The sequence below is a fragment of the Streptomyces sp. NPDC055013 genome (assembly GCF_053608645.1).
The window spans coordinates 1-54,973 of the sequence record NZ_JBSGVW010000039.1 but is presented as its reverse complement, the minus strand read 5'-3'; the positions used below and the strand labels follow the sequence as shown (position 1 = coordinate 54,973).

55 protein-coding genes, 1 pseudogene and 1 riboswitch (1 of these 57 cut by a window edge) are annotated in these 54,973 nt (G+C 69.9%); of the genes and pseudogenes, 33 read left to right on the top strand and 23 right to left on the bottom strand.

Annotated elements, in window-relative coordinates; translation table 11 throughout:
* Together ACWGDB_RS34670 and hisN are read right to left on the bottom strand one after the other, a co-directional pair.
* A protein-coding gene (locus ACWGDB_RS34670; protein ID WP_383602999.1) for a CBS domain-containing protein crosses the window boundary here: on the bottom strand, positions 1–330 show its 5' portion. Its footprint begins 63 nt before the window's first position; 330 of the gene's 393 nt are visible here — the first part of the coding sequence; it begins with the start codon at positions 328–330; its stop codon lies off the left edge, out of view.
* Positions 331–442: 112 nt separating this feature from the next.
* On the bottom strand, positions 443–1,243 hold the full coding sequence (gene hisN / locus ACWGDB_RS34665) for a histidinol-phosphatase (RefSeq protein ID WP_453826094.1): 801 nt from the start codon (positions 1,241–1,243) through the stop codon (positions 443–445).
* 180 nt (positions 1,244–1,423) lie between these two features.
* Here hisN and ACWGDB_RS34660 point away from each other — a divergent pair, with 180 nt between their 5' ends.
* Positions 1,424–2,032, top strand: coding sequence for a TetR/AcrR family transcriptional regulator (locus tag ACWGDB_RS34660; protein ID WP_453826093.1), 609 nt, complete (start codon positions 1,424–1,426; stop codon positions 2,030–2,032).
* A gap of 18 nt (positions 2,033–2,050) precedes the next feature.
* Here the strand turns inward: ACWGDB_RS34660 and ACWGDB_RS34655 are convergent, their stop codons facing one another.
* The 4 genes from ACWGDB_RS34655 to ACWGDB_RS34640 all read right to left on the bottom strand — a co-directional run bounded on the left by ACWGDB_RS34655 (position 2,051) and on the right by ACWGDB_RS34640 (position 5,714).
* On the bottom strand, positions 2,051–2,374 hold the full coding sequence (locus ACWGDB_RS34655; protein WP_369273302.1) for a DMT family transporter: 324 nt from the start codon (positions 2,372–2,374) through the stop codon (positions 2,051–2,053).
* Positions 2,375–2,528: 154 nt separating this feature from the next.
* A complete protein-coding gene (gene rsgA / locus ACWGDB_RS34650; RefSeq protein WP_453826092.1) occupies positions 2,529–3,539 on the bottom strand; it encodes a ribosome small subunit-dependent GTPase A in 1,011 nt (336 codons plus the stop codon).
* Between the two features lie 10 nt (positions 3,540–3,549).
* Positions 3,550–4,869 carry a 3-phosphoshikimate 1-carboxyvinyltransferase gene (aroA, locus tag ACWGDB_RS34645; protein ID WP_383628238.1) on the bottom strand — a complete coding sequence of 440 codons (1,320 nt, stop codon included), beginning with the start codon at positions 4,867–4,869 and terminating at the stop codon, positions 3,550–3,552.
* 122 nt (positions 4,870–4,991) lie between these two features.
* Positions 4,992–5,714: a M50 family metallopeptidase gene (locus ACWGDB_RS34640; RefSeq protein WP_427840011.1), complete on the bottom strand. Its 723-nt coding sequence runs from the start codon at positions 5,712–5,714 to the stop codon at positions 4,992–4,994.
* Between the two features lie 103 nt (positions 5,715–5,817).
* On the opposite strand from ACWGDB_RS34640, the gene ACWGDB_RS34635 reads away from it, so the two are divergent.
* The 10 genes from ACWGDB_RS34635 to ACWGDB_RS34590 all read left to right on the top strand — a co-directional run bounded on the left by ACWGDB_RS34635 (position 5,818) and on the right by ACWGDB_RS34590 (position 15,892).
* The gene (locus tag ACWGDB_RS34635) at positions 5,818–6,633 is read left to right on the top strand and encodes an SOS response-associated peptidase (RefSeq protein ID WP_453826091.1); all 816 of its coding nucleotides are present in this window, start codon (positions 5,818–5,820) and stop codon (positions 6,631–6,633) included.
* 34 nt (positions 6,634–6,667) lie between these two features.
* Positions 6,668–7,282, top strand: a complete 615-nt coding sequence (locus ACWGDB_RS34630; protein ID WP_453826118.1) for an alpha/beta hydrolase family protein — start codon at positions 6,668–6,670, stop codon at positions 7,280–7,282.
* A 257-nt stretch (positions 7,283–7,539) separates the two neighbouring features.
* On the top strand, positions 7,540–8,235 hold the full coding sequence (gene sigR, locus ACWGDB_RS34625) for an RNA polymerase sigma factor SigR (RefSeq protein ID WP_369273307.1): 696 nt from the start codon (positions 7,540–7,542) through the stop codon (positions 8,233–8,235).
* Positions 8,232–8,534, top strand: a complete 303-nt coding sequence (gene rsrA, locus ACWGDB_RS34620; protein ID WP_328879414.1) for a mycothiol system anti-sigma-R factor — start codon at positions 8,232–8,234, stop codon at positions 8,532–8,534. Before sigR ends, rsrA begins: the two co-directional genes overlap by 4 nt.
* Before the next feature lie 107 nt (positions 8,535–8,641).
* Complete coding sequence (locus tag ACWGDB_RS34615; RefSeq protein WP_453826090.1) at positions 8,642–9,931, top strand: HD-GYP domain-containing protein; 1,290 nt, start codon at positions 8,642–8,644, stop codon at positions 9,929–9,931.
* Entirely contained in the window at positions 9,928–11,202 is a 1,275-nt protein-coding gene (locus ACWGDB_RS34610; protein WP_453826089.1) for an HD-GYP domain-containing protein, read from the top strand. The genes ACWGDB_RS34615 and ACWGDB_RS34610 overlap by 4 nt, the downstream gene beginning before the upstream one ends.
* 129 nt (positions 11,203–11,331) lie before the next feature.
* Positions 11,332–12,312 (top strand): tetratricopeptide repeat protein, encoded by a 981-nt coding sequence (locus ACWGDB_RS34605; protein WP_453826088.1) that lies wholly within the window; start codon positions 11,332–11,334, stop codon positions 12,310–12,312.
* 167 nt (positions 12,313–12,479) lie between these two features.
* Entirely contained in the window at positions 12,480–13,130 is a 651-nt protein-coding gene (gene def, locus ACWGDB_RS34600; RefSeq protein ID WP_453826087.1) for a peptide deformylase, read from the top strand.
* 300 nt (positions 13,131–13,430) lie between these two features.
* Entirely contained in the window at positions 13,431–14,516 is a 1,086-nt protein-coding gene (gene cyc1, locus ACWGDB_RS34595) for an epi-isozizaene synthase (RefSeq protein WP_453826086.1), read from the top strand.
* Complete coding sequence (locus ACWGDB_RS34590) at positions 14,513–15,892, top strand: bifunctional albaflavenone monooxygenase/terpene synthase (protein ID WP_453826085.1); 1,380 nt, start codon at positions 14,513–14,515, stop codon at positions 15,890–15,892. The genes cyc1 and ACWGDB_RS34590 overlap by 4 nt, the downstream gene beginning before the upstream one ends.
* 16 nt (positions 15,893–15,908) lie before the next feature.
* Here ACWGDB_RS34590 and ACWGDB_RS34585 read toward each other — a convergent pair whose 3' ends face one another.
* Positions 15,909–16,874, bottom strand: a complete 966-nt coding sequence (locus ACWGDB_RS34585) for a helix-turn-helix domain-containing protein (RefSeq protein ID WP_453826084.1) — start codon at positions 16,872–16,874, stop codon at positions 15,909–15,911.
* A 92-nt stretch (positions 16,875–16,966) separates the two neighbouring features.
* Here ACWGDB_RS34585 and ACWGDB_RS34580 point away from each other — a divergent pair, with 92 nt between their 5' ends.
* Positions 16,967–17,206, top strand: a complete 240-nt coding sequence (locus ACWGDB_RS34580) for a hypothetical protein (protein ID WP_453826083.1) — start codon at positions 16,967–16,969, stop codon at positions 17,204–17,206.
* On the opposite strand, the gene ACWGDB_RS34575 is transcribed toward ACWGDB_RS34580, so the two are convergent.
* Together ACWGDB_RS34575 and ACWGDB_RS34570 are read right to left on the bottom strand one after the other, a co-directional pair.
* A complete protein-coding gene (locus tag ACWGDB_RS34575) occupies positions 17,119–18,132 on the bottom strand; it encodes a ribonucleotide-diphosphate reductase subunit beta (protein WP_453826082.1) in 1,014 nt (337 codons plus the stop codon). The genes ACWGDB_RS34580 and ACWGDB_RS34575 overlap by 88 nt on opposite strands.
* Positions 18,132–20,519 carry a ribonucleoside-diphosphate reductase subunit alpha gene (locus ACWGDB_RS34570; RefSeq protein ID WP_453826081.1) on the bottom strand — a complete coding sequence of 796 codons (2,388 nt, stop codon included), beginning with the start codon at positions 20,517–20,519 and terminating at the stop codon, positions 18,132–18,134. Before ACWGDB_RS34570 ends, ACWGDB_RS34575 begins: the two co-directional genes overlap by 1 nt.
* 124 nt (positions 20,520–20,643) lie before the next feature.
* Positions 20,644–20,783: riboswitch (cobalamin riboswitch) on the bottom strand.
* 241 nt (positions 20,784–21,024) lie between these two features.
* On the opposite strand from ACWGDB_RS34570, the gene ACWGDB_RS34565 reads away from it, so the two are divergent.
* A complete protein-coding gene (locus ACWGDB_RS34565) occupies positions 21,025–24,642 on the top strand; it encodes an ATP-binding protein (protein WP_453826080.1) in 3,618 nt (1,205 codons plus the stop codon).
* Between the two features lie 37 nt (positions 24,643–24,679).
* Here the strand turns inward: ACWGDB_RS34565 and mctP are convergent, their stop codons facing one another.
* The 4 genes and pseudogenes from mctP to ACWGDB_RS34545 all read right to left on the bottom strand — a co-directional run bounded on the left by mctP (position 24,680) and on the right by ACWGDB_RS34545 (position 27,713).
* Positions 24,680–26,308 (bottom strand): monocarboxylate uptake permease MctP, encoded by a 1,629-nt coding sequence (gene mctP, locus ACWGDB_RS34560; protein WP_383602945.1) that lies wholly within the window; start codon positions 26,306–26,308, stop codon positions 24,680–24,682.
* Positions 26,305–26,571, bottom strand: a complete 267-nt coding sequence (locus ACWGDB_RS34555) for a DUF3311 domain-containing protein (protein WP_453826079.1) — start codon at positions 26,569–26,571, stop codon at positions 26,305–26,307. Before ACWGDB_RS34555 ends, mctP begins: the two co-directional genes overlap by 4 nt.
* A gap of 128 nt (positions 26,572–26,699) precedes the next feature.
* Positions 26,700–26,887: pseudogene (locus ACWGDB_RS34550) on the bottom strand (YbdD/YjiX family protein).
* 61 nt (positions 26,888–26,948) lie between these two features.
* On the bottom strand, positions 26,949–27,713 hold the full coding sequence (locus ACWGDB_RS34545) for a GntR family transcriptional regulator (RefSeq protein ID WP_030947772.1): 765 nt from the start codon (positions 27,711–27,713) through the stop codon (positions 26,949–26,951).
* 322 nt (positions 27,714–28,035) lie between these two features.
* Between ACWGDB_RS34545 and ACWGDB_RS34540 the strand changes: the two genes are divergently transcribed.
* The 6 genes from ACWGDB_RS34540 to ACWGDB_RS34515 all read left to right on the top strand — a co-directional run bounded on the left by ACWGDB_RS34540 (position 28,036) and on the right by ACWGDB_RS34515 (position 33,620).
* Entirely contained in the window at positions 28,036–29,313 is a 1,278-nt protein-coding gene (locus tag ACWGDB_RS34540) for an extracellular solute-binding protein (RefSeq protein ID WP_453826078.1), read from the top strand.
* Between the two features lie 143 nt (positions 29,314–29,456).
* On the top strand, positions 29,457–30,443 hold the full coding sequence (locus ACWGDB_RS34535) for a carbohydrate ABC transporter permease (protein WP_369273322.1): 987 nt from the start codon (positions 29,457–29,459) through the stop codon (positions 30,441–30,443).
* Positions 30,440–31,270 carry a carbohydrate ABC transporter permease gene (locus ACWGDB_RS34530; protein ID WP_383602929.1) on the top strand — a complete coding sequence of 277 codons (831 nt, stop codon included), beginning with the start codon at positions 30,440–30,442 and terminating at the stop codon, positions 31,268–31,270. Before ACWGDB_RS34535 ends, ACWGDB_RS34530 begins: the two co-directional genes overlap by 4 nt.
* 9 nt (positions 31,271–31,279) lie before the next feature.
* The gene (locus ACWGDB_RS34525; RefSeq protein WP_453826077.1) at positions 31,280–32,761 is read left to right on the top strand and encodes a glycoside hydrolase family 3 protein; all 1,482 of its coding nucleotides are present in this window, start codon (positions 31,280–31,282) and stop codon (positions 32,759–32,761) included.
* An 83-nt stretch (positions 32,762–32,844) separates the two neighbouring features.
* Positions 32,845–33,093, top strand: coding sequence for a helix-turn-helix transcriptional regulator (locus ACWGDB_RS34520; RefSeq protein ID WP_453826076.1), 249 nt, complete (start codon positions 32,845–32,847; stop codon positions 33,091–33,093).
* Positions 33,090–33,620: a hypothetical protein gene (locus tag ACWGDB_RS34515; protein ID WP_453826075.1), complete on the top strand. Its 531-nt coding sequence runs from the start codon at positions 33,090–33,092 to the stop codon at positions 33,618–33,620. The genes ACWGDB_RS34520 and ACWGDB_RS34515 overlap by 4 nt, the downstream gene beginning before the upstream one ends.
* Positions 33,621–33,775: 155 nt before the next feature.
* Here ACWGDB_RS34515 and nagB read toward each other — a convergent pair whose 3' ends face one another.
* Positions 33,776–34,561, bottom strand: a complete 786-nt coding sequence (gene nagB, locus ACWGDB_RS34510) for a glucosamine-6-phosphate deaminase (RefSeq protein ID WP_328879393.1) — start codon at positions 34,559–34,561, stop codon at positions 33,776–33,778.
* Positions 34,562–34,789: 228 nt separating this feature from the next.
* On the opposite strand from nagB, the gene ACWGDB_RS34505 reads away from it, so the two are divergent.
* Positions 34,790–35,878: an SIS domain-containing protein gene (locus ACWGDB_RS34505; protein WP_453826074.1), complete on the top strand. Its 1,089-nt coding sequence runs from the start codon at positions 34,790–34,792 to the stop codon at positions 35,876–35,878.
* Here ACWGDB_RS34505 and ACWGDB_RS34500 read toward each other — a convergent pair whose 3' ends face one another.
* Positions 35,879–36,631 (bottom strand): SDR family oxidoreductase, encoded by a 753-nt coding sequence (locus tag ACWGDB_RS34500; RefSeq protein ID WP_453826073.1) that lies wholly within the window; start codon positions 36,629–36,631, stop codon positions 35,879–35,881. It lies immediately after the preceding gene.
* 96 nt (positions 36,632–36,727) lie between these two features.
* Here ACWGDB_RS34500 and ACWGDB_RS34495 point away from each other — a divergent pair, with 96 nt between their 5' ends.
* Both ACWGDB_RS34495 and ACWGDB_RS34490 read left to right on the top strand, forming a co-directional pair.
* A complete protein-coding gene (locus ACWGDB_RS34495; RefSeq protein WP_453826072.1) occupies positions 36,728–37,369 on the top strand; it encodes a TetR/AcrR family transcriptional regulator in 642 nt (213 codons plus the stop codon).
* A gap of 415 nt (positions 37,370–37,784) precedes the next feature.
* The gene (locus ACWGDB_RS34490; protein WP_427839993.1) at positions 37,785–39,260 is read left to right on the top strand and encodes a sensor histidine kinase; all 1,476 of its coding nucleotides are present in this window, start codon (positions 37,785–37,787) and stop codon (positions 39,258–39,260) included.
* A gap of 183 nt (positions 39,261–39,443) precedes the next feature.
* On the opposite strand, the gene ACWGDB_RS34485 is transcribed toward ACWGDB_RS34490, so the two are convergent.
* Both ACWGDB_RS34485 and ACWGDB_RS34480 read right to left on the bottom strand, forming a co-directional pair.
* A complete protein-coding gene (locus ACWGDB_RS34485; RefSeq protein WP_006142322.1) occupies positions 39,444–39,701 on the bottom strand; it encodes a WhiB family transcriptional regulator in 258 nt (85 codons plus the stop codon).
* Between the two features lie 319 nt (positions 39,702–40,020).
* Entirely contained in the window at positions 40,021–40,989 is a 969-nt protein-coding gene (locus ACWGDB_RS34480; RefSeq protein WP_453826071.1) for a diacylglycerol/lipid kinase family protein, read from the bottom strand.
* Positions 40,990–41,285: 296 nt separating this feature from the next.
* Between ACWGDB_RS34480 and ACWGDB_RS34475 the strand changes: the two genes are divergently transcribed.
* Positions 41,286–41,732 carry a hypothetical protein gene (locus ACWGDB_RS34475; protein ID WP_453826070.1) on the top strand — a complete coding sequence of 149 codons (447 nt, stop codon included), beginning with the start codon at positions 41,286–41,288 and terminating at the stop codon, positions 41,730–41,732.
* Positions 41,733–41,753: 21 nt separating this feature from the next.
* On the opposite strand, the gene ACWGDB_RS34470 is transcribed toward ACWGDB_RS34475, so the two are convergent.
* The 3 genes from ACWGDB_RS34470 to ACWGDB_RS34460 form a co-directional block, all read right to left on the bottom strand.
* Positions 41,754–42,884, bottom strand: coding sequence for an RNA polymerase sigma factor SigF (locus ACWGDB_RS34470; RefSeq protein ID WP_453826117.1), 1,131 nt, complete (start codon positions 42,882–42,884; stop codon positions 41,754–41,756).
* A gap of 17 nt (positions 42,885–42,901) precedes the next feature.
* Positions 42,902–43,315, bottom strand: coding sequence for an ATP-binding protein (locus ACWGDB_RS34465; RefSeq protein ID WP_004925829.1), 414 nt, complete (start codon positions 43,313–43,315; stop codon positions 42,902–42,904).
* A gap of 270 nt (positions 43,316–43,585) precedes the next feature.
* Positions 43,586–43,846: a UBP-type zinc finger domain-containing protein gene (locus ACWGDB_RS34460; RefSeq protein ID WP_369273335.1), complete on the bottom strand. Its 261-nt coding sequence runs from the start codon at positions 43,844–43,846 to the stop codon at positions 43,586–43,588.
* Positions 43,847–43,940: 94 nt separating this feature from the next.
* Here ACWGDB_RS34460 and ACWGDB_RS34455 point away from each other — a divergent pair, with 94 nt between their 5' ends.
* A complete protein-coding gene (locus ACWGDB_RS34455) occupies positions 43,941–45,536 on the top strand; it encodes a Na+/H+ antiporter (protein WP_453826069.1) in 1,596 nt (531 codons plus the stop codon).
* On the opposite strand, the gene ACWGDB_RS34450 is transcribed toward ACWGDB_RS34455, so the two are convergent.
* Positions 45,518–46,435, bottom strand: a complete 918-nt coding sequence (locus ACWGDB_RS34450; protein ID WP_453826068.1) for a 1-aminocyclopropane-1-carboxylate deaminase/D-cysteine desulfhydrase — start codon at positions 46,433–46,435, stop codon at positions 45,518–45,520. The genes ACWGDB_RS34455 and ACWGDB_RS34450 overlap by 19 nt on opposite strands.
* 76 nt (positions 46,436–46,511) lie before the next feature.
* Positions 46,512–47,102 (bottom strand): N-acetylmuramoyl-L-alanine amidase, encoded by a 591-nt coding sequence (locus ACWGDB_RS34445; RefSeq protein WP_383628260.1) that lies wholly within the window; start codon positions 47,100–47,102, stop codon positions 46,512–46,514.
* Between the two features lie 293 nt (positions 47,103–47,395).
* Here ACWGDB_RS34445 and ACWGDB_RS34440 point away from each other — a divergent pair, with 293 nt between their 5' ends.
* The 3 genes from ACWGDB_RS34440 to ACWGDB_RS34430 all read left to right on the top strand — a co-directional run bounded on the left by ACWGDB_RS34440 (position 47,396) and on the right by ACWGDB_RS34430 (position 50,951).
* A complete protein-coding gene (locus tag ACWGDB_RS34440; protein WP_453826067.1) occupies positions 47,396–48,802 on the top strand; it encodes a family 2B encapsulin nanocompartment shell protein in 1,407 nt (468 codons plus the stop codon).
* Positions 48,803–48,925: 123 nt separating this feature from the next.
* Positions 48,926–50,053 carry a family 2 encapsulin nanocompartment cargo protein polyprenyl transferase gene (locus ACWGDB_RS34435; protein ID WP_453826066.1) on the top strand — a complete coding sequence of 376 codons (1,128 nt, stop codon included), beginning with the start codon at positions 48,926–48,928 and terminating at the stop codon, positions 50,051–50,053.
* Positions 50,054–50,357: 304 nt separating this feature from the next.
* The gene (locus ACWGDB_RS34430; RefSeq protein WP_453826065.1) at positions 50,358–50,951 is read left to right on the top strand and encodes a GNAT family N-acetyltransferase; all 594 of its coding nucleotides are present in this window, start codon (positions 50,358–50,360) and stop codon (positions 50,949–50,951) included.
* Between the two features lie 21 nt (positions 50,952–50,972).
* Here ACWGDB_RS34430 and ACWGDB_RS34425 read toward each other — a convergent pair whose 3' ends face one another.
* Positions 50,973–51,563: a TetR/AcrR family transcriptional regulator gene (locus ACWGDB_RS34425; RefSeq protein WP_453826064.1), complete on the bottom strand. Its 591-nt coding sequence runs from the start codon at positions 51,561–51,563 to the stop codon at positions 50,973–50,975.
* 125 nt (positions 51,564–51,688) lie between these two features.
* On the opposite strand from ACWGDB_RS34425, the gene ACWGDB_RS34420 reads away from it, so the two are divergent.
* The 6 genes from ACWGDB_RS34420 to ACWGDB_RS34395 all read left to right on the top strand — a co-directional run bounded on the left by ACWGDB_RS34420 (position 51,689) and on the right by ACWGDB_RS34395 (position 54,884).
* The gene (locus tag ACWGDB_RS34420) at positions 51,689–52,273 is read left to right on the top strand and encodes a dihydrofolate reductase family protein (protein ID WP_453826063.1); all 585 of its coding nucleotides are present in this window, start codon (positions 51,689–51,691) and stop codon (positions 52,271–52,273) included.
* 26 nt (positions 52,274–52,299) lie between these two features.
* On the top strand, positions 52,300–52,551 hold the full coding sequence (locus ACWGDB_RS34415) for a hypothetical protein (RefSeq protein ID WP_453826062.1): 252 nt from the start codon (positions 52,300–52,302) through the stop codon (positions 52,549–52,551).
* Positions 52,552–52,646: 95 nt separating this feature from the next.
* Positions 52,647–53,063, top strand: a complete 417-nt coding sequence (locus tag ACWGDB_RS34410; RefSeq protein ID WP_453826061.1) for a YciI family protein — start codon at positions 52,647–52,649, stop codon at positions 53,061–53,063.
* 19 nt (positions 53,064–53,082) lie between these two features.
* Positions 53,083–54,309, top strand: coding sequence for an RNA polymerase sigma factor (locus ACWGDB_RS34405; protein ID WP_453826060.1), 1,227 nt, complete (start codon positions 53,083–53,085; stop codon positions 54,307–54,309).
* Between the two features lie 9 nt (positions 54,310–54,318).
* Positions 54,319–54,651, top strand: a complete 333-nt coding sequence (locus tag ACWGDB_RS34400) for a DUF952 domain-containing protein (RefSeq protein WP_453826059.1) — start codon at positions 54,319–54,321, stop codon at positions 54,649–54,651.
* 41 nt (positions 54,652–54,692) lie between these two features.
* Positions 54,693–54,884 (top strand): hypothetical protein, encoded by a 192-nt coding sequence (locus ACWGDB_RS34395; RefSeq protein WP_453826058.1) that lies wholly within the window; start codon positions 54,693–54,695, stop codon positions 54,882–54,884.
* Positions 54,885–54,973 lie beyond the last annotated feature (89 nt).

Genomic DNA, 54,973 nt, shown 5'->3' with positions numbered 1-54,973 from the left:
GCCCACGGGTTCCTCGTGGTCCAGGACGATCAGATGCCGGAAGCCGCCGTGCGCCATGGCGCGGGCCGCCTCCTCCAGGGTCCATGACGGGGCCGCGAACACGACGTTGTTGGTGGTGTGGTCGTGGGCGCGCTCGGCGTCCGGGTTCTGTCCGAGGCCGACGGAGTTGAGGATGTCACGTTCGGTGAGGATGCCGATACCGCCGGCATCGGGGTCGTGGACCACGGCCGCGCCGATCCGGCGAGCGGACATCAGCGCGGCAGCCTGGCGAAGGGTGTGGGTGGGGCCGATGGTGAGGACCACGGTGCTCATGGCGTCACGTACGAGCATGGATGGAGCCACCTCCTGAAGTGCCCCCGCACCGTTTGTTCATTGCTTCACAAATTCACAAGTGGGGGGACTCTCAGAGTGACAGGTAAAGAGGGGGTCAACAAGGGGGCGCTCAGTAGCGGGCGTTGAGATACCCCAGAAGCTCGTCGTGCAGCAGGCCGTTCGAGGCGGCCGCGTTGCCGCTGTGGGGGCCGGGGCGGCCGTCGAGGCCGGTGAAGGTGCCGCCTGCCTCGGTCACGACGATCGCGGTGGCGGCCATGTCCCACAGGGACAGTTCGGGTTCGGCGCACAGGTCCACCGAGCCCTCGGCGACCATCATGTACGGCCAGAAGTCGCCGTACGCGCGCGTGCGCCACACCTCGCGCGTGAGGTCGAGGAAGCCGTCGAGGCGCCCCTGCTCCTCCCAGCCGCTGAGTGAGGAGTACGCGAACGAGGCGTCCGTCAGTTTCGAGACGCGGGAGACGCGCAGGCGGGACGCGGAGGACAGGCTGCGGCCCGTGAACGCGCCGTGTCCCTTGGCGGCCCACCAGCGGCGGCCGAGGGCGGGGGCGGAGACGAGGCCCACGACCGGCTGGTAGCCGCCCTCCGAGGCCTCCGTCAGGGAGATCAGGGTGGCCCAGACCGGGACGCCGCGTACGTAGTTCTTGGTGCCGTCGATCGGGTCGATCACCCAGCGGCGGGGGCCGGTGCCCTCGACGCCGTACTCCTCTCCGAGGACCGCGTCTCTCGGGCGGGCGCGCTGGAGCTGTCCGCGGATGAGGTCCTCGGCGGCCTTGTCGGCCTCGCTCACCGGGGTCATGTCCGGCTTGGTCTCGACCTTGAGGTCGAGTGCCTTGAAGCGGTCCATGGTCGCGGCGTCGGCGGCGTCCGCGAGGACGTGGGCGAGGCGGAGATCGTCGAGGTAGTCCGGCATGGAACGAACGCTATCTGTCGTGGTCGGGCTGGGGCTACAGGGCCCGGTGGATCAAGTCGCCGGGCCGAGAGCCCGCGCACCCCGACCGAATGGCGCCCCCGCGTGCCCTCGCGAACCCTTGACAGTGCCGCCGTGCGCGTCAAATCTGGGCGCAGAGCCGCTCCTCCCAGGGAGGCGATGATGCCTGCAGCGCGGGAATCCCTGCTGGACGCCGCTTACACGGCGCTGGCGCGCAGGCCGTGGTCTGCCGTGCGGATGGTGGACGTGGCCTCCGCGGCCGGCGTGTCCCGGCAGACGCTGTACAACGAGTTCGGGAGCAAGGAAGGCCTGGCCCGCGCACTGGTGAGGCGAGAGGCCGACGGGTACCTCGCCGGCGTCGAACGCGCCCTCGCCACCCCCGGCGACGCCCGCGAGCGGCTCACCGCCACCGCGGAGTGGACCGCCGGAATAGCCCGCGGCAACGCCCTCGTCCGCGCCATGCTCACCGGCTGCTGGAGCGAGCGGCTGCCCTCGCCGACCCTGTCCGCGGTCCCGTCCTCCTCCGCCGTGCCGGCCCAGCGGCGGGCCGACGGACCGCTTCCGTCACCCGGCGACTTCGTGGGCATGGTGCGCGACCGTGCCGTGGCGGTCCTCACCGGCCCCGGCGTCAACAAGTCCGACACGGCCGACCTCGCCCGCTCCTGCGAACTCGCCGTCAGGCTGGCCCTGTCCTGCGTCGCCGCGCCACCCGGCGAGGGCGGCGTCACCGACCTCGTACGCAGCGCGCTGCACCGGCAGTTGGCGAGCTGACCGCAGCAGGAACCGGGCTCAGTGCGCCGAGCCGGACAGCTGCAGACCGACGACCCCCACGATGACCAGGCTGATCGACACGATCTTCAGCGTCGACACGATGTCACCGAGGAAGATCATCCCGTAGATCGCCGTACCCGCCGCCCCGATCCCCGTCCACACCGCGTACGCCGGTCCCACGTCCAGCTTCCTCAGTGCCAGCGTCAGCAGTCCGAAACTGCCGAGGGCGAAGACGCAGAACGCGACCGTCGGCCACAGGCGGCTGAAGCCGTGCGACAGCTTCAGGCAGACGGCGAACCCGGTTTCGAGCAGCCCCGCCACGATGACCAGCAGCCACGCCATGTGCTGTCCTCCCGTATCCCCGCGTTTTGTGACCGCTTCGTCCGGTTTATCAGGCTTTGGTCAGGCTTGGTTCCGGCTCGGTGCGATTATGCCCTTACCAGCCCTACAGGGAGACAAACAACGCGGAGGTCAGTCGCCTTCCTCCGTCGGCCGCTCAGTCACCTTCCGTGGGTTCGCGCGTCGCCAGCAGCCGCCGCAGCGAGTACAGCCGTGCCGGATCGGCGTTCCCCTCCGCCACCCAGTCGTCCAGCGCACAATCCGGTTCATCATGACTGCACGCACGCGGGCAGCCCTCGGTTCCCGGTTCCAGGTCGGGGAACGCGTGGATCACCCGGGACGGGTCGACATGAGCCAGGCCGAAGGAGCGGACGCCGGGGGTGTCGATCACCCAGCCGTCCACCTCCGCCAGCGGCAGCGCCAGCGCGGACGTCGTCGTGTGCCGGCCCCGGCCCGTCACCGCGTTCACATGACCTGTGGAGCGTCGCCGTTCCTCCGGCACCAGCGCGTTCACCAGCGTCGTCTTGCCGACACCGGAGTGTCCGACGAACGCCGTGACCCTGCCGCCCAGTTGCTCCCGTACGCGGTCCGCCGCGCCGCCGTTCTCCAGCTCGTCGCGGCTGGTGACGACGTACGGGATGTCCAGGTCGCCGTACAGCTCAAGGAGTTTGGCCGGTGGGGCCAGGTCCGACTTCGTCATCACCAGCAACGGTTCCAGGCCGCCGTCGAACGCCGCCACCAGACAGCGGTCGATCAGCCGCGGCCGCGGCTCGGGGTCGGCGAGGGCGGTGACGATGGCGAGTTGGTCGGCGTTGGCCACGACCACACGCTCGAAGGGATCGTCATCGTCGGCCGTCCGTCGCAGCACCGACGTCCGCCCCTCGATCCGTACGATCCGCGCGAGGGTGTCCTTCTTGCCGGTCAGATCGCCGACCAGTGCCACCCGGTCACCGACGACCGCGGCCTTGCGGCCCAGTTCGCGGGCCTTCATGGCCATCACGATCCGGTCGTCCACGAGGACGGTCAGACGGCCCCGGTCGACGGTGAGGACCATGCCCTCGGCGGCGTCCTCGTGCTTGGGGCGGATGTTCGTACGGGGCCGGGTGTTCCGACGGCCGGGACGGGTGCGGATGTCGTCCTCGTCGGTGTGCTTGCCGTAGCGGCGCATGGCGGTGTCCCTAAGCCCCGAGCATCCCGGTCCACAGTTCCGGGAAGTCCGGGAGGGTCTTCGCCGTCGTCGCCACGTTCTCGATCCGTACGCCCTCGACCGCGAGGCCGATGATCGCGCCGGCCGTCGCCATGCGGTGGTCCTCGTAGGTGTGGAAGACCCCGCCGTGCAGGCGACGGGGGCGGATGTGCAGACCGTCGGCGGTCTCGGTGACGTCGCCGCCGAGTTCGTTGATCTCCTTGGTCAGCGCGGCCAGGCGGTCGGTCTCGTGCAGCCGCAGGTGCGCGACGCCGCGCAGTGTGGACGGGGAGTCCGCGAGGGCCGCGACCGCGGCGATGCCCGGGGTGAGCTCGCCGACCTCGCTCAGGTCCACGTCGATGCCGTGGAGGGCACCCGAACCGGTGAACACGAGCCCGTACTCGTTGAGTTCGCAGGTACCGCCCATCTCGGTGAAGATCTCGCGCAGCCGGTCACCGGGCTGGGTGGTCCGGGTCGGCCAGTCCGGGACGAGGACCTTGCCGCCGGTCACCAGCGCCGCCGCCAGGAACGGCTGGGCGTTGGACAGATCCGGCTCGATGGTCAGGTCACGGCCGAGCAGGGCGCCCGGGGTGACCCGCCAGACGTTCGGCTCGCCGCCCGACTCCGGGGTGTCGACCTGGGCGCCGACCGCGCGCAGCATGTCGACGGTCATGCGGATGTGCGGCATGGAGGGGAGCGAGGAGCCGGTGTGCCGGACCTCCACGCCCTGGTTGAAGCGCGGGCCGGACAGCAGCAGGGCCGAGACGAACTGGGACGACGACGAGGCGTCGACCTCCACCGGGCCGCCCTCCAGCGCACCCCCGCCATGGACCGTGAGCGGCAGCGCGCCGCGCCCGTCGTCGTCGATCCGGGCACCGAGGACGCGCAGGGCGTCGATCACTCCGTGCAGGGGACGCTCGTAGGACCTGGGGTCGCCGTCGAAGCGGATGGGGCCGTCGGCCAGCGCGGCGACCGGCGGCAGGAAGCGCATCACCGTGCCGGCGTTGCCGACGTCGACCGTGGCAGGGCCCCGCAGGCCCGCGGGAAGCACCCGCCAGGCCTCGCCGGTGCCCTCGGGGCCCACGCCCTCCTCGATACCGACGCCCATCGCCCGCAGCGCGCCGGCCATCAGCAGGGTGTCGCGGGAACGCAGGGGGCGGCGCAGCCAGCCGGGCTCGCTCGCCAGGGCGGCGAGGACGAGGGCGCGGTTGGTGACCGACTTGGACCCCGGCACGTGGACCGTCGCGTCGACGGCTCCGCTCGCGTGCGGGGCGGGCCATAGGGCGGCGTGGGCGGCGGGGTTTTGGGCCATGGGTTCACTTTATAAGGAGGGGGTGGTGCAGGCCGTTGTTCGGGTGCGGAGCCGTTGGGGCTGGTCGCGCCCGCGCGGCGGAGCGCACAGCGGGACAGCCCCGCGCCCCTCGAGGCCGGCCGTCACACTCCGAGCAGCCAGCGACCGCCACCTATCAGCGAGCACAACGACACCGCGTGGAACAGGAAGAACCACAACCACGCCGGCACATGCGTCAGGCGCGACAGCTGGTCCGCGTCCGAGTCCCCCGCCCCGCCCCGGGACCTCTTCGCCTGCAGCTCGAACGCCGGGCGTACCCCGCCGACCAGCAGGAACCACACCACCACGTACGCGAACGCCGCCTGTACCTGAGGTCCGGTCAGCCAGGACACCAGGACGAAGGTGCCGCCGGTCACGAACACCGTCAGCGCCCCGTACGCGTTCCGGATCATCACCAGCATCGCCACCAGCAGGGCCGTCGCCAGCCACAGCAGGAGCGTGATCCGGCCCGCGCCCAGCAGGGCGGCGCCGCCGAGGCCCAGCAGCGGGGGAGCCGTGTAGCCCGCGGCCGCGGTGAGGATCATGCCGATGCCGTGCGGTTTGCCGCGACTGACGGTGAGGCCGCTGGTGTCGGAGTGCAGGCGTATGCCGGTCAGCGTCCGGCCGGTCAGCAGCGCGATCAGGCCGTGGCCGCCCTCGTGGGCGATGGTGATGGCGTTGCGTGACAGACGCCACAGCGGGTGCGGGACCACGACCGCCAGCGCGACGACCAGCGCGGCGATCACCACCCACAGGTCGGGGTCGGGCTGAGTACCGGAGACCTCGTCCCAGAGGGAGGCGAGCGAGGCGGATGCGGTGCTGTCCATGTAAGGCGGTGGCTCCCTTTGGGCGAGTCGAAGGGGCCGGCGCGTAGCGCCGTCGTTGAGGGGTGGTGGTCGGGCGGCGGGTGGGCCTGGCAGTGTGGCACGTATGTGCGGACGGTATGCGGCTAGTCGTGGGCCCGAGGATCTCGCAGGAATCTTTGAGGTCGAGAAGTGGGAGCCCGAGGAGACCCTCGATGCGGATTACAACGTGGCTCCGACCAAAGAAGTTCACGTCGTCCTCGACCGTCCCTTGAAAGACGCGGACGACCCCCGGCCGGTTCGGCAGCTGCGCAAGCTCAAGTGGGGCTTGGTGCCCAGCTGGTCCAAGACCCCCGAGAGCGCCTTCAAGATGATCAACGCCCGTGCGGAGACGGTGCACGAGAAGCCGTCGTACCGGCGGGCCTTCAGCTCCCGGCGCTGCATCATTCCCGCCGACGGCTACTACGAGTGGGTCACCGGCACGCAGGAGCGGGACCTGGAGGTCGAGGGGAAGCGGAAACGGGCGCGCAAGCAGCCGTACTTCGTGCTGCCCGCCGACGGCTCGGTGTTCGCGATGGCCGGGCTGTACGAGTTCTGGCGGGACCGGACGCTGCCGGACGAGCACCCGCAGGCCTGGTGGGTGACCTGTTCCGTGATCACGACGGAGGCGGAGACGACGCCGCTGGCGGTGGCCCCCGCGGAGGGGCCGTCCGCGCTGGCCGACATCCACCCCCGGATGCCGCTGATGCTCACGCCGGACCGCTGGGACGCCTGGCTCGACCCGGCCCGCAAGGACCCGGAGGAGCTGCGGACACTGCTCGACCCGCCGCCCGCCGGGCTGATGCGCGCCTACCCCGTCTCCACGCTGGTCAGCAACGTCCGCAACAACGGCCCGGAGCTGCTGAAGGAGCTGGCGGGGCCCGAAGAGGGCACACTCTTCTGATGTGACGACCGAGTCTGACGTGACGACCGAGATCATGGGTACGGACGCCGGGGACGCCCGCATCACCTGGCACCCGGCGAAGAAGGCCCGGCTGGTGCTGGCCGTGAGCCACGGGGCCGGCGGCGGCATCGGGGCGCGGGACCTGCGGGCGCTCGCCCAGGTCCTCCCGGCACACGGCGTGACCGTCGCCCTCGTGGAGCAGCCCTGGCGGGTCGCCGGCAAGAAGGTGGCGCCCGCGCCCAAGACCCTGGACGTCGGCTGGCGGGGCCTGTGGCCCGCGCCCGCCGCGCCCGGGCTGCCCGTGGTCTCCGGCGGGCGCAGCGCCGGCGCACGCGTCGCCTGCCGTACCGCCACGGAGCTGGGCGCCCACGCCGTACTCGCGCTGAGCTTCCCCCTCCACCCGCCGGGCAAGCCCGAGAAGTCCCGCGCCGACGAGCTGCTCGGGGCAGGAGTGCCCACCCTGGTGGTCCAGGGCGGGAACGATCCGTTCGGAAAACCGGATGAGTTCCCCGACGGCGACTTCGAGCTGGTCGAGGTGCCGTACGGCGATCACGGGTTCGCCGTGCCCAAGCGCGCGCCCCTCGATCAGGACGAGGCCGTGGCGATCGTCACGGACGCGGTCGTGAAGTGGGCCGGGTCACTCGGGTAAAGACTCGGGAATGTCGGGGCCCCGGGCTCTGTTGTGGCGGACAGCGGTGCTGAACCAGCAGCGCTCACGTCGTAGGAGAGGAAGTCCGCCGCATGGGTTCGACCTTCTGCCCGACCACCGGCAGCCGCGCTGACCTGGAGTGGACGGTGCTGCATGCGGCCAGGACCGCTCCTATTCGAGGGGCGGCAGGTACGGCAGGTCGTCTATCCTCCGATTCAGGTGGGTCCGGATTCGGCCCTGCCCGGAATCTTGAGGAGGTGGGTCCGGTTCCCGGTACCGACGCAGGGACCGACAACGGCCAGGCGGAGCAGCCCGAGGGCCAGGGCATGAGCGGGGACACGTCCGCGGAGTCGACCGCCGAGCGCAGCGCGCGCTTCGAGCGGGACGCGCTGGAGTTCCTCGACCAGATGTACTCGGCCGCGCTGCGCATGACGCGCAACCCTGCCGACGCCGAGGACCTGGTGCAGGAGACGTACGCCAAGGCGTACGCGTCCTTCCACCAGTTCCGTGAGGGCACCAACCTCAAGGCGTGGCTGTACCGGATCCTCACCAACACCTTCATCAACTCGTACCGCAAGAAGCAGCGTGAACCCCAGCGCTCAGCGGCCGAGGAGATCGAGGACTGGCAGCTCGCCCGCGCCGAGTCGCACATGTCGACGGGCTTGCGCTCCGCGGAGTCGCAGGCGCTCGACCACCTGCCCGACTCGGACGTGAAGGAAGCGCTCCAGGCGATCCCCGAGGAATTCCGCATCGCCGTGTACCTCGCCGACGTAGAGGGCTTTGCGTACAAGGAGATCGCGGACATCATGGGGACACCCATCGGTACGGTGATGTCCCGGCTGCACCGGGGCCGCCGTCAACTGCGCGGCATGCTCGAGGACTACGCCCGTGAGCGCGGGCTCGTCCCGGCCGGCGCCGGAGAGTCGAACGAAGCGAAAGGCTCGGGCTCATGAGCTGCGGAGAGCCGCACGAGACGGACTGCAGTGAGGTACTCGATCATCTCTACGAGTTCCTCGACAGTGAGATGCCGGACGTCGATCGCGACAAGTTCAAGCAGCACTTCCGGGAGTGCTCGCCGTGCCTCGAGAAGTACGGTCTCGAAGAGGCCGTGAAGAAGCTCGTCAAGCGGTGCTGCGGGCATGACGACGTGCCGACCGACCTGCGCGCCAAGGTCATGGGCCGGATCGACCTGATCCGCTCGGGCCAGGCCGTGCCCGACCACGACGTGACGGCGACGCCGCAGGAATCCTGAACGCACGGCCGTCACTCGAACGTGCTAATCCCGCCGTCATGGACTGCGGACATCCCCCGCCCGCCCTAGGGTCCCGTGCTTGAAGCGCGTTGCCGGGGAGGGGCGTTATGGAGGCGACACCCACACGGGTACGTGGCTACGTGGTCTGTGTCGCCCTCGGCGCCCTGTTCTGCCTGCACACGCTGCCGTCGACGCGTACCCCCTGGTGGGCGCCGGCCCTGCTCGCCGTGCTCTACGCCGGCGGCGCGCGGCTGTCCGGGTCGTTCTATCCCGTGCTCCTCGCCGGGGCCTTCCTGCTGCCACCGTCCGCCGCCGCCCTGGTCGCGGTGCCGGGGGCACTGATCGCCCCGGTCGCCGGCCGACCGGACCTGCTGCGACGGGTGTGGCGGGCGGCGCAGCTCGTGATCGCGGTGTGGGTGGCCGCCCGGGTGCACTGGGCGCTCGGCGAACACGAAGCCGTACAGGCGTCCGACTTCCCGTACGCGCTCGCGCCCGCCGGAGCCGCGGTGCTGGCGTTCTGCCTGGTCCTGACGGCGCTCGACGGCGGGATCCGGACACTCGCCGACCGGGTGCCCGCACGACGGGCCTGGCGCGGGCTGTTCCTGCGGTCGCTCGCGCCGATCGCCGTGCACGGTCTTGCCGGGCTGATGATGGCCGTGCTGTGGCGCAGTCCGTACGGCCCCGTCGCCGCGTTGCTCGTGCTGCTGCCGATGTGTGTGTCGTGGTGGATGTTCGCCCAGTACCACCGGGAACGCGCGGCCCATCAGGCGACCATCCGGGCGCTCGTCCAGGCCGTCGACATCAAGGACGGCTACACCCGTGGCCACAGCGAGCGCGTCGGGCAGGCCTCGATGATGATCGCGCGCGAGCTGGGCATGGCCGACGAGCGCGTCGAGGTACTCCGCTTCGCCGGGATCCTGCACGACGTCGGGAAGCTCGGGGTGCCCACGCGGCTGCTGCGCAAGGACGGGCCGCTCACGCCCGAGGAGCGGCGGGTCATCGAACTGCATCCGGAGTACGGACACGAGATGGTCCGCGGGATCTCCTTCCTCGGCGAGGCCCGGGCCGCCGTACTGCATCACCACGAGCGGCTGGACGGGAGCGGGTACCCCTACGGGCTGATGGGCAGCCAGATCCCGGAGCCGGCACGGGTGGTGGCGGTCGCGGACGCCTTCGACGCGATGACGTCCAACCGGTCGTACTCGCGGGCCCGGCCGGTGCCCGTCGCCCTGCGCGAGCTGGAGAAGTGCGCGGGCACGCAGTTCGACCCCCGTATGGTCACCGCCTTCGTCAGGGCCGTGGACCAGCACGGATGGCATCCCGCCGTGACCGCAGACGAAGGCTCCGGGCGCCCTCCCCGCCCGCCGGTCGCCAGTGCGCCGGGGGCCCACCGATGAGCGCCCCGAGACCACCCCTCCTGCTCCGTCTCGTCCACGCCTGCGCCGCCCTCCTCGCCACCGTGTGCCTGCTCACCACCCTGTGGAGCGGCCTCGACGAACGCGGTACGGCGCTCGCCTTCGGGGTTCTCGTCACCCTGGGTGAGCTCACCCGGTGGACGGCGGCGGAGCACAGGGAGGCCGCGCCGCTCGGGGCCGCCGCCGCGCTGTCGTACGCCCTGCTGGGGGCGAACGGCGGTGAGCCGTCCGAGCACGGCGTCGCGCAGGTCCTCAGCGTCGTCCTGGCCGCCTCTCTCCTCGGCAGCGTGCCGCACATCGCGCGCGGCCGGCCCGTGCTCGACCACCTGGCCCGGCGCGTGCTCACCGTCGGCTTCGCCGCCGTCTGCTTCCAACCCCTGTACAACCAGGGCACGTTCCACGGCTGGGGCACCGCCTACGCCCTTGTCCTGCTCGCGATCCTCACCCTCACCTTCCTGTGCGACGCCCTGCTCGCCGCCGCGCTGGCACGCTCCCGCACCCGGTGGCCGTTCGGGCCGCTGCTGCGGGACGAGCTGCGGGCGACCCTCGGAATCGGGTCGGCCGTCTGCGCGACGGGCGCCGTGATGGCGCTGGCGGTCGCCGTCGCCGGACTGTGGGCGCTGCCCGTCTTCTCGCTCCCGCTGCTGCTCACCCAGCTGTCCCTGCGCCGGTACACCGCCGTCCGGGCCACCTACCGGCAGACCATCGCCTCCCTCGCCCGGGCCACGGAGATCGCCGGGTACACACCGGCCGGACATGCCCGGCGCGTCGCCGCGCTCAGCCGCGAGGTGGGGCGGGACCTGGGCATGTCCGAGGCAGAGCTCACCGTGCTGGAGTACGCCGCCCTCATGCACGACATCGGGCAGCTCAGCCTGGTCGACCCGGTGCCGGCCGGGGCCACCGCGGGGCTGCCCGCCGAGGAACAGCGGCGGATCGCGCTGCTCGGCGGGGCCGTCGTACGGCAGACGGGGGTGAACCCGCAGGTGGCGATGGTGGTGGAGCGGCTCGCCGACCCCTGCCCGGAGCAACCGGTCGCCGCGCGGATCGTGCGGGCGGTGAACGCCTATGAGGAGAAGGCGCGGGACGCGGGGCCCGGCGGGCCGCTGAAGGCGCTGGAGGAACTGCGGCTGGGCACCGCCGGTGACTATGCGCCGGAGGTGGTGGGGTCGCTCGCACGGGTGCTTCGAATTCAGGGGGCGGCGCGAAGCGCCTCAGGCAGGGTGGTGGTGGGTGACGGGCGGGAGACTGTCTGACACCCCCTGTGGCTGGGTAACCCATGGGTAATGAGCGCCCTTCCAGCCGTACGTGGTTGGATGCGAATGAGAGTGTGTCCGGGGGCGAGCACTAGCCAGCCCACTCCACGGAACTGGCAGGCGGGAATCGTGAGGATCTTCGGCAAGGGACGGCACCGGCCCTCCGCCTCCTGGCGGCAGGCCACCGACCGGGCGTTCACGCTCATCGGCGACGGCCGGTACGAGGATGCGGGCGCGCTGTTGACACGTGCCGCCGATCTGGAGCCCTGGCTTTCGGAGTCCTGGTTCAACCTCGCGCTGCTGCACAAGTTCCGGCACGACTGGGAGCAGGCCCGGGCGGCCGGGCTGCGGGCCGTGGCGCTGCTCGACCGGGAGACCGGGGCGCCCGACTGGTGGAACGTCGGCATCGCGGCCACCGCCCTGCAGGACTGGCCGCTGGCCCGGCGGGCCTGGCAGGCCTACGGGCTGCGGGTGCCCGGCGGTGCGACCGACTCCGGCGAGCCGGTCGGGATGGACCTGGGCAGTGCGGCCGTACGGCTGTCCCCGGAGGGGGAGGCCGAGGTCGTGTGGGGGCGGCGGCTGGACCCCGCCCGGATCGAGGTGCTGTCGATCCCGCTGCCGTCCTCGGGGCGGCGCTGGGGCGAGGTCGTGCTGCACGACGGGGTGCCGCACGGCGAGCGGACCACGTCCGCCGGGCACGCCTACCCCGTCTTCGACGAGATCGAGCTGTGGGCGCCCTCGCCGGTCCCCACCTGGGTGGTCCTCCTGGAGGCCGCCACCGAGGCCGACCGGGACGCGCTGGAGCAGCTCGCCGGGGACGCCGGGTTCGCCGCGGAGGACTGGTCCTCCTCGGTGCGGCTGCTGTGCCGGATGTGCTCCGAGTCGCGGATGCCGTCGGACGAGGGCGACGGGGAGCATCTCGACCCTCACGATCACAGCGAGCCGGGTCACCCCGGTCCCCTGGGGCACCGGACCGACGGGCAGCTGTGGGTGCCGGAGCGGGAGTGTGGCGTGGCCGCCCCGGCCGCCTTGGTGCGGGGGTTGCTGGACGGGTGGGTTGCCGACAGCCCTGATTCCAGGGATTGGCGGGACTTGGAAGAGGTCTGCTAGACGCCGTAGGGATCAGGCGGTTCGCAGACTGCGGGGCCGTGTGTGGTTGATCGCGCCCACGCGGCGGAGCCGCATTTCGACACAGTCCCGCGCCCCTGAAGGGGCGCTCACCGTACCCTGTATCGGGATTCACCCTTTTCTTTTGTGCAGGAAGGCATACGTCGGTCATGGCCCAGCAGGACACCGAGCAGCAGCACGCGGGCGTGCTCCCCGTGGATGACGAGGGTTTCGTCGTCGACACCGAGGACACGGAGGAGCGCGAGAACGCCTGGCATGAGCGCGGCACGTCGCGGCCGATCACCGTCGTGGGGAACCCGGTGCTCCACAAGGAGTGCAAGGACGTCACCGAGTTCGGCGCCGAGCTGGACCAGCTGGTCGCGGACATGTTCGCCTCGCAGCGCACCGCCGAGGGTGTCGGGCTCGCCGCCAACCAGATCGGCGTCGACTCGAAGGTCTTCGTCTACGACTGCATGGACGACGAGGGCAAGCGGCACGTCGGTGTGGTGTGCAACCCGAAGCTCGTCGAGCTGCCCGCCGACCAGCGCCGCCTGGACGACAGCAACGAGGGCTGCCTGTCGGTGCCGACCGCGTACGCGCCGCTCGCCCGGCCCGACTACGCCGAGGTCACCGGGCAGGACGAGAAGGGCAACCCGATCAAGGTGCGCGGCACCGGCTACTTCGCTCGGTGTTTGCAGCACGAGACCGACCACCTGTACGGCTACCTCTACATCGACCGTCTCTCCAAGCGGGAGCGCAAGGACGCACTCCGGCAGATGGCCGAGAACGAGCCCCGCTACCCCGTGGTCGCGAACGACTGAGGCCTCCCCGTGGGCCCCGCAAGTCCCTTGTGCACGGCGCCTGTTCAGGTTCACCTTCCTGACCAGGCGCCGTTCGCATGTCCGTCGCACGTTCGATCCCATACATGTGAGCAGTGATCCAAATTCAGTCACATAGGGGGAGATTCTCGGCACCCTGGGGTAGTGAATGAAGCAAATCCGTTCCCAGATCGGTCAGTTGTGGTGCTGAATGGAAGTGCGGGGATACGCAACGGCGCACGCCCGGTACAGCGGGAGGGGGCGTGCACAACTACACAACTGGCGGCTGAGAGGGGTTTGTTCGTGCATGCTTTCTCACACAGCACCACATCGACACCGACGGCGGTCCCGGTTCCACCAGCACTCTCTCTTCCGGTGATCGAATCAGCGTTTCCCAGGCAGCTCCATCCGTATTGGCCCAGGCTCCAGGAGAAGACCCGCACCTGGCTGCTGGAAAAGCGGCTGATGCCGGCCGACAAGGTCGAGGAATATGCCGACGGACTGTGCTACACCGACCTCATGGCGGGGTACTACATTGGCGCCCCCGAGGACGTACTCCAGGCGATAGCCGACTACAGCGCGTGGTTCTTCGTCTGGGACGACCGGCACGACCGCGACATCGTCCACCGCCGCCCGGCGGCCTGGCGACGGCTGCGGTTCCGCCTGCACGCGGCTCTCGACTCACCCGAGGACCATCTGCACCACGAGGACCCGCTGGTCGCGGGGTTCGCGGACAGCATGGTGCGGCTGTACTCGTTCCTGCCCGGCACCTGGAACACCCGGTTCGCCCGGCACTTCCACACGGTGATCGAGGCGTACGACCGGGAATTCCGCAATCGCACCGAAGGGATTATCCCCTCGGTCGAGGAATATCTTGCTCTGCGCCGGCTCACCTTCGCGCACTGGATCTGGACCGATCTGCTGGAGCCGGCTGCGGGACTGGAACTGCCGGATGCCGTACGGAAACACCCGGCATATCGGCGGGCGGCATTACTCAGCCAAGAATTTGCCGCCTGGTACAACGACCTCTGCTCGCTTCCCAAGGAAATCGCGGGCGACGAGGTTCACAACCTCGGAATCAGCCTCGTCAAACACGACGGGCTGACCCTGGAAGAAGCGGTGACGGAAGTCAGGCGTCGGGTCGAGGAGTCCATATCCGAATTCCGGGTGGCCGAACATGAGGCTCTGGAATTCGCGGACTCCCTGGCCGACGGCACGGTGTCGGGAAAGGAAGTCAGCGCCGCCGTGCGTGCCTGCGTCTGCAATATGCGCAACTGGTTCAGCTCGGTCTACTGGTTCCACCACGAGTCCGGCCGGTACATGGTCGACAGCTGGGACGACCGGTCCACGCCCCCGTACGTCAACAACGAAGCGGCAGGTGAGAAATGACCGTCGAGTCCGTCCGTCCCGAAGCCCAGCCCCGTGCGGCTTCGGAACTGCGTGAACCGCCCCTTGCGGGCGGCGGAGTTCCGCTTCTCGGCCACGGCTGGAAGCTGGCCCGAGATCCGCTGGCCTTCATGGCCGCGCTCCGCAGGCACGGCGACGTCGTACGCCTCAGGCTCGGCCCGAAGACGGTGTACGCCGTCACGACGCCGGAGCTCACCGGCGCGTTGGCGCTGAGCGCCGACTTCAAGATCGACGGGCCGCTGTGGGAGTCCCTGGAAGGCCTGCTCGGCAAGGAGGGCGTGGCCACGGCGAACGGCCCCCGGCACCGGCGTCAGCGGCGCACCATCCAGCCTGCCTTCCGGCTCGACGCGATACCGGCGTACGGGCCGATCATGGAGGAGGAGGCGCACGGGCTGGCCGAGCGCTGGAAGCCCGGCGAGACCATTGACTGCACCTCCGAGTCGTTCCGGATCGCGGTGCGCATCGCCGCCCGCTGTCTGCTGCGCGGCGACTACATGGACGAGCGGGCCGAGCGGCTGTGCAACGCCCTCGCCACGGTCTTCCGGGGCATGTACCGGCGGATGGTGATCCCGCTCGGGCCGCTGTACAAGCTGCCTCTCCCGCCCAACCGCGAATTCAACCGTGCCCTGGCCGATTTGCATCTCCTGGTCGACGAGATCGTCGCCGAGCGCCGGGCATCCGGTCAAAAGCCGGACGATTTGCTGACGGCATTGCTGGAGGCGAAGGACGAGAATGGCGAGCCCATCGGGGAACAGGAGATCCACGACCAGGTCGTCGCGATTGTCACGCCCGGCAGCGAAACCGTGGCCTCCACGATCATGTGGCTCCTGCATGTGCTCGCGGAACATCCGGAACACGCCGACAAGGTGTGCGCGGAGGTTGAATCCGTGACCGGCGGGCGGCCCGTGGCATTCGAGGACGTCCGCAGCCTCAGGCACACGAACAATGTCGTCGTGGAGGCGATGCGTTTGCGCCCCGCGGTCTGGATTCTGACGCGACGGGCGGTGACCGACACGTCACTTGGTGGCTATCGCATTCCGGCCGGGGCCGACATCATCTACAGCCCCTACGCGATACAGCGCGACGCGAAGTCGTATGCGGACAACCTCGAGTTCGACCCGGACCGCTGGCTTCCGGACCGCGTCAAGGACGTGCCGAAGTACGCCATGAGCCCGTTCAGCGTGGGTAACCGCAAGTGCCCGAGCGACCACTTCTCGATGGCGCAGCTGACGCTGATCACGGCGGCGCTGGCCACGAAGTACCGCTTCGAGCAGGTGTCCGGTTCGAACGACGCGACCCGTGTGGGCATCACGCTCCGCCCGCACAAGCTGCTGCTGAGGCCGGTGCCGAGGGACTAGTGCCGCCGGGGACGGTTCAGGCGGCGTTCGGCCCCTGGAACGTCCTTCGGTAGGCGTTCGGGGTCGTCCCCAGGGCGCGTACGAACTGGTGGCGCAGCGCGGCCGCAGTTCCGAACCCTGTTCGACTCGCGATCGCGTCCACCGTCTCGTCCGTGGCCTCCAGCAACTCCTGCGCCAGCAGCACACGTTGGCGCAGGATCCAGCGGTAGGGGGTCGTACCGGTCTCCTGCTGGAAGCGGCGGGCGAAGGTGCGCGGGGACATCAGCGCACGCTCGGCGAGCTGCTCGACGGTGACGTCCTCGTCGAGGTGCCGTTCCATCCAGGCCAGCACCTCGCCGACCGTGTCGCAGTGGGAGCGGGGCAGCGGGCGCTCGATGTACTGGGCCTGCCCGCCGTCCCGGTGCGGCGGCACCACCATGCGCCGGGCGATCTTGTTGGCGACCTCGGGCCCCTGTTCCTGGCGCACGATGTGCAGACAGGCGTCGATGCCGGCGGCGGTGCCGGCGCTGGTGACTACCGGCCCCTCGTCGACATACAGCACGTCGGATTCGACGATCGCCCCCGGATGCCGTAGCGACAGCTCCCCGGCGTGCTTCCAGTGCGCACTGCACCGCCGCCCGTCGAGCAGTCCCGCGGCACCCAGCACGAAGACACCGGAGCACACGCTGAGCACCCGGGCGCCCCGGTCGACGGCTCTGACCAGGGCGTCCAGCAATGCGGGCGGATAGTCACGGGTGACGTACTCGCTGCCGGCCGGTACCGCGATCAGGTCGGCCTCCTCCAGCCGCTCCAGACCGTACGGCGTGGAGACGGTGAGTCCGCCGACGTGGGTGCCCAGCGTCGGCCCCTCCGCCGAGACGACCGCGAAATCGTAGGTCGGCAGCCCCTCGTCGCTGCGATCGATGCCGAACACCTCGCAGACGACGCCCATTTCAAAGAGATGCACACCGTCGAGCAGGACGGCGGCGACGTTTTTCAGCATGCTGCCAGTGTGCCTCGATGCTGGCAGTAAATCGAGGTTCCACGGCAGTCCTGCCACTGTTCGTAAGGAGTGTACGGAGCGACAGTGGTGTCATGACTGCAGAACAGACACAGACACTGCTCGCCATGATCGTCGTCCTCGGGATGTTCGTCCTCCTGGCCCTCCCGTCACTGATCGGCGCGATGCGCGACCGGCGCATCGACCGTCAGATCAGGGAGGCCCAGGAACGCGACAGGACCGAGGCTCAGAAGTCCTCGTCCAGGTCGACGGTGCCCTCCACCGCCACCTGGTACGCCGAGGGCCGCCGCTCGAAGAAGTTGGTCAACTCCTGAACACCCTGCAGCTCCATGAAGGAGAAGGGGTTCTCGGAGCCGTACACCGGAGCGAAGCCGAGACGCGTCAGACGCTGATCGGCGACACACTCCAGGTACTGCCGCATCGAGTCGGTGTTCATCCCCGGGAGGCCGTCACCACACAGGTCGCGCGCGAACTGCAGCTCGGCCTCGACGGCCTCCCTCAGCATGTCGGTGACCTCCTGCTCGAGCTGGTCGTCGAACAGCTCCGGCTCCTCCTTGCGGACGGTGTCGACCACGTCGAAGGCGAAGCTCATGTGCATCGTCTCGTCGCGGAACACCCAGTTGGTGCCGGTGGCGAGGCCGTGCAGCAGACCCCGGCTGCGGAACCAGTAGACGTACGCGAAGGCGCCGTAGAAGAACAGGCCCTCGATGCACGCGGCGAAGCAGATCAGGTTGAGCAGGAAGCGGCGCCGGTCCGCCTTGGTCTGCAGGCTGTCCAGCTTCTCGACCTCGTTGATCCACTTGAAGCAGAACTCGGCCTTCTCGCGGATGGACGGGATGTTCTCGACGGCGTCGAAGGCCGCCGCCCGGTCCTCCGGGTCGGGGAGATAGGTGTCGAGCAGCGTCAGGTAGAACTGGACGTGCACGGCCTCCTCGAAGAGCTGCCGACTCAGATACAGCCGCGCCTCGGGGGAGTTGATGTGCTTGTAGAGCGTCAGCACCAGGTTGTTCGCGACGATCGAGTCGCCCGTCGCGAAGAACGCGACCAGCCGGCCGATCATGTGCTGCTCACCCTCGGACAGCTTCGCCAGGTCGGCGACGTCCGAGTGGAGGTCGACCTCCTCGACGGTCCAGGTGTTCTTGATCGCGTCCCGGTAGCGCTCGTAGAAGTCCGGGTAGCGCATGGGGCGCAGGGTCAGTTCGAAGCCCGGGTCGAGCAGGTTGCTGTTACGGGTGGTCATTACTGGCAGGCCTCGCAGGACTCGGGGTTTTCCAGGGAGCAGGCGACGGCGTCGGGCTCGGCGACCTGCTGGACGGGGATGGTCTTCTCGGGCTGGGGCGCCTGGCCCTGGGCGGCGCGGGCGATGCGGGTCGCCGGGCGCGAGCGCAGGTAGTACGTCGTCTTCAGGCCCGACTTCCAGGCGTACGCGTACATCGAGGAGAGCTTTCCGATGGTCGGCGTCTCCAGGAACAGGTTCAGGGACTGCGCCTGGTCGAGGAACGGGGTCCGCGCCGCCGCCATGTCGATCAGGCCGCGCTGCGGGATCTCCCACGCCGTGCGGTAGAGCCGCCGTACGTCCTCGGGGATCCAGGCGAACTCCTGCACCGAGCCGTTCGCCTCGCGCAGCGCCTCACGGGTGCGGGCGTCCCAGACGCCGAGCTCCTTGAGCTCGTTGACCAGGTAGGAGTTGACCTGGAGGAACTCTCCGGAGAGCGTCTCGCGCTTGAACAGGTTGGAGACCTGCGGCTCGATGCACTCGTAGACACCGGCGATCGACGCGATGGTCGCGGTGGGCGCGATGGCGAGGAGGAGGGAGTTGCGCATGCCGGTGGTGGCGATACGGCTGCGCAGGGCAGCCCAGCGCTCCGGCCAGGTCAGCTCGACACCGTAGTGGTCGGGGTGCAGGACACCCCGGGCGGTACGGGTCTTCTCCCAGGCCGGCAACGGTCCGTTGCGCTCGGCGAGGTCGGCGGAGGCCTCGTAGGAGGCGAGCATGATGCGCTCGGCGATCCGGGTCGACAGGGCTTTCGCCTCGGCCGAGTCGAAGGGCAGGCGCAGTTTGAAGAAGACGTCCTGCAGGCCCATGGCGCCGAGTCCGACCGGCCGCCACTTGGCGTTCGACCGGCCCGCCTGCTCGGTCGGGTAGAAGTTGATGTCGACGACCCGGTCGAGGAACGTGACGGCCGTGCGGACGGTGGCGTCGAGCCGCTCCCAGTCGATGTCGCCGGTCATCGTGTTCACGAAGGCGCCGAGGTTGACCGACCCCAGGTTGCAGACCGCCGTCTCCCCGTCGTCCGTGACCTCCAGGATCTCCGTGCAGAGGTTGGAGGAGTGGACGACATGGCCCGGCAGGGCCGTCTGGTTGGCGGTGCGGTTGGCGGCGTCCTTGAAGGTCATCCAGCCGTTGCCGGTCTGCGCGAGGGTGCGCATCATGCGGCCGTACAGGTCACGGGCGGGAATGGTCTTCTTCGCGAGCCCGGCCGCCTCGGCCTTGCGGTACGCGGCGTCGAACTCGTCGCCCCACAGGTCCACGAGATCCGGCACGTCCGACGGCGAGAACAGCGACCACGGCTGGTCGGCGTTGACCCGGCGCATGAACTCGTCCGGGACCCAGTGCGCGAGGTTCAGGTTGTGCGTACGGCGGGCGTCCTCACCGGTGTTGTCGCGCAGCTCCAGGAACTCCTCGATGTCGGAGTGCCAGGTCTCCAGGTACACCGCGGCCGCGCCCTTGCGCCGGCCGCCCTGGTTCACCGCGGCGACCGAGGCGTCGAGGGTCTTCAGGAACGGGACGATGCCGTTGGAGTGACCGTTGGTGCCGCGGATCAGCGAACCCCGGGAGCGGATACGGGAGTACGACAGCCCGATGCCGCCGGCGTGCTTGGAGAGGCGGGCGACCTGGTGGTAGCGGTCGTAGATGGAGTCCAGCTCGTCCTTGGGGGAGTCGAGGAGGTAGCAGGACGACATCTGGGGGTGCCGGGTGCCGGAGTTGAAGAGGGTGGGGGAGGACGGGAGGTAGTCGAGGCGGCTCATGAGCCCGTAGAGCGCGGAGACTTCGTCCACCGACCGGGCGGTGTCGTCCTCGGCGAGACCGGCGGCGACGCGCAGCATGAAGTGCTGGGGCGTCTCGACGACCTTGCGGGTGATGGGGTGCCGCAGGAGGTACCGGCTGTGCAGGGTGCGCAGGCCGAAGTAGCCGAAGCGGTCGTCGGCGTCGGTGTCGACCAGGGCGTCGAGGCGGGCCGCGTGCAGCCGCACGAACTCGGCGGTCCGGTCGGCGATGAGGCCCTCACGGTGTCCGACCGCGACCGATCCGGTGAAGGACGTCACGCCCTGCGAGGCGGCCTCGGCGGCGATGGAGAGGGTCAGCAGCCGGGCGGCGAGCCTGCTGTAGGCGGGGTCCTCGGAGATCAGGCCGGCCGCCGCCTCGGTGGCCAGCTCGCGCAGCTCCGCCTCGTCCGCGAACGCGGACCGGCCGCGCAGCGCGGCGGCGGCGACCCGGCCGGGGTCGGCGTCGGCGAGGTCGGCGGTCAGCTCGGTCAGGGTCCGCAGCAAGGCGGTTCCCGGAGCGTCCTCGTCCGTGGGGACGGTAGGAACGGCTGAGGCCGGGTCTGCTGGCGCGATGGTCACGTGGGGGCTCTCCCTCGCTCGGCACGGGGGCCTCGGCGAGGGCAGGGGGCAGCACACGAGCGCACACGGCGTCGCGTCCACCGGCCCATTCCACGAGGCCCGGACGTCGGGCGCACCGGCCGGGTGGCCGGGCGCGCTGTCGGCAGGTCCTCGGACTGACTCCTGCGCACGCCGGTCCTGGGAACAGACATGCACAAGTACACCGTTGCGGGACAGTTCCGGATTCGCACCGGATTCCCCTGCGGCGACAGCGAGCATGAGCATACATCTTGTGCTCACCCGCCACGCCACCCCCAGATGTTGTGTCGTGCTGGTTTCAGAGCGTCAACTTGTAGGTGAGGAGAGTGATGTCGGCGAGTATCCGGATCTCGACCCTCGCCGGGGCGCGCATGCCGGCCATGGGGCCGCCGGGTTGCGGGGAGTTCCGGGAGTGCTTCCATGGAGATAGGTGTCGGCGCCCCGCGGTCGCTCCGTTTCGAGAGTCCTTCTCGGAAGGAGACGAACGATGACGAGGGTCGTGCGTCGCCCGCCCGGCAAGAAGCGGCCGCGCGACGCGCCGATGGCGACGCTGGCTCCGAGACGGGCGGGCACCTGGGTCAGGCAGGGGTTCGTGGGCCACTGGCACCGGCTGATGATCCGCCTGGAGGCCCGCGGCGGCACCACCCGCCCCAGGAAATGGCGCCGGTGGTTCACCTACACCAACGTCACCCGGGCCATCTGGACGGTGGCCGCGCTCGCCCTGTTCGCCTGGGTGGTGGAGGGCCTGTACATCCTGATCTCGAGCAACACGACCGGCTTCGAGCGGTGGCGGCAGGGCAACCCCGGATTCGAGACGGTCATGCGCTTCGTCGGCCCGGTGCTCGCCGCGTCGATCGCCGCCACACTCTTTCTGTTCTGGTGGTACCGCTGGACCAAGCGGCGCTATCTCGCCAAGGCACGGGACGACCCCCACCGACTGGTGCTCACCGCAGGCCCGGACACCGCCGAGATCGTGGGCCGCGAGGAGATCGCCCAGGTCATCGCCGAACGGCTGCGGGAGCGCGCCACCCGCCGGCCCTATCTGCTGGTCGGCGGCGTCGGTGTGGGCAAGACCGCCGTCCTGGTACGCCTCACGGAACTGCTGGCGGAGCAGAACGCCGTACCCGTGCCGATCCGGCTGCGGGACGCGAACGGCGGCACCGACCTGAACTTCGAACGCATGGCCAAGCAGCGCTTCACCGAAGAGGCACCCCGGGGCATCCTCGCGCGCGGCAAGACCGAGCGGGTCTGGCAGCAACTCCTGGCCGACGACAAACCGGTCGTCATCGCCGACGGACTGGAGGAGGCTCTCCTCGGCGACGGCCTCGAACAGCACCGGGACAACATCATCCGGCGGGCCATCGAGCGCGCCCACGAGGAGAAGCTGCCCCTCGTCATCGCCTCCCGTCCGCACAGCCCGCTGGAGAGCACCCCGGCCGCGATCGTGGAGCTGGAACCGCTCAGCGAGGAGGAGGCCCTGCGGTTCGTCCAGGCACGCGTCCCGGAGACGGACGAACGCCGCGTGGACTGGATCGTGGAGACGGCGGAGGTGACCGAGTCGCCGGTCTACCTCCAGATCGCCCGCGAACTGCACCGCCACGGCGCCCTGGAGCACGACCGGCCCGACAACGACCCGCAGCACATGAACACCCGCAGCCGCGACCGCGGCATGCTGCGGCTGTGGCTGCTGGAGACCTGGGACGAGGCGCTGTGCCAGGGCAGGCTGCGCCGGGACGTCGCGCTGAGCCGGCAGGAACGCCGCGACGCCCTCGAAGTGGTCTCCGCCCTGGCCTGTCTGGGACTGCTCCAGGACAAGCTGGAGGTCGGCCTCGGAGAGCTGCTCGACTCGGACGTCCACCCCGGTCCGATGCGACGCGCGCAGGCCCGCGCCGAGCACCTGTGGGCCGGCGGACGCGCCTTCGACCGGTACGGCAGGCGCGGGAACGTCTTCTCCGAGTGGCACCGGCAGCAGATCTGGGACGTGCTGTGCCGGCGGATCGGCCCGGACGAGAGGAAGCGGTTGCGCGGCGGCAACATGGACCAGTGCCGCGCCGCCCTCGCCCGGATCGCACGCAATGCGGACAGGCTCGGACTGGTGGAGGGCTTCGAGCGCAAGGTCCGTTTCCCGCACAGCATCATCCAGGCCTACTTCGGCTATCGCGTGCTGCGGCAGCTGGGCGAGCGGGGCGCCGGCGAGCTCGTCGAGCATGTGCTCCAGCCGCCCGGGCCCAGCCGTGAACTGCTCATGGCCCTGGTGCTGTTGTCGCGCCGCCGTGCGGCGACGGTCCGGGCCCGCCGGGAAGGTGTACGGGCCGAGGTGACGAAGGAGGTCGAGGAACGGCTCCGCCGCTCACGGGTGCGGGGGCACACCCTGGCCCACCGGCTCTGCAGGGCCGCTGAACGCCGCACGGACGATCCGAAGGCGCTCGACCTCTACGCGGCCGCCGTGGAGATCGAGAGCGTGGAGGACGTTCCGCGGCTGCTGGGCGACATCCTGGGCGACGTGCGCAGGACGTGGGCCGGTTTCAAGGGTGACCGGCGCAGCCTCGACGACGCCAAGCTGAGGTTGCTCCGACAACTCGGAGCCGCCCTGCGGAGCGTCTCCGACCGGATCGACACCACCCCGCTCTACGAACAGCTCGTCCAGATCGGTGTGAAGGAACCCTCCTACTCGATACGCCTGGCCGTCGCCCAGGAGTTCGGCACCGGCGGCAACCCCGCGTTCGCCGTGATCCGCGGGCGGATCGGGCTGAACACCGACCCCGTGCAGGAGTACAACGACCGGCTCGGCGAGCTGAAGGCCTGGAAACGCGGTGAGTACGAGCAGGGGGCCGAGCGCATGGCGCGGGCGCGGGCCGCGGGCGCGCCCTCACGGGCCAGGACCGAGCGCATCGGGCGGCTCCAGCAGGACCGGCGCACGCTCAACCAGGAGTACCGCAGGAAGCGGGTCGTTCTGTTCCGGGAGTTCGTGATGCGCGCCTGGATGATCCCCATGCTGCTGGGCTCCGTCGACGAGGCGCACCGTGACGAGGCCCGCGAACGCCTCACCAGGTGGCTGCGTCACCTGGACCCGAAGGCCACCGGCGGCGCCCCCGATCTGCCGCTCGCCCTGGAGGCAGCGCTGGCCCAGGGCTTCAAGTACGCGGCCAACCGTCGGATCCGGCATCCCCGCGCCTATCAGGGCGGCCGCGCCGACCTGATCCGGCAGGCGGAGACCGTGCTCCAGCAGTCCCGGTGCTGGTACGCGCAGGTCATGCTGCTCCAGGCGCTGTGCCTGTGGAGGCTTCCGGACAGTGTCGGCGTCCATGAGCGGGAGGCGCACGCGATGCCGGGGAAGGACGGGCACGACGGCGGGCGCGAGCCGCCCCGGGCGCTGGGCGGGGCGAGCGCCGTACAGACGGTGGAGCGCTGGCTGTCGATGGCCGGCACGGTGAACCGGGCGCCCGGGCATCCCGAGGCGAACGGGGCCTCGCCCCGGCGGCCCCTGCATCCGTTCGTCGCCGAGGCGGGGGACCTGGTGGCCCTCACGCTGGAGACCGGGCAACCCGAGCGGTTCCTCTGGATCGACGAGAAGGGCGTCGCCGACAACATCGGCGCGCGCACCGGCAACCCCGGGGCGTACCGCAAGCACAGCCTGTGGATCCCGCCCTCGGTCGGCTGGAGCACCCTCGACGCGCGCGCCCAGCGCCTGGTCGCCGACGTACTGGTGATGCTGAACCTCATCGAACGGGACGGGCATCCGGACGAGGTCGAGGAGCGGATGATCCGCGCGGAACAGCCGGGGACGTCACTCCCGCCGTGCATCCGCAGCGACCGCCGCCCGCTGCGGCCCGACCTGCGGGCCGGCATGGCGGACCCGCCCACACCGGGAACGACCTGTCCGCCCGACTGCAAGTTCCAGCTCTGCCCCTACCCGCCCCGGGGCTGTGTGCCGCGCGGGGAGATCCGGGAGCCGTTCTGCCGTCAGCAGCAGGCCCTGCTGCCGGGCCGGGTACGCCGGCATCTGCCCCGGGGCCTGCGCAGGAAGACGCCGCGCTGGGTCAGCATGCGCGTGCGGGAACTCGACGGCTTCTGGCAGCAGATGGCCGGGCGTACGCGCAACTAGTGCGGTACGCCCGGCCATCGGGCAGGTGCCCCCTGCGTCAGTGGCTCGTCCCCGCCGTCGCGGGCGGCAGCTCGACCTGGACGCCCGCGTCACCGGCGTCCGCCGTGTAGTCCTCCGGCTTCGTCTCGTCGATGCCCTCCGGGGCTTTCGCGGCCTTCAGGACGAAGGTCAGGACGACCGTGACCACCACGTTGAGCACGAACGCCGTGAGGCCGATGTAGCCGATCTCACCGATGCCCGGGATCTCCTTCGCCGAGCCGCCGAAGTGCTTCTGGGTCGGGGAGGCGACGCCGTACGCGGCGACCGTGCCGTAGATCATGCCGACCGCCCAGCCGGCCAGCAGGGCCCAGCGGTGGAACCAGCGCGTGAACAGGCCGCCGACCAGGGCCGGGAAGGTCTGCAGGATCCAGATGCCGCCCAGGAGCTGGAAGTTGATGGCGACCGTCTTGTCCATGGTCAGGACGAAGGCCAGCGCGCCCACCTTCACCAGCAGGGACACGATCTTGGAGACCTTGGTCTCCTGGGCCGGCGTCGCGTCCGGCTTGATGAAGTCCTTGTAGATGTTGCGGGTGAAGAGATTCGCGGCCGCGATCGACATGATCGCCGCCGGCACCAGCGCGCCGATGCCGATCGCCGCGAAGGCCACGCCCGCGAACCAGGACGGGAACATGGTCTCGAACAGCTGGGGGATGGCCAGCTGGCCGTTCTGCACCTTGATGCCGGCCGCGATCGCCATGAAGCCCAGCAGCGCCAGCAGGCCCAGCATCAGGGAGTACAGCGGCAGGATCGTGGTGTTGCGGCGGATCACCTCACGGCTGCGCGAGGACAGCGTCGCGGTGATCGAGTGCGGGTACATGAACAGTGCGAGCGCGGAGCCCAGCGCGAGCGTGGCGTACGTCCACTGCCCCGCCTCGGCCGGGACCAGCGAACCGCGCGGCGCGCCTGTGGCCGGGTTGGTCTGGCTGTACGCCTCGCCCGCCTTGGCGAAGATCTCGTCGAAGCCGCCGAGCTTGATCGGGATGTAGATGATCGCCACCGCGATGACGATGTAGATCAGCGTGTCCTTCACGAACGCGATCAGCGCGGGCGCGCGCAGCCCCGAGGAGTAGGTGTACGCGGCCAGCACACCGAAGGCGATGAGCAGCGGCAGGTCCTTGATGAACCAGTTCGTGTTCTCGCCGCCGCCGACGCCCATCACGTCCAGCACGGCCTGGATGCCGACGAGCTGGAGCGCGATGTACGGCATCGTCGCCAGGATGCCGGTGACGGCCACCGCCAGCGACAGGCTCTTCGAGCCGAAGCGGCCGCGCACGAAGTCCGAGGTCGTCACGTAGCCGTGCTTGTGGGAGACCGACCACAGGCGGGGCAGGAACGTGAAGATCAAGGGGTAGACGAGGATCGTGTACGGCACGGCGAAGAAGCCGGCCGCGCCCGCCGCGTAGATCGCCGCGGGTACGGCGACGAAGGTGTACGCCGTGTACAGGTCGCCGCCGAGCAGGAACCAGGTGACCCAGGTGCCGAACGACCGGCCGCCCAGCCCCCATTCGTCGAGGCTGTGCTCGTTCTCGGCCTTGCGCCAGCGCGCGGCCAGGAATCCCATGACCGTGACGGCCAGGAAGAAGAAGATGAAGACGCCGAGTGCGACGCCGTTCACGCCGTCGTTCATTCCGACGCACCGCCCTTCCGGGAGGCGCGGCCGCGCTGGTCACGCTGCCACAGCTTGTACGCGACCATCGTCAGCAGCGTGGAGAGCAGGACCCAGAACATCTGGTACCAGTAGAAGAACGGAATGCCGGCGAACGCCGGATCGGTCTTGGCGTACGAACCGACCCACAGCATCGCCACGAAGGGCGCGGCGAGGCAGAGCCCGATGACGACCCGTATGGGCGTCACCACCGGCTCTCTGTTCACTTCTGGGGCATCTGACATCTGACGGCTCCGTCCCCTCACTGATCACCTGAGAAACGCCCGGGCAATGTAGGTGACGGTGCAACGACAGCGGAAGACCCTGTCCGCATATCGGATGTGGAGGATTGGTGTGCACGTCAACCATGCGCTCAGCAGCAGCGGAACCCCCGGCGTGGATCTGCTTCCTGACGGTCCGTCCGCATCCGCTCGAACTCACGCCGGGAGGCACTTCCGCGTCCGGGCGCGCATGCCGTACGTGGGCGACATAGCGGTCGTATGCCGACTCATCGGTCAGCTTCCCTCCTGTCCATGCGGCGACGGGAGGAACGTAGAGCAGCTTGGGGAGACGCGCTACACCGCGTGCGGGAGTTGTTGTCCCTTCATCTTCCCCGGCGGGCTCAGTCCTGAGGCCGCTTGAGTCTCGCCACGAACTTGTAGCGGTCCCCGCGATAAACGGACCGCACCCACTCCACCGGCTGTCCATCCCGGTCCAGCGAGTGCCGGGACAGCATCAGCATCGGCAGGCCCACGTCCGTGCCGAGCAGGCCGGCCTCGCGCGGGGTGGCCAGCGAGGTCTCGATCGTCTCCTCGGCCTCGGCGAGATGGACGTCGTAGACCTCGGCGAGCGCGGTGTAGAGGGAGGTGTACTTGACCAGGGACCTGCGCAGGGCCGGGAAGCGCTTGGCGCTCAGGTGGGTCGTCTCGATGGCCATCGGCTCGCCGTTCGCCATGCGCAGCCGCTCGATGCGCAGCACCCGGCCGCCGGCCGTGATGTCGAGCAGGTCGGCGAGGCGGTCGTCGGCGGTGATGTAGCCGATGTCCAGCAGCTGGGAGGTCGGCTCCAGGCCCTGGGCACGCATGTCCTCGGTGTACGAGGTGAGTTGCAGGGCCTGCGAGACCTTCGGCTTGGCGACGAACGTGCCCTTGCCCTGGATGCGCTCCAGGCGCCCCTCGACGACCAGCTCCTGCAGCGCCTGGCGCACGGTCGTGCGGGAGGTGTCGAACTCGGCGGCCAGCGTGCGCTCGGGCGGTACCGGGGTGCCGGGCGCCTGGGTCTCCGTCATGTCCAGAAGGTGCTTCTTCAGGCGGTAGTACTTGGGCACGCGGGCGGTACGGACGGTGGCGCCGTTCTCGTTCTCCGCACTGCTGACGTCGGTGCTCATGCTTCGCCTTCCCGGCTCCGGATGCGGGTCACATCGTGATCCCTTCTATATACCCGTCGCCGCCTCTTTTGGTCTAGTCCACAGTGCCAACTGGTCTAGCGGACGAGAGTACTCCGGTGGCGGTGTTTTCGCTGGCTTCTTACTTAAAGGTTCCTTCATATGTAGGTCGCATAACGGCTGGTCAGGCCCCTTTCCGTGCCCCTTGACACGCTTTCTGGTCTGGTCCAAGCTCCCCGTACTGGTCTACACCATTGGTCCAGGTCCCGGCCCAACGCTCGTGCGGGGAGGCAGGGGGGTTTGTGGCATCCCTGAGGAGGGTGGCGTGAAGCGCAAGCTGATATCCGCGATCGGTGTCGCGGGCATGATGATCTCCCTGGCGGCGTGCGGGGGCGACAACGGCGACGGCGGGGACAAGGCAGGGGCCGACGGCTACGCCGGCGAGACGCTCACGGTGTGGGTGATGGACGGTTCGTCCCCGGATCAGTGGCAGAAGGACGTCCAGGCCGCCTTCGAGAAGAAGACCAAGGCCAAGGTCAAGTTCGAGATCCAGCAGTGGAACGGCATCCAGCAGAAGCTGACCACCGCCCTGTCCGAGGAGAACCCGCCGGACGTCTTCGAGATCGGCAACACCCAGACCCCGGCCTACGCCAAGACCGGCGGCCTCGCCGACCTCGCCGACCTCAAGACCGAGATCGGCACCGACTGGGCCGAGTCCCTCAACGAGTCCTCCATCTACGACGGCAAGCAGTACGCCGCCCCGTGGTACTTCGCCAACCGTGTCGTCCTCTACAACAAGAAGGTCTGGGCCGACGCCGGCATCAAGGACACCCCCAAGACCCGCGACGAGTTCTACGCCGACCTCAAGCAGATCGGCGAGAAGACCGACGCCGAGCCCATCTACCTGCCGGGCCAGAACTGGTACCACTTCGTCGGCCTGACCATCGGTGAGGGCGCCGAGCTGGTGAAGAAGGACGGCGACAAGTACGTCTCCAACCTCGACGACCCGAAGGTCGCCGCCGCCATGGAGACGTACAAGAAGTTCCAGGCCCTGTCCAAGGCCCCCAAGGACAAGGACGAGGCGACCCCGCAGCAGGCCGAGGTCTTCGCCAAGGGCAACGTCGGCGCCTTCATCGGCATGGGCTGGGAGGCCGGTACGGCGATCGCGGCCAACAAGAAGATCGAGCAGGACATCGGCTACTTCACCATCCCGGGTGCCACGGCCGACAAGCCCGAGGGTGTCTTCCTCGGCGGCTCCAACCTCGCCGTCGCCGCGGGCAGCAAGAAGCAGGAGCTCGCCAAGGAGTTCCTGAAGATCGCGCTGTCCGACCAGTACGAGGGCGAGCTCGCCAAGCAGAACGGTGTCATCCCGAACAAGGAGTCCCTCCAGACCAACCTGAAGGGCAACGCCGTCGCCGAGGCCGCCGCGCCCGCCGCCGCGGGCGGTGGCACCACGCCGCTGATCCCGGAGTGGGCGGCCGTGGAGAACGCGCCCAACCCGGTCAAGACGTACATGACCGCCGTGCTGAACGGTAAGTCGCCGGCCGAGGCGGCCAAGCAGGTCGAGGACGAGTTCAACAAGCGTCTGGCGCAGAAGCAGTAAGGGCAACGGGTCGCGCCGGGGTGGGGGTTGCGCGTGACGCCCCCCACCCCGGCGACCGTACGCGGGCCCGCGTACGCAGGTCGAGACACGCAGGCCGAGTTACGCAGGCCGAGACACGCAGGCCGAGAAGAGAGATCGCGAGCATGACCGTGCAGACCGAACGGCCGCCTTCCGGTCCGGTGGACGCAGTCGGGAAAGCCGAGAGCGGTTCCGCCGGGCCGCCACCCCGAGCCGCGTCCCGCCTCGGCGCGCTCACCCCGTACCTCCTGCTGCTGCCGGCCTGCGCGGCCACCGTGCTGCTGCTCGGCTGGCCGCTGGTCAAGGACATCCTGCTGTCGTTCCAGAACCTCAACATGGCGCAGCTGATCCAGCACGTCACCGAGTGGAACGGCATCGACAACTACAAGGAGGTCCTCACCGGCGAGGACTTCTGGCGCGTCACCCTGCGCTCGATCCTGTTCACGGCGGTCAACGTCGCCCTGATCATGGTCATCGGCGCCCTGGTCGGCCTGCTGCTCGCCCGCCTCGGCAGGCGGATGCGGGTCACGCTGCTGGTCGGTCTGGTGCTGGCCTGGGCGATGCCCGTGGTCGCCGCGAGCACCGTCTACCAGTGGCTGTTCGCGCAGCGCTTCGGCGTCGTCAACTGGGTGCTGGACAAGCTGGGTTGGCACTCCATGGCCGACTACAGCTGGACCAGCAGCCAGATGTCGACGTTCTTCGTGGTCACCTTGCTGATCGTCTGGATGTCGATCCCGTTCGTCGCGATCAACCTCTACGCGGCCACGACCACCATCCCGGGCGAGCTCTACGAGGCCGCGGCGCTGGACGGCGCGGGCGCATGGAAGAGCTTCACCACGGTGACGCTGCCGTTCCTGCGCCCCTTCCTCTACGCCACGACCTTCCTGGAGATCATCTGGGTCTTCAAGGCGTTCGTGCAGGTCTTCACCATCAACGGCGGCGGCCCCGACCGGCTGACCGAGATCCTGCCGGTCTACGCCTACATCGAGGGCGTCGGCAACCAGCACTACGGCATGGGCGCGGCGATCGCCGTCCTGACCATCCTGATCCTGCTCGGCCTGACCGCGTACTACCTCAGGATCGTGCTCAAGCAAGAGGAGGACGAGCTGTGAAGCGCTCGCTCTTCGGCCGCCTGTGGCCCAACGTCACGGCCGTCGTCCTGTTCATCGGCTTCGTCTTCCCCGTGTACTGGATGTTCTCCACGGCCTTCAAGCCGACCGGCGACATCATCTCGGAGAACCCGGTGTGGTTCCCGACCGACATCACCTTCGCGCACTTCAAGCGGGCGACCGGCGTCGACCACTTCTGGACGTACGTCACCAACTCGCTGATCGTCACGCTCTGCGCGGTCGGCCTCTCCCTGATCATCGCGCTGGCCGGCTCCTTCGCACTCGCCCGGATGCGGTTCAAGGGGCGGCGCGGGTTCGTCATCGGCTTCATGATGGCCCAGATGGCCCCCTGGGAGGTCATGATCATCGCGATGTACATGATCGTGCGGGACGCGTCGATGCTGAACAGCCTTCTGCCGCTGACGGTCTTCTACATGATGATGATCCTGCCCTTCACCATCCTGACGCTGCGCGGCTTCGTCGCCGCGGTGCCCCGGGAGCTGGAGGAGGCCGCGATGGTCGACGGCTGCAGCCGCGCCCAGGCGTTCCGCAAGGTCATCCTGCCGCTCCTCGCCCCGGGGCTGATGTCCACGTCCCTGTTCGGCTTCATCACCGCATGGAATGAATTCCCCCTGGTCCTGGTGCTGAACAAGGAGGCGGAGGCGCAGACCCTGCCACTGTGGCTGTCCAGCTTCCAGACCGCCTTCGGCAACGACTGGGGCGCGACGATGGCGGCGTCCTCCCTCTTCGCCATCCCGATCCTGATCCTCTTCGTCTTCCTGCAGCGCAAGGCTGTCAGCGGCCTGACGGCCGGCGCCGTGAAGGGATAACGCCACCCGATGACGACATTCGCCAGCGGCACCGACACTCTGACACGTGATGCCCTGACCGTCCTCCAGCCCGGCTTCACCGGCACCACCGCCCCCGACTGGCTGCTGCGCCGCCTCGGTGAGGGCCTCGCCTCCGTCGGCCTGTTCGGCCGCAACATCGCCTCGCCCGAGCAACTGGCCGCGCTGACGGCCCAGTTGCGCGTCGAGCGCGACGACGTACTGGTCGCGATCGACGAGGAGGGGGGTGATGTGACGCGGCTGGAGGTGCGGACCGGATCCAGCTTCCCCGGCAACCACGCCCTGGGCGCGGTGGACGACGTGGAGCTGACGAGGGAGGTGGCCTTCGAGATGGGCCGCCGCCTGGCAGCCTGCGGAGTGAACCTCAACTGGGCCCCGTCGGCCGACGTGAACTCCAACCCCTCGAACCCGGTCATCGGCGTACGTTCCTTCGGCGCCGACACCGCCCTGGTCGCCCGGCACACCGCCGCCTACGTCACCGGCCTGCAGTCGGCCGGCGTAGCGGCCTGCACCAAGCACTTCCCGGGCCACGGCGACACGGCGGTCGACTCCCACCACTCGATGCCCCGCATCGACGCGGCGGCCGCGGTGCTGGCCGACCGGGAACTCGCCCCGTTCCGGGCGGCGATCGCCGCCGGCACGAGGGCGATGATGAGCGCGCACATCCTGGTTCCGGCCCTGGACCCCGACCACCCGGCAACCCTGTCCCGCCCCGTCCTGACCGACCTGCTGCGCGGCGAACTCGGCTACACCGGCCTGATCGTCACCGACGGCATGGAGATGCAGGCCATCGCCGCCACCTACGGCATCGAGCGCGGCAGCGTCCTGGCCATCGCGGCCGGCGCCGACGCGATCTGCGTGGGTGGCGGTCTCGCCGACGATGAGACGGTACGACGTCTGCGCGACGCCCTGGTCGCGGCGGTCCGCGCCGGCGAACTCCCCGAGGAACGACTGGCGGAGGCGGCGGAACGGGTCCGCGAGCTGGCCCACTGGACGACGACCGTCCCCGGCGCCGAGGGCGAGGCGCGTCCGGATGTGGGCCTCGTCGCCGCCCGGCGCGCACTGAAGGTGACCGGCGCGGAGGGCTTCACCCCGCTCACCGAGGCACCGTACGTCGCCGCCTTCACCCCCGTCGCGAACATCGCCGTCGGCGACGAGACCCCCTGGGGTGTCGCCGCCGAACTGGCCCGGCTGCTCCCCGGCACCGAGACCGGCGGCTACGCGGGGGAGGAGGCGGGGGAGGAGGCGCTGCAGGCAGCGGCCGGCCGCCGCTTGGTCGCCGTCGTCCGCGACGAACACCGCCACCCCTGGATGGCAACGGCCCTCGACACCCTGCTGCGATCCCGCCCGGACACGGTCGTCGTCGAAATGGGCGTCCCCCAGGCCAAGGCCCGCGGCGCCCTGCACATCGCCACGTACGGCGCGGCCCGCGTGTGCGGGCGGGCGGCGGCGGAGGTCATCGCCGGGGCCTGAGGCCCTCGAGGCTGAAACCTCTCCGCGACCCGCTCGATGCCCTGTGGTTGCAGCTCCACTCCTGAATGTAGTACTTCTTATACATGAGCGAGCAGGTGCACAACAGGTTGGCGATGGTGCGTGCCGAGCGCAAGGTGTCGCGCCAGAGCCTGGCCGAGGCAGTGGGAGCCCACTACCAGACCATCGGCTACATCGAGCGGGGGCAGTACAACCCGAGCCTCGACCTGGCACTGAAGATCTCGAAGTTCTTCGGACTGCCGGTCGAGGCGCTGTTCTCCCTCGAACCGTTCCGGCCGCTCACGGACGAGGTCTACGGGAGGAAACAGTCATGACCACAACGCGGCTGACGCGCTACGACCGGAGCATGCTGCGGTTGATGAACGACCCCCGAGGGCGCCCGCTGTACGCCACGACCACGCGTCGCCGGCTGGTGGTCGCCGCGCATGTCGCACTCACCGCGGCCATCGGGGCACTGACCGCGTACTTCTCCCTCGCGCCGGCGGAGCCGATGTGGGCGGTCATCGCCGCGGCGGTGCTGATGCTGCCCTGGATGGTGGCGACAGGTGTGATCAACGGCGCCACCCGGGGCCTGCTCGAACTGCGCGAACGCGCCCTCGACGAGCGGCAGTCGGCCGAGCGCAGGCGGGTGCTCGCCCGCGCCCACCGCGCGATGACGAGCCTGCTGCTCGCGGCCGTGGTCGGCCTGCTGGCGGCGGGCGCTGCCGACGGAGACGCCCTCCGCTTCTACGCGGCACCCGTCCTGGCCGCCGTCCTCGCGGCCCACTGGCTGATGCCGCTGTGGGTGGCCGGCCTGACCGCACAGGACGAGCCGATCGAGGACGAGCCGACCGGCCTCTAGAAGCGGCGAGGCAGCGGCCTCTGGAAGCGCGAGGCAGCCGGTCTCCGGGATTGGCGAGGCAGCCGGCCTCTGGAACCGGCGCATGTCCGGCGAGCGTACGGCGGGCCCCCATCGTGGGCGTCCGCCCTACGCATGCCCGGCCTGCACGGCCCCCTCTAAATCCCCTGCCACTCCGGCTTGTTGGCGTACGTGTGCCGGAAGTAGTCCGCCAGCTTCAGCTTGGACGCGGCGGCATCGTCGACGACGACCGTCGCGTGCGGGTGCAGTTGCAGCGCCGAGGCAGGGCAGACGGCCGCGATCGGTCCCTCGACGGTCGCGGCGACCGCGTCCGCCTTGCCCTCACCGGTGGCGAGCAGCACCAGGTGCCGTGCCTCCAGGATCGTTCCGATCCCCTGGGTGATGACGTGATGCGGCACCTGCTCGATGTCCCCGTCGAAGAACCGCGCGTTGTCGACCCGGGTCTGCTCGGTAAGCGTCTTGATCCGGGTCCTGGACGCCAGCGAGGAGCACGGCTCGTTGAACCCGATGTGCCCGTCGGTCCCGATCCCGAGCAACTGCAGGTCCACGCCCCCGGCTTCGGCCAGCGCCGCGTCATACGCCTCGCACGCCCCGGGCACGTCCTCGGCCGTACCGTCCGGCCCCATGAACGCGTCCATCCCGACCCCGAGCGGCTCCAGGACCTCGCGACGCAGCACCGACCGGTACGACTCCGGGTGCTCCGCGGGCAGCCCCACATACTCGTCGAGCTGCGCGATCCGCGCCCGCGAGGCGTCGACGGCGCCGGAGCGCACCTTGGCCGCGAGTGCCGCGTAGATGGGCAGTGGCGTCGAGCCGGTGGCCACGCCGAGCAGGGCGTCGGGCTTGCGCCGCAGTAGCTGGGCCATGGCCTCGGCTATCAGCTCGCCACCCGCCTTGGCGTCCGGAACGATGACAACTTCCACGCTGGCCTGCCGATCTGAAGTAGGTCTCGAAGGGCACCCTGAAGGGGCATGTGGTTTAGACCAATCTAACAGAGCGAGGCTACGCGGCCCAGGTGAACGGAAGCCTCGTGGACATTTCGGCGGACCGTCGGGCAGGCGTCATTGCCCATGGGGGAGTGGAATGGAGACTGTCCGCCGGAAGCGACAGTCGCCATGCCCGGCAGTGGGCGCGAGAGCAGGGAGGGTCCCATGACCACCTCGACCCCGTACCCTCCCGACCCGCACGCCCCTCACAACGACTTCCCCGGCCGGATCATGGCCCGCGAGATGGCCGAACAGCCCGCCGTGCTGCGCAGGATCCTGTCCCAGGGCGCTCCCGCCATCCGCCGCGTCTCCCAGGAGATCGCCGCCCGCGCACCCCGCTTCGTCCTGCTAGCCGCCCGCGGCACCTCCGACCACGCCGCGCTCTATGCCAAGTACCTCCTGGAGGTCCGCCTCGGCCTGCCCTGCGGCCTGACCTCCATGTCGACCACCACCGCCTACGGCGCGCGTCCCGACCTCACCGACGTCCTGGTCATCACCGTGAGCCAGTCCGGCGGCTCCCCGGACCTCGTCGCCTCGACCCGGGCCGCCCGCGAGGCCGGCGCGGTCACGCTCGCGGTGACCAACAACCCCGACTCCCCGCTGGCCGCCGTCTCCGAGTACCACCTCGACATCATGGCCGGACCGGAGAGGGCCCTGCCCGCCACCAAGACCTATACGGCCTCCCTTCTCGCCCTGTATCTCTTCGTCGAAGGTCTGCGCGGCGGCGACGGCGCCCCCGCCCTGCCGCTCCCGGACCTCGCCGAGCAACTGCTCGCCCGGCAGGACGAGGTGCGCACCCTCGCCGCCCGCTACCGCTTCGCCGAGCGCATGGTGATCACGTCCCGCGGCTACGGCTACCCCACGGCCAAGGAAGCCGCCCTCAAACTGATGGAGACCAGCTACATCCCGGCCCTCGCCTACTCCGGCGCCGACCTGCTGCACGGCCCGCTCGCCATGGTCGACAACGTCTCCCCGGTCATCGCGGTCGTCACCGACGGCAAGGGCGGCGAGGTCCTCCAGCCCGTCCTCGACCGGCTCCGCGGCCGCGGAGCCGACCTGGTCGTCATCGGCGCCCGGCACCAGGTCGAGCAGGCCTCGGCCGGATTCGTCCTGCCCACCGAGGGCATCGCCGAGGAGCTCCAGCCGATCCTGGAGATCCTCCCGCTCCAACTCCTCGCCTATGAGGTCACCATCGCTCGGGGCCAGGACCCGGACGCGCCGCGGGCGCTGGCGAAGGTGACGGAGACGCGCTGACTAGTGCAGGCTCAGCAGCGAGCCCCCGGTCGCGTCGATGTGCTGCCCCGTGACCCAGCGGGAGTCGGGCGACGCCAGGAAGGCCACCACGTCGGCCACGTCGGACGACGTACCGACACGTTTGAAGACCGAGACGCCCTCGGCGTGCGCGCGTATGCCGGGATCGGCGAGTGCGGCGCTCGTCAGGTCCGTGTCGATGAAGCCGGGCCCGACGGAGTTGGCGGTGATGCCGCGCGGCGCCAACTCGGCAGCGAGTGAGCGGGTCAGGGTGGTGACCGCGCCCTTGGCCATGTGCGTGGCGGCGATCGGGGCGATGGCGTGGTCCGTGGCGGCCGTGACATTGATGATCCGGCCGTGGTCGCGCAGGCGTCCGAGGCCGTGCTTGACGATGAAGAACGGTGCCTTCGCGTTGACCGCGTGTGTCCGGTCGTACGCCTCCTCGTCCGTCTCGCCGATCGTGGCGAAGGTCGCCATGCCCGCGTTGTTCACCAGGATGTCCACGCCCTGCGCATGCCGGTCGAATGCCTCCCAGAGAGTCTCGGCGTCACCGGGCACGCCCAGTTCGGCGCGGATCGAGAACGCGCTGCCACCCGCCGCCTCGATCGCGGTGACCGTCTCCTTCGCCGCCGCCTCGTTACTGCCGTAGTGCACGGCGACCCGCGCCTCGTCCTGTGCCAGCCGCTCGGCGATCGCCCGTCCGATCCCCCTGCTCGCCCCCGTGACCAGTGCCGTCCTGCCCGTGAGCACACCCATGCCGACGCCCCCCTCGCATTTACCTAGTGGTCCCTACAGAAAGAACGTACAACAGCCCGCAGACGTTTCTCTAGTGCTCGCTATAAAATGCACTCCATGGTGAGCGGCGAGGTGACGACGGAGACGGGGGCGGGAGCCCGGCCCGCGGCGAAGACGCGCGGTCGGCCCCGTTCCTTCGACCGTGAAACCGCCCTGGAGAAGGCGATCCTGGCCTTCTGGGAGCGCGGCTACGAGGCGACGTCCGTCTCCGACCTCACCCGCGCCATGGACATCGGCGCCCCGAGCCTGTACGCGGCCTTCGGTGACAAGCGCTCGCTCTTCGAAGAGGTCGTCCGCGTCTACACCTCGCGTTACGCCTCGTTCGCGGACCGCGCTCTCGCGGAGGAGCCCACCTCCCGGGCGGCCGTCGAGCGGACCCTGCGAGAGGCGGCCGGCGTCTATACGGATCCCGTCCATCCGCAGGGCTGCCTCATCGCCCACGCGGCCATCAACTGCACGACCCCGGAGGTCGCCGACTCCCTGCGCGACCGGCGCAACGCCACCATCGCCGCCATCCGCAGCCGCATCGAAGCAGACATCGCCACCGGCGCCCTCCCCGCCGACGTCAACGCCCCCGCCCTCGCCCGGCACGCCGGCGCGATGATCCAGGGCATGTCACAACAGGCGCGCGACGGGGCGAGCCGGGAGGAACTGGAGGCACTCGCGGAAATTGCCATGGCCAACTGGCCTCGCACATGAACCCACACGGGTTAGGCTGCGTGGTGGATGACAGGGCCGTCCCACTGCTTCTCCAGCTGGTTCGGAGCCCGCGAAGAAGCGTCAACAGCAAACACGCTCCAACGCATGGACACACCAGAGTGGTCTAGTCCACAATGCGAAGGAGTGCGTAGTACGAGAACGCACCGACTTCCGTCTTCCCCGCACAGGAAGGCGGACCGAGGAACCGGAGCTCTCTGCCCTGACTGCCCCGGCTCCTCATCCTTCGGCCGACCGGGACCGCACACCCCACGGCCGATATTGCTCCGGGCTGCGGTGCCGGGAGGGCTGAGGGTCCCTCTCAGGCGCCGCGGCCCGCGGGTGTTTCCGGGACCCGATCGCCTCCCGTAGTGGCTGGTTTCCAGCCATGTCCGTACCGCCAGGTACGCTCGGCCACGTGCCCTCCATGAACGAACTCGTACGCCAGCACACGGCCCTCGACGACTCCGACCTCGAGTGGCTCCACCTGCTGGTCTCGGAGTGGCAGCTGCTCTCCGACCTCTCCTTCGCCGACCTCGTCCTGTGGGTCCCCACCCACGACGGCACCCGCTATGTCTCCGTGGCGCAGATGCGGCCCAACACCGGCCCGACCTCGTACCAGGACGACATGGTCGGCCACCTCGTCCCGCGCGGCCGCCGCCCGATGCTGGACGCCGCGCTCGACGAGGGCCGGATCGTGCGGGAGGGCGACCCCGAGTGGCGCGAGGAGGTCCCGGTCCGCGTCGAGTCGATTCCCGTACGACGCGAGGGGCGCGTCCTCGGTGTCATCGCGCGCAACACCAACCTGCTGACCGTCCGCACCCCGAGCCGCCTGGAGTTGACGTACCTCCAGAGCGCCTCGGACCTCGCGCAGATGATCGCGGCCGGATCGTTCCCGTTCGCCAACCAGCAGGTCGACATGGACGCCTCGCCCCGCGTCGGCGACGGCCTGATCCGTGTCGACGCCGACGGCATCGTCCAGTACGCCTCCCCGAACGCGCTGTCCGCCTACCACCGCCTCGGCCTCGCCGCCGACCTCGTCGGCCACCACCTGGGCAAGACCACCGCCGAACTCGCCCCGACGCAGGGACCGGTGGACGAGGCGCTCGCCAAGGTCGCCAGCGGCTGGGCACCCCGCGAGTTCGAGATCGAGTCCGGTGACGGTGTCATCCAGTTCCGATCGATCCCGCTCAAACCCAAGGGCACGCGTATCGGTTCGCTGGTGCTCCTGCGGGACGTCACCGAACTGCGCCGCCGCGAGCGCGAGTTGATCACCAAGGACGCGACGATCCGGGAGATCCACCACCGCGTCAAGAACAACCTCCAGACGGTGGCCGCCCTGCTGCGCCTCCAGGCCCGCCGCATCGAGTCCGACCGCGGCCGTGAGGCCCTCGAAGAGGCGGTACGGCGGGTCGGGTCGATCGCGATCGTGCACGAGACGCTCTCCCAGAACCTCGACGAGCGCGTGGAGTTCGACGACATCGCCGACCGCGTGCTGGCGATGGTCGCCGAGATCTCGCCCGGCAAGGTCACCGGCCGGCGCACCGGCCGCTTCGGCATCCTGGACGCCGAGGTCGCCACCCCGCTGTCGATGGTCCTGACCGAGATCCTCCAGAACGCGCTGGAGCACGGCTTCCGCGAGGGCGACACCGGCACGGTCGAGGTCTCGGCCGTCCGCGGCGGCACGACGAAGCAGGTCCGCCTTCTGGTCACCGTCCAGGACGACGGCGTGGGCCTCCCCGAGGGCTTCGACCCGCACACCGCGGGCAACCTCGGCCTGCAGATCGTACGGACGCTGGTGGAGGGCGAGTTGGGCGGCACGTTCGACATGGTCCCGGCGCCGGAGCGGGGGACGAGGGTGATCCTTGACATCCCGGTGCGGGCGCACAAGTAGCCGCGGACAGCAACACAAGCGGGCGGGGACAGCAAAGAGCCCTGGACCATCTGGTCCAGGGCTAGTGCTCGTTGCTGCTCTGCAATCGCTAAGCAGGGGTACTGCGCGCTGCGGCTCGGGGGCGGGAGATGCGTACTCGCTGTACGCGCCGCCAAGCTCAGGCTGTTTGCGGGGCGGGTGTTGTCAGGCGGAGGCCTGACGGGCCCGGTTGCGGGCGGCACGGCGCTTCATGGCGCGACGCTCGTCCTCGCTGAGACCACCCCAGACGCCGGAGTCCTGGCCGGACTCGAGCGCCCACTGCAGACACTGATCCATAACGGGGCAGCGACGGCAGACGGCCTTGGCTTCCTCGATCTGCAGCAGCGCAGGACCGGTGTTGCCGATGGGGAAGAAGAGCTCGGGGTCTTCCTCGCGGCAAACGGCGTTGTGACGCCAGTCCATGGCTGCTACCTCTCCTTGGTATTACGTGCTGGTTGCTTGTGAATGTGAACGCTTTCACGAATCCCTCAACAAGTGAAGGGCCGAACGCCAGGTTCCCTGGCGAGGTCCTGTGATTTGAAGAGGGGTTCCGGTGATCAGTGGAGGCCGGTCTTGCGGGCCGTCCCGATCGCCACGTAGAGACTCGCAAACCTCAGCGACGGATACAACCCCTTCCGGAAAGTTTTTTTTGATTCCTCGGTGTCGACTAGGTCACAGCCGTACTTCCATGGGGTGGATCCTGGCCTAAACGTTCGAGTGAAAGGACTTTAGCCCGTTCCGCTCACACAATCACACGCAGTGCACGGCGTACGCCTGTGAACGTCACGCTCGTGCGCAGCCCCAGGTGGTCGCCGTCCATCTGAAGGGGCAATGGGACCTTCGAATGCAAGGTGAACTGGTCCAAGTCGTGCAGCGTGACCGCATGCCTGCCAGTGGCTCCACGCTCGGGGGACGAAGTAAGCAACTGGGTTGCATACCGGGCAACCGCGACCGTGGACATACGGCTGAGACCGAGTACGTCGAGGCCGGTATCGAACGAGGCCTTAGGTGCCGCGTACACCGGGCGATTGCCCAAATACGTCCACGGAGCGGTGTTGCAGACTATGGACAGCACCAAATCGGTCACCGGGTCCTGGCCCGGCCGCTCCAGTGTGATAGTGCCGTGCCGGCGGTTGGGCTCCTGCAGGAACTGGCGTACCACCTGGCGCAGGTAAAGGGCGTGCGTCGATTTTCTGCCCCGCTCGCGCTGCTGCTCGACCCGGCCGACGACGCCGGCGTCGAATCCGAGGCCCGCACAGAAGGTGAACCATCTGCCGGGTACGGCTTCGTCCTCCGTGCCCGGGGTGCCGGCCGCTATGCCCATTCCGACCGTGCGTTCGCTGCCTTCGCGCAGGGCGTCGAGCAGGGCGCCGGTCGCCTCCACGGCGTCGTTGGGCAGGCCGAGGGCGCGGGCGAAGACGTTGGTGGAGCCGCCGGGGACCACGGCGAGGCGGGGGAGGCGGTCCGGGTCGGGGCCGTTGTGCAACAGTCCGTTGACGACCTCGTTCACGGTGCCGTCGCCGCCGAGGGCGACCACCAGGTCGACGTCGTCGCTCTCCGCCGCCTGCCGGCCCAGGTCACGTGCGTGGCCGCGGTACTCGGTGGTGACCGCCTCCAGCTTCATCTCGCTGGCGAGCGCATGGATCAGGACATCGCGCGTACGTGCGCTTGTGGTGGTTGCTGCCGGATTGACCACGAGAAGTGCACGCATGACTGGCAGCGTACCTACTGGGGGGTACTGGGCACAGGTCGAGGTTGGGATCCAGTAAGAGATGAGGCGTGAGTCTCGACACGGGGGAGTGCCGTCGGATCGGCAGTGGGTTGTGTGCGGTCGGTTCCATGGGCGGTCGGCGTTGCAGCGGGCCTTGCTGGGGGCTGCCGCCCCAGGCCCCCGCTTCGGCCCTGACGGGCCTCGTCCTCAAACCGGACGGGCTGGTTGGTGTCGGCCGGTGTCGGGCAGGAGGCTCCCTCTCCGGTGGCGATATCGCGGAGGGCTACCCTTCAAGGGTGACCAAGCAGCAGACCCCCACCACCCCGGAAACCGCCGGTCCGCGTCCGCGGCGGCTGACGTATGCGGCGGCACTGACCGCGCTGGAAGGGCTGGCGCTGGCCGTCGGGGGCGTCTGGGTGCTGGTGCTGGGGCTCACCGGGCATCCGGACGATCGGCAGCAGGCCGTCACCCTGGGCGTGACACTGGTCGTCCTCGCCCTGTTGCCGTTGCTCGCGGCGCGAGGGCTGTTCGCTCAGCGCAGCTGGAGCCGGGGGCCGTCCGTCATCACGCAGATCATGGCGCTGCCGGTGGCCTACAGCCTGCTGCAGGCCGACAGCATCGCGATCCCGGCCGGCATTGCGATCGCCGCGGTCGCGATCGCCACGCTCGTGCTCCTGATCAACCCGGCGACCACCCAGGCCCTCGGCATCCGCGGGCCGGGCAGCGCGCCGGATCAGAAGTAGCCGACGGCTCTCAGGAGGCCGTCACTCCTCCACCAGCAGCTTTTCCCGCAGCTGCGCCAGCGTGCGGGCCAGCAGGCGGGACACGTGCATCTGGGAGATGCCGACCTCCTGCGCGATCTGCGACTGGGTCATGTTGCCGAAGAAGCGCAGCAGCAGGATCCGCTTCTCGCGGGGCGGGAGATCCTCGAGCAGCGGCTTCAGCGACTCGCGGTACTCGACGCCTTCCAGCGCCTCGTCCTCCGCGCCGAGGGTGTCCGCGACCGCAGGGGACTCGTCGTCCGTGTCGGGGACGTCCAGGGACAGCGTGGAGTAAGCGTTGGCGGACTCCAGGCCCTCCAGGACCTCCTCCTCCGAGATCGCCAGCTTCTCGGCGAGTTCGTGGACGGTCGGGGAGCGCCCGTGCTGCTGGGACAGCTCGGCTGTGGCCGTCGTCAGGGCGAGGCGCAGCTCCTGGAGGCGCCGCGGCACCCGCACCGCCCAGCCCTTGTCGCGGAAGTGCCGCTTGATCTCGCCGACGACCGTCGGGGTCGCGTATGTCGAGAACTCGACGCCGCGCTCCGGGTCGAATCGGTCGACCGACTTGATCAGACCGATGGTGGCGACCTGGGTGAGGTCGTCGAGCGGCTCGCCGCGGTTGCGGAAGCGGCGCGCGAGGTGCTCGACGAGCGGCAGGTGCATGCGGACCAGCTGGTTGCGCAGGTTCGCGTACTCCGGGCTGCCGTCCTGCAGCTTGCGCAGCTCGACGAACATGGCGCGCGCCCCGCTGCGGTCCTGAGGGCTGTGCTGCGTGGCCTGCACGCTGTGCGCGCTCATCGCCTCGTCCTCGGCGTTTCGCTGGTGCTCGCTCATCGTCCCGCCCGTTGCCCTCTCCCGAGCCCTCGCCCCCGCTCGGACTGGGGAGACCCCGATCCGCCCGCCCGCGGGCGCGCCCTGCACGGCGCCTTCGTCATCCCGTCCGTCGGCCGGGAAGCCGGCCTCCGCGGAGTCGTCCTCCGGGTGCGGCCGGGCCTGCTCGGGGATGGCGTCGATGCCGTCCGCCATGCGCCGGGAACCCTTCGGACCGCTCGGGCCCGCTGCCAGGCTCTCGGCTCCGTCCGAGCAGGGGGCAGTGCCGTCCGGCAGCTCCCGTGTGCCGCGCTCTTCGTCCCGCACCGGCCCGTCCCCGTTCCTCACGCCGGCCCGGGTCCCGCGCCGCGCTGTTTGTAGAGGCTGATCGAAACGGTTTTGTCCTCGTCCACGGCGGAGGAGACCTTGCCCGCGAGGGCCGACAGGACGGTCCAGGCGAAGGTGTCCCTGGAGGGGGCGTGGCCGTCCGTGGTCGGGGCCGAGACGGTGACCTCGAGCGAGTCGTCGACGAGTCGGAAGACACAGCTGAGCACCGAGCCGGGCACGGCCTGCTGGAGCAGGATCGCGCAGGCCTCGTCCACCGCGATGCGCAGGTCCTCGATCTCGTCGAGGGTGAAGTCCAAACGGGCCGCGAGGCCGGCAGTCGCCGTACGCAGCACCGACAGGTAGGCACCCGCAGCCGGCAGCCGGACTTCCACGAAGTCCTGGGTCGCGGGCTCGCCTGCGATCTGGGACACCCTCACCTCCAAGGTGGTACAAGCTTCTCGGGGCCGAGGGTCGCCCCCCGGGGTAACGCGATCTGTGGTTCAGCGGTGACGCTATCGCGCTCTGAACTTTCCTGTCCCCAGGACCCCAACCCCTTGCTGTCACTCATAGTAAACACACGGATACGCTCCGTGGCTAGGGGGTCTGCGGGCCCAATTGGGAAGAGCGCGCGCCGGTTTGACGTACCCAGGCGTCAGACGGTCGAACCGTCCGGATCCTCGGTTGTCCAGCGTACGTCCCCGTCACACGAGTACGTGGTCGACAAAGCACCAGCGCCAGAGTTCGCCGGGCTCGAACGTCCGCATGATCGGGTGGCCGGACTCCTTGTGGTGTTCCGTGGCGTGTCGCCCCGGCGAGGAGTCGCAGCAGCCGACGTGACCGCAGGTGAGGCAGAGCCGCAGCTGTACCGGGTGCCAGCCCTCCGCCAGACACTCGGGACATGTCTCGTTGAGCGGATCGGGTTCCGGGTGCGGCAGCGCGTCGGCGTGCGTGCACTGTTTCATGATTGCCAGGTTACGACGGCAACGCGCACGACGGCGCGGAAAATCGAGGGCGGGCCGCGACGGCGATGCACAAGGGCGAGGGTGGGCGAGGCGTATGGATGTGATGCCACTGCTGTTGCTGGTGGCCGGGAGCGCCGCTGTCGCCGCGGCCGCTCGGCGGACGCCCGTGCCGGCGCCGCTGCTGCTGGTCGCCGTCGGCCTCCTCGTGTCGTACCTGCCGGGCGTGCCCGAGTACACCCTCGACCCGCACATCGTCCTGCCGCTGGTGCTGCCCCCGCTGCTGCACAGCGCGGCGACGGACAGTTCGTATCTCGATCTGCGGGCCCAGATGCGGCCCGTGATGCTGCTGTCGGTCGGGTACGTGCTGTTCGCGACCTTCGCCGTCGGCTGGATCGCGTATCTGGTCGTGCCGGGTCTTCCGCTGACCGCGGCGCTGGTGCTGGGCGCGGTGGTGGCGCCGCCGGACGCGGTCGCCGCTACGGCGGTCGCGCGCCGGGTGGGGCTGCCGTCCCGGATCACCACGATCCTGCAGGGCGAGTCGCTGGTGAACGACGCCACCGCGATCACCGCCTACCGCGTGGCGCTCGCGGCCGCCGTCGGTGAGGGCGCCACCTGGGCCGGCGGCATCGGCGAGTTCCTGCTCGCGGCGTTCGGCGGCATCGGCATGGGCCTGGTGCTGATGGTGCCGATCCACTGGCTGCGCACCCACGTGAAGGAGGCGCTGCTGCAGAACACCCTCTCGCTGCTGATCCCGTTCGTCGCGTACGCGGCCGCCGAGCAGGTGCACGCCTCCGGCGTGCTGGCGGTCGTGGTCGTGGCGCTGTATCTGGGACACCGCGCGTGGGAGGTCGACTTCGCCACCCGTCTCCAGGAGGAGGCCGTGTGGAAGATGGTCGCGTTCGTGCTGGAGTCGGCGGTGTTCGCCCTGATCGGACTGCAACTGCCGGTGGTGCTCAAGGGCCTCGGCGAGTACGAGGGAACCCGCGCCGCCTGGTACGCGATCGCCGTCTTCGCGGTGGTCGTCGCCTCACGCTTCGTGTGGGTCTACCCGGCGACCTTCCTGCCGCGCATGCTGTCCGCGCGGATCCGCAAACGCGAGGAGAACCCGACCTGGAAGGGCCCGTTCATCATCTCCTGGGCCGGCATGCGAGGCGTGGTGTCACTGGCCATCGCCTTCTCGATCCCGCTCACGATGCACGGCGGCGAGCCGTTTCCCGAGCGCAACCTGATCCTCTTCCTGACCTTCACGACGGTCATCGGCACGCTGGTCGTCCAGGGCGTGACCCTTCCGCCACTGGTCCGCCTGCTGAAGCTGCCCGGCCGTGACATCCAGGCCGAGACCCTCGCCGAGGCCAACGCCCAGGCACAGGCCTCCCGCGCCGCCGAACGACGCCTGGAGGAACTCCTCTCCGACGACCGCAACGCCCTCCCCGAGGCCCTTGCCGACCGCCTGCGAGCCGTCCTGGAACGCCGCCGCAACTCCGTCTGGGAACGTCTCGGCCAGGCCAACCCCATCACCGGCGAGTCCGTCGACGAAACCTACCGCCGCCTGTCCCGCGAGGTGATCGGCACCGAGCGAGCGGTGTTCGTGAAACTACGGGATGGCCGCTTCATCGACGACGAGATGCTGCGGACACTGCTGCGCAGGCTGGACCTGGAGGAGGCGGCTGCCTATCGCGAGGCGGGCTGAGCCTGGAACGGAGCCCCGGTGACGACGGCGGCGACCGTCACGCCGGGCGCGAAGGCCCCTTCCTCCATCAACACGACAAGCCCATACAACAACTTGGCGACATAGAGACGCTCAACGGCCATCCCGTGCCGCTCCTCGAAATCGTCGGCGAAGGCTTCGAGCTCAGCAGTCGTACGGGCGTACCCCCCGAAGTGAAACCGCTCGTCGAGCCACCAGTCACCCCGCGGCCCTCCGAATGCCTCCGCCTGCAGCCCCCGTACCTCCTCACCCAAGAAGCCACCCTTGAGAACGGGCACGCCCAAGGCCCGCTGCCCCGGCCCCAGCCCGGCGGCCAGCCCCGCCAGAGTCCCGCCCGTCCCGCAGGCAACGGCGACCACATCGGCCTGCCCCCGCAGCTCCTCCCCGAGCGCTCGGCACCCGCGTACGGCAAGGGCATTGCTGCCGCCCTCCGGCACGACGTACGCCCCTTCCGCGCCCGCCGCCCGCAGAACGGACGCCAGCGTCTCCGACTCGGTTTTGCGTCGATACGTCGCTCTGTCGACGAAGTGCAGCCGCATGCCGTCGGCCACGCACCGCTCCAACGACGGATTGAGGCGCCGCTCACCGAGCTCCTGGCCCCGCACCACACCGACGGTGCTCAGCCCGAGCAGGCGCCCCGCGGCAGCGGTGGCACGCAAGTGGTTGGAGTAGGCGCCGCCGAAAGTGACAACCGTGCGCCCACCCGCTGCCGCCAGATTCGGCACAAGCTTGCGCCACTTGTTGCCGACCAGTTCCGGATGGATCAGATCGTCCCGCTTGAGAACCAGCCGAACGCCACCCCGCCCGAACCGGGAGTCCACAACCTCCTGCACCGGCGAGGGGAGCCGGGGCCGCAGATCGGTCAGGTCAAGGCGCGTCACCAGTCCATTGTCGCCCGCCGGCTGCCGGCGGCAGGCGCACCCCACTCACCGGCACGGCCGCCCCAGCCATCCCGCCCTAGGACAACCGATCCCGGATCCGCGCCCGCATCGAAGCCATGGTGAACCCCCGAGGATCCACCTTCCCGGGCTGCCACTCCAGATGCCCGATCACCGACCGCTCCGTCCACCCGTGATGTCGGCACACAGCCGCCGACACCCGCTCGATCGCCTCCAACTGTGCCGCCGGCCAGGGATCCTGTCCGTCACCCAGGTTCTCGCACTCGAAGCCGTAGAAGTGCCGGTTGCCATCGGTGTTGGCCTCGTTGTCGGCAGGCAGCGCGGTCTCGGCGATGACCGCACGGAGAACGTCGTCGTCACCGAGCCCGGCGTGGTTGGCGCGGCCGTAGCCGACCAGATGCACCCGCCCGTCCTTCGTGATGACGCCGTGGCACAGGGGCCCGGGCAGCCCCTCGTAGCCCTTGCGGCAGAGCTCCACCGTGTGCGCACTGCCCTTGGTCACCGTGTGGTGGATCATCACGCCGTGGACGGGGCCCCACGGCCCCACGTGGTTGCGGTTGTGGTGTTCCCAGTCGCCGACTTCGACGACAGTCGCACCCTCCGCCCGAAGTCTCTCCAGGAATCTGCTCGCGGACATGGGTGAGGCCATGACCGCCCCCTTCGCGCCGTGCGCCGACCGCCCACCGCGGCCGACTCTTATCGGTGCTTTACCGAAAACGGCCTCACGGGACTCCTCGAATCGCACGGTGTACGAGTCGTTTTGGCCAACCACGGACACGGCGCCAGTGGACAAGGTCCCTCTATTTGCCCAGTGGACCGTGATCCATTCCCGCTCTTTCGGGTAATAGCACCGGCACCCTCCGTAATGGAAGGCTCGGTCGCGGAGATCGCGATTCGTGGCGCCGGACAGGCGCCGGTGCACGACCGGGAGGGCAATTCCTAATGTCGGTAGGCGAAGAGGTCCGCACTGAGCAGGGCAAGCCGCAGCAGAGCCTCGGCACGGCGGCCGCGCGGAACCTGGCCACCACGACCAAGTCCGCACCCCAGATGCAGGAGATCAGCTCCCGCTGGCTGCTGCGCATGCTGCCATGGGTGAACGTGCAGGGCGGCACGTACCGGGTGAACCGCCGTCTGACCTACGCCGTCGGGGACGGCCGGGTCACTTTCGTGAAGACCGGGGACCGCGTCGAGGTCATCCCGGCCGAGCTGCGCGAACTCCCGGCCCTGCGGTCGTACGAGGACGAGGACGTGCTCGCCGAGCTCGCCCAGCGTTGCCAGCAGCGGGAGTTCACGGCGGGGTCCCTGATCGCCTCGTTCGGCAGCCAGACCGACGAGGTCCTCCTGCTGGCGCACGGCAGGGTCGAGAAGCTCGGCACCGGCCCCTACGGGGAGGACGAGTCCCTCGGCGTGCTCGCCGACGGCGCCTACCTCGGCGAGCAGGCGCTGCTCGACTCCGACGCCATCTGGGAGTACACGGTCCGCGCTGCCACCGCGTGCACGGTGCTCGTCCTGCCCCGTCACGACGTCGAGCGGGTCGCGGAGCGCGCGGAGACGCTCGGCCAACACCTCGAGCAGCTGCGGTCGATCCCCCAGCAGCGCACCAACAAGTACGGCGAGAAGGAGGTCGACCTGGCGGCCGGCCACAGCGGTGAGCCGGACATCCCGCACACCTTCGTCGACTACGAGGCCCGGCCCCGTGAGTACGAACTGAGCATCGCCCAGACCGTGCTGCGCATCCACTCGCGCGTGGCCGACCTCTACAACCAGCCGATGAACCAGACGGAGCAGCAGCTGCGCCTGACGGTGGAGGCACTGAAGGAGCGGCAGGAGCACGAGCTCATCAACAACCGCGAGTTCGGGCTGCTCAACAACTGCGAGTACGACCAGCGACTCCAGCCGCACGACGGCGTGCCCAGCCCCGACGACATGGACGAGCTGCTGTGCCGGCGGCGCGGAACCAAGCTGTTCCTCGCCCACCCGCGCGCGATCGCCGCGTTCGGGCGTGAGCTGAACAAGCGCGGGCTGGTCCCGGAGACCATCGAGACGGCCGGCAACCGCATCCCCACCTGGCGGGGCGTGCCGATCTTCCCCTGCAACAAGATCCCGGTCACGGACGCCCGTACGACCTCGATCATCGCCATGCGTACGGGCGAGGGGGAGCAGGGCGTCATCGGACTGCAGCAGGCGGGCATCCCGGACGAGATCGAGCCGAGCCTGTCCTGCCGGTTCATGGGCATCAACGAACAGGCCATCATCAAGTACCTGGTGACTGCCTACTACTCGGCCGCGGTCCTGGTGCCGGACGCCCTCGGTGTGCTGGAGAACGTCGAGATCGGGCGCTGGCGGTGACCTTTGCCGCCACTGCGCCGTGTCCCGCGCTTCCCGTGTGGGTAGACCCTCGGCGTAGGCGCCCAGCCGTAGCGGAAGGGCCACCGTCCGCCGACTCTCCGAGGCGATGCCATGGGTGAGTTCATGACGGAGACGCAGCAACGCCCCGCCGGGGTGGGGCCGTCCACCGAGACGCTCGAAAGGCAAGGGCCCATCGCGACCGAGACGGACGGCGCGCCGGGCTCGCTCGACGGGCCCGAGGCGGAGGTGATCCTGGAGCGGGTCCGGGCGTCGGTCGACCCCGAACTGCGCGCCGCCATCGCGTCGTTGCCGCCGTCCCTCCGCCGGATCGCGCGCTACCACTTCGGCTGGGAGCACCCGGACGGCACCCCGGCGGCGGGCAACGCCGGCAAGGCGATCCGGCCCGCGCTCGTCCTCACCGCGGCCGCCGCACTCGGCGGACCGGGGGCGCGGGCGACTGCCGTACGGGCGGCTGTGGCGGTGGAACTGGTCCACAACTTCACGTTGTTGCACGACGACGTGATGGACCGGGACACCACCCGTCGGCACCGGCCGACCGCCTGGACCGTGTTCGGCGACGCCGACGCGATCCTCGCGGGGGACGCCCTCCAGGCGCTGGCCCTGCGGCTGCTCGCCGAGGACCCGCACCCGGCGTCCGCGGCTGCCGCGGCCCGGCTCGCGGACTGCGTGGTCGAGCTGTGCGCCGGCCAGCAGGCGGACACGGCGATGGAGAAGCTGGACCCCGGCGAGGTCGGCCTCGACGAGGTGCTCGCCATGGCCGAGGCCAAGACCGGCGCGCTGCTGGGGTGCGCCTGTGCCCTCGGCGCGCTGTACGCGAACGCGGCGGACGAGGACGTGGCGGCGCTGGACGCGTTCGGCCGTGAGGCCGGGCTCGCCTTCCAGCTCATCGACGATGTGATCGGTATATGGGGCGACCCGAGCCACACCGGCAAGCCGGCCGGGGCGGACCTCGCCGCCCGCAAGAAGTCCCTGCCGGTCGTCGCCGCGCTGACCTCGGATGGTCCGGCGGCGGCGGAGCTGGCCGCGCTGTACGAAGTGCCGTACGCCAAGGAGGACCTGGAGCGCACCGCGCTGGCCGTCGAGCGGGCCGGTGGCCGCGACTGGGCGCAGACCCAGGCCGCCGAGCGGATGGCCCGCGCCATGGAGGAGCTGGCCCGTGCGGTGCCCGACCCGGAGGAGGCGGGCGGACTGCTGGCCCTGGCCGAGTTCGTGACGCGGCGCAGCAATTGAGGGCCGCGGCAGCCGGCGGCCGAACCGGTCGAGGTCGCGGCGGCCGACGGTGAAGACCCCGGAGCCCTCGGGGCCGTACGGTTCCTGACCCCGTACGGCCGCCGAGCGGCTTCGGACCGGCGGGTCCCGCACATCCCCACGGTGTGCGGGGCCCGCCTCTGCGTACCGGGTCCCCGAGGAGCGGGTCACCGGTCAACCGGGTTGCTGTGTACCGGCCGTATCTCGACAAAGTCGGCCCTCGGAGCGCAAGCAGGCTGTCATCGCCCTACGATCAAGGCCGGTTGACGCGAAGGGGCGGGTGGAGATGGGCGTGGCGATCCGGACGGCGGGCGAGGCGGACCGGGAGTCGGTGGTCCGGCTGCTGGACGCGGCCTTCCAGGACGATCCGGTCAGCGGCTGGGTGTTCCCGGGTGAGGAGTACCGCCGTGCGACCCACCACAGGCTGATGGCCGCGTTCACCGACATCGTGCTGGCCCATGGCCGAATAGACCTCACCGAGGACGGCACGGCGTGCGCGCTGTGGATGTCCGTGCCGGACGTCGAGCACCATGAGGAGGACGACGGGCCCGCGTTGCTGCGCCAGGACGTCGACCCGGACAACGAGCGCGTCGAGATGATCGGCCGCCTGACGGCTGGTATCCATCCCGCGGGCCGTGCGCACGCATACCTGTGGATGATCGCCGCGGCACCCGAGCGCCAGGGTGAGGGACTCGGTACCGCGCTCATGAACGCGGTGCTCGACCGTTGCGATCGGGAAGGCCTGCCCGCCTATCTGGAGGCGAGCAGCGACCGCAGCCGGCACCTGTACGAGCGTCTCGGCTTCGAGCTCAAGGGCCGTCCCCTCGACCTCCCGGACGGCCCCCGGATGTGGCCGATGTGGCGCGAACCGCGCGGCTGAGCCGCCGCCTGCAGCCCTGACCTACTCCTCCGGCACGATCGTGGCCACGATCCGCTCGACCAGCCCGTCCGGCACGCCGACCCCGGGCAGAACGCCGTCCAGGACGTCGGGCAGTGTCAGGTGCTCCAGGAGCAGTCCGAGGATCGCGAGATAGAGCACGGTGACGACCTCGTCGCCGCCGGGCAGTCCGGCGTTGCGGTGGAACTCCAGGGCCTCGTCCAGGTCGCCGCGCACCGACTTGGTGAAGGAGGAGCGCAGTTCGGGGCGCCGCTGGGCCTCCAGGCGCATCTCCAGCAGGGCCAGATAGCCCGTTCTGTCGCGGGTCGCGCGGGCCATCAGGTCGTGCATGAAGGCGGCGACGAGGGAGCGGTCCTTCGGCCGGGTGAGCAGCCCGGCGATCACCTCCGGGTCGGGCGCGAGCCGCACGTGCAGCCGGGCGTCGATCTGGCGGAGCAGGTCGTCGCGCCCGGTGAAGTAGTTGGAGGCGGTGCCGACCGGCACCCCGGACTCGGCGTCCACCGCGCGGAACGTCAGCCCGCGTGCCCCCTCGCGGGCGAGCACCTCCACGCCCGCGTCGACGAGCGCGGCCCGGCGCTCCGGATTGCCCGCCATGCGGAATCCCCTCTCTCACTTCCAGTCGGTCCGGGAAATGCCCTTGCAACCACTACAAGCGAAGTACTACAACTGAAGCACTACAACCGCAGTGGTTGTTCGACACCCTACGAAAAGAGACCGGCTTGCGAAAGCTCACATACTTCATCGCCTGCTCGATCGACGGCTTCATCGGGGATCCGAGCGGCGACGGGACGGAGATGGTCCGCTTCGTCGACGAGGAGTTCCTGGAGTTCCTCAAGGCCGAGCACCCGGAGACGATGCCGACCCACGGCCGCCGCGCCCTCGGTTTCGACGACCTGGCCAACAGGCATTTCGACACGATCATCCAGGGCCGGGCCAGCTATGACCTGGCCCTGAAGGAGGGCATCACCAGCCCGTACGCCCATATGCGTCAGTACGTCGCCTCGCGCACGCTGACCGAGTCGCCCGACCCGCAGGTCGAGATCGTCTCGGACGACCTGGTCGGCAAGGTCCGCGAACTGAAGGCGGAGGACGGCGAGTTCGGCATCTACCTGTGCGGCGGCTCGCAGATCGCCGGCGCGCTGCTCGACGAGATCGACGAACTCGTCATCAAGACGTACCCCATCGTGTACGGCGCGGGCATGCCGATGTTCGGATCGGGCTTGGCCATCACGGAGTTCACCCTCGGTGAGGTGCGCTCGTTCGGCAACGGCGCCATTGTTCGTACGTACAGCAGGAAGCGCTGAGCCCTCTCCCGCCCTACTCTGAGGACATGGGCAGCCAAGAGCACCACTGTCCCGACTGCGGACAGCCCGTAGAGACGGTCGTCCGGCGCCACAAGACGCTGGGCGCCTGGGTCCCCACCTGGGTGGCGGGCCCGTGCCACAACCCCGAGTGCGGGGCGTGCGCCGAGGAAGGCGCCGCGCACGAGGAGAAGCACGAGCAGCCGGACACCACCATGCCTGACACCGCCGGCACACCCACCGTGGATACCGCGGTGAAGCCCACCGCGAAAAATTCCTGAGCCCCTGTCGAGAATCCCGGCCCGGCTCCGACGTCCCCTGTGAGAGCCGCCCACCGAGGGCGGCCCGAGCCGACGGAAGCAGAAGGAGCGGACTGATGAAGTACCTGGTCATGGTGCAGGGCACGCAGGCGGACTACGAGGCGATGCAGGGCAAGGGGTCCGAGAACTCCGTCGCCTGGAGCCAGGAGGACATCCAGGCGATGTACTCCTTCATGCAGGCCCTCAACGACGACCTCGCCGAGAGCGGCGAGATGGTCGACGGACAGGGGCTGACCGAGCCCGCGAAGGGCCGGCATGTCACCCTGGGTGACGACGGCAAGGCGGTGATCACCGACGGCCCGTACAGCGAGACCAAGGAGCTGCTCGCCGGCTACTGGGTGCTGGACTGCGCGAGCATGGAGCGGGTCACGGAGATCGCCGAGCGCGTCCTCCAGTGCCCCCAGCCCGCTGGGGCCCCCGTGTACCCGGTGGTGATCCGGCCCATCGACGACGGGTCCGGGGACGTCGGCTGAGACATCGGCCGAGCCGTAAGTGAGCGCCACACCCGAGACCGAGGACCTGCTGCGCCGACACGCGCCGCAGGTCCTCGGCGCGCTGGTACGGCGCTACGGCCACTTCGACAGCGCCGAGGACGCCGTACAGGAGGCCCTGCTCGCGGCGGCCGAGCAGTGGCCGCGGACCGGGGTCCCGGACAACCCGCGCGGCTGGCTGATCAAGGTCGCGGCGCGGCGGCTGACCGACGCGCTGCGCGCGGAGCAGTCGCGCCGGACCCGGGAGGACAAGGTCGCGGCGCTGATGCCCAGGGACGCCTTCACGGCCCCGCCGCCGGGCGCGGACCGGGCGCCCCGCGAGGACGACACCCTCACCCTGCTCTTCCTGTGCTGCCACCCGGACCTCACCCCGCCCGCCCAGATCGCCCTCACCCTCCGTGCCGTCGGCGGTCTGACCACGGCGGAGATCGCCCGGGCGTACCTGGTCCCCGAGGCGACCATGGCGCAGCGCATCAGCCGGGCCAAGCAGAAGGTCCGCGGGGTGCGCTTCGGCCGGCCCGACAACTGGGAGAACCGCCTGCCGGCGGTCCTGCAGACCCTGTACCTGATCTTCAACGAGGGCTATACGGCAACCTCGGGCACCAGCCTGCTGCGGCGCGAACTCGCCGGCGAGGCGATCCGGCTGACCCGCGAGGTCCACCGCCTGCTCCCCGACCACGGCGAGGTGGCCGGCCTGCTCGCGCTGATGCTGCTCACCGACGCCCGCCGCGACGCGCGCACCGGCCCGCACGGCGAACTCGTCCCCCTCGACGAACAGGACCGCGGCCGCTGGGACAAGGCCGCGATCGACGAGGGCGTCGCCCTGGTCACCCGCGCCCTGTCCCGGGGCCCCGCCGGCCCCTATCAGCTGCGCGCCGCCATCGCCGCCGTCCACGACGAGGCGCCCTCCGCACCGGAGACCGACTGGCAGGAGATCCTCGGCCTCTACGACGTCCTGGTACGCCTCGTCCCCGGCCCCGTCGAGCGCCTCAACCGCGCGGTCGCCGTCGCCATGGCCCAGGGCCCGCGCGCGGGGCTGGCCGAACTGGCCGCGCTGGAGGACGAGCTGGGTGCCGGGCACCGCCTGGACGCGGTCCGCGGCCACCTCCTGGAGCGGGCCGGCGCCCACGACGAGGCCCGCGCCGCCTACGAGGCCGCCGCCGCCAAGACGCTGAGCCTGCCGGAGCAGCGCTATTTGCACGCGCGGGCGGCACGGCTGAAGCCGTAACCTCGCCGCATGCCCGAACACACGTACATCCTCCACATCACCGAACGCTCCCTCTGGGACGAGGCCCGCGCGCGAGGCACGTACGAGATGTCGACCCGCGGTCGCACGCTCCAGGACGAGGGCTTCATCCACTGCTCGACCCGCGCCCAACTCCCCGCCGTGGCCGCCTTCCTGTACGGCTCCTACGACGGCCCCGGCGAACTGGTGGTCCTGGTCGTGGATCCGGCCCGGCTCGACGTGCCGCTCAAGTACGAGGCGCCGGAACCGGGCGGCGAGGAGTTCCCGCATGTGTACGGGCCCATTCCGGTGAACGCGGTGGTGGACGTGGAGCCATGGGGGTGACGGGACGCCGCGCATTATGGCGATGGGCCGTGGGGGCGTGGGTGATTCTCGTGGCCGTCGCGGGCGGGCTGACGCTGTGGCTGCAGGACTCGGCCGAGCCGCCGGGGCCGTACGGCCGGGAGGAGGCCTCGCCCACGCCGACGCTCCCGGAAGGCCGGGAGCCGCCCTGCCCGAGCCCCGAGCCCTACCAGGGCGGCTCGATACAACACCTCTGCGTCTTCACGACGCGCTAGATGTATTGACCCGCGGGGTTGTTGACGCGGGTGATGGGTGGCTGGCCGCCGAGGGCGGTGTGGCACCGGTGGTGGTTGTAGGTGTGCAG

What these genes read in the sequence shown, in the direction of transcription:
- hisN (WP_453826094.1), bottom strand. Translation starts at nt 1,243, where the DNA reads ATGCCGGACTACCTCGACGATCTCCGCCTCGCCCACGTCCTCGCGGAC.
- ACWGDB_RS34660 (WP_453826093.1), top strand. Translation starts at nt 1,424, where the DNA reads ATGCCTGCAGCGCGGGAATCCCTGCTGGACGCCGCTTACACGGCGCTG.
- ACWGDB_RS34655 (WP_369273302.1), bottom strand. Translation starts at nt 2,374, where the DNA reads ATGGCGTGGCTGCTGGTCATCGTGGCGGGGCTGCTCGAAACCGGGTTC.
- rsgA (WP_453826092.1), bottom strand. Translation starts at nt 3,539, where the DNA reads ATGCGCCGCTACGGCAAGCACACCGACGAGGACGACATCCGCACCCGT.
- aroA (WP_383628238.1), bottom strand. Translation starts at nt 4,869, where the DNA reads ATGGCCCAAAACCCCGCCGCCCACGCCGCCCTATGGCCCGCCCCGCAC.
- ACWGDB_RS34640 (WP_427840011.1), bottom strand. Translation starts at nt 5,714, where the DNA reads ATGGACAGCACCGCATCCGCCTCGCTCGCCTCCCTCTGGGACGAGGTC.
- ACWGDB_RS34635 (WP_453826091.1), top strand. Translation starts at nt 5,818, where the DNA reads ATGTGCGGACGGTATGCGGCTAGTCGTGGGCCCGAGGATCTCGCAGGA.
- ACWGDB_RS34630 (WP_453826118.1), top strand. Translation starts at nt 6,668, where the DNA reads ATGGGTACGGACGCCGGGGACGCCCGCATCACCTGGCACCCGGCGAAG.
- rsrA (WP_328879414.1), top strand. Translation starts at nt 8,232, where the DNA reads ATGAGCTGCGGAGAGCCGCACGAGACGGACTGCAGTGAGGTACTCGAT.
- ACWGDB_RS34615 (WP_453826090.1), top strand. Translation starts at nt 8,642, where the DNA reads ATGGAGGCGACACCCACACGGGTACGTGGCTACGTGGTCTGTGTCGCC.
- ACWGDB_RS34610 (WP_453826089.1), top strand. Translation starts at nt 9,928, where the DNA reads ATGAGCGCCCCGAGACCACCCCTCCTGCTCCGTCTCGTCCACGCCTGC.
- def (WP_453826087.1), top strand. Translation starts at nt 12,480, where the DNA reads ATGGCCCAGCAGGACACCGAGCAGCAGCACGCGGGCGTGCTCCCCGTG.
- ACWGDB_RS34590 (WP_453826085.1), top strand. Translation starts at nt 14,513, where the DNA reads ATGACCGTCGAGTCCGTCCGTCCCGAAGCCCAGCCCCGTGCGGCTTCG.
- ACWGDB_RS34585 (WP_453826084.1), bottom strand. Translation starts at nt 16,874, where the DNA reads ATGCTGAAAAACGTCGCCGCCGTCCTGCTCGACGGTGTGCATCTCTTT.
- ACWGDB_RS34580 (WP_453826083.1), top strand. Translation starts at nt 16,967, where the DNA reads ATGACTGCAGAACAGACACAGACACTGCTCGCCATGATCGTCGTCCTC.
- ACWGDB_RS34575 (WP_453826082.1), bottom strand. Translation starts at nt 18,132, where the DNA reads ATGACCACCCGTAACAGCAACCTGCTCGACCCGGGCTTCGAACTGACC.
- ACWGDB_RS34565 (WP_453826080.1), top strand. Translation starts at nt 21,025, where the DNA reads ATGACGAGGGTCGTGCGTCGCCCGCCCGGCAAGAAGCGGCCGCGCGAC.
- mctP (WP_383602945.1), bottom strand. Translation starts at nt 26,308, where the DNA reads ATGAACGACGGCGTGAACGGCGTCGCACTCGGCGTCTTCATCTTCTTC.
- ACWGDB_RS34555 (WP_453826079.1), bottom strand. Translation starts at nt 26,571, where the DNA reads ATGTCAGATGCCCCAGAAGTGAACAGAGAGCCGGTGGTGACGCCCATA.
- ACWGDB_RS34545 (WP_030947772.1), bottom strand. Translation starts at nt 27,713, where the DNA reads ATGAGCACCGACGTCAGCAGTGCGGAGAACGAGAACGGCGCCACCGTC.
- ACWGDB_RS34535 (WP_369273322.1), top strand. Translation starts at nt 29,457, where the DNA reads ATGACCGTGCAGACCGAACGGCCGCCTTCCGGTCCGGTGGACGCAGTC.
- ACWGDB_RS34525 (WP_453826077.1), top strand. Translation starts at nt 31,280, where the DNA reads ATGACGACATTCGCCAGCGGCACCGACACTCTGACACGTGATGCCCTG.
- ACWGDB_RS34520 (WP_453826076.1), top strand. Translation starts at nt 32,845, where the DNA reads ATGAGCGAGCAGGTGCACAACAGGTTGGCGATGGTGCGTGCCGAGCGC.
- ACWGDB_RS34515 (WP_453826075.1), top strand. Translation starts at nt 33,090, where the DNA reads ATGACCACAACGCGGCTGACGCGCTACGACCGGAGCATGCTGCGGTTG.
- ACWGDB_RS34505 (WP_453826074.1), top strand. Translation starts at nt 34,790, where the DNA reads ATGACCACCTCGACCCCGTACCCTCCCGACCCGCACGCCCCTCACAAC.
- ACWGDB_RS34500 (WP_453826073.1), bottom strand. Translation starts at nt 36,631, where the DNA reads ATGGGTGTGCTCACGGGCAGGACGGCACTGGTCACGGGGGCGAGCAGG.
- ACWGDB_RS34495 (WP_453826072.1), top strand. Translation starts at nt 36,728, where the DNA reads ATGGTGAGCGGCGAGGTGACGACGGAGACGGGGGCGGGAGCCCGGCCC.
- ACWGDB_RS34485 (WP_006142322.1), bottom strand. Translation starts at nt 39,701, where the DNA reads ATGGACTGGCGTCACAACGCCGTTTGCCGCGAGGAAGACCCCGAGCTC.
- ACWGDB_RS34480 (WP_453826071.1), bottom strand. Translation starts at nt 40,989, where the DNA reads ATGCGTGCACTTCTCGTGGTCAATCCGGCAGCAACCACCACAAGCGCA.
- ACWGDB_RS34460 (WP_369273335.1), bottom strand. Translation starts at nt 43,846, where the DNA reads ATGAAACAGTGCACGCACGCCGACGCGCTGCCGCACCCGGAACCCGAT.
- ACWGDB_RS34455 (WP_453826069.1), top strand. Translation starts at nt 43,941, where the DNA reads ATGGATGTGATGCCACTGCTGTTGCTGGTGGCCGGGAGCGCCGCTGTC.
- ACWGDB_RS34445 (WP_383628260.1), bottom strand. Translation starts at nt 47,102, where the DNA reads ATGGCCTCACCCATGTCCGCGAGCAGATTCCTGGAGAGACTTCGGGCG.
- ACWGDB_RS34440 (WP_453826067.1), top strand. Translation starts at nt 47,396, where the DNA reads ATGTCGGTAGGCGAAGAGGTCCGCACTGAGCAGGGCAAGCCGCAGCAG.
- ACWGDB_RS34435 (WP_453826066.1), top strand. Translation starts at nt 48,926, where the DNA reads ATGACGGAGACGCAGCAACGCCCCGCCGGGGTGGGGCCGTCCACCGAG.
- ACWGDB_RS34430 (WP_453826065.1), top strand. Translation starts at nt 50,358, where the DNA reads ATGGGCGTGGCGATCCGGACGGCGGGCGAGGCGGACCGGGAGTCGGTG.
- ACWGDB_RS34425 (WP_453826064.1), bottom strand. Translation starts at nt 51,563, where the DNA reads ATGGCGGGCAATCCGGAGCGCCGGGCCGCGCTCGTCGACGCGGGCGTG.
- ACWGDB_RS34415 (WP_453826062.1), top strand. Translation starts at nt 52,300, where the DNA reads ATGGGCAGCCAAGAGCACCACTGTCCCGACTGCGGACAGCCCGTAGAG.
- ACWGDB_RS34410 (WP_453826061.1), top strand. Translation starts at nt 52,647, where the DNA reads ATGAAGTACCTGGTCATGGTGCAGGGCACGCAGGCGGACTACGAGGCG.
- ACWGDB_RS34400 (WP_453826059.1), top strand. Translation starts at nt 54,319, where the DNA reads ATGCCCGAACACACGTACATCCTCCACATCACCGAACGCTCCCTCTGG.